Annotated in this window: 63 protein-coding genes (2 of these 63 cut by a window edge); 56 read left to right on the top strand and 7 right to left on the bottom strand. The window is 69.8% G+C overall.

Annotated elements, in window-relative coordinates:
• The 33 genes from ACIOSR_RS12355 to map form a co-directional block, all read left to right on the top strand.
• Positions 1–96 carry the 3' end of a hypothetical protein gene (locus tag ACIOSR_RS12355; RefSeq protein WP_123571292.1) on the top strand. It extends 567 nt beyond the left edge of the window, so only the last 96 of its 663 coding nucleotides appear in the window; its start codon lies beyond the left edge, outside the window; it ends in the stop codon at positions 94–96.
• A 2-nt stretch (positions 97–98) separates the two neighbouring features.
• Positions 99–878 (top strand): type 4a pilus biogenesis protein PilO, encoded by a 780-nt coding sequence (gene pilO / locus ACIOSR_RS12350; protein WP_277959697.1) that lies wholly within the window; start codon positions 99–101, stop codon positions 876–878.
• A gap of 41 nt (positions 879–919) precedes the next feature.
• The gene (locus ACIOSR_RS12345) at positions 920–1495 is read left to right on the top strand and encodes a DUF6121 family protein (RefSeq protein WP_402752762.1); all 576 of its coding nucleotides are present in this window, start codon (positions 920–922) and stop codon (positions 1493–1495) included.
• 209 nt (positions 1496–1704) lie between these two features.
• Positions 1705–2079 carry a 30S ribosomal protein S12 gene (gene rpsL / locus ACIOSR_RS12340; RefSeq protein ID WP_056043579.1) on the top strand — a complete coding sequence of 125 codons (375 nt, stop codon included), beginning with the start codon at positions 1705–1707 and terminating at the stop codon, positions 2077–2079.
• The gene (gene rpsG / locus ACIOSR_RS12335) at positions 2079–2549 is read left to right on the top strand and encodes a 30S ribosomal protein S7 (RefSeq protein WP_043593378.1); all 471 of its coding nucleotides are present in this window, start codon (positions 2079–2081) and stop codon (positions 2547–2549) included. Before rpsL ends, rpsG begins: the two co-directional genes overlap by 1 nt.
• Positions 2550–2636: 87 nt before the next feature.
• Positions 2637–4751 (top strand): elongation factor G, encoded by a 2115-nt coding sequence (gene fusA, locus ACIOSR_RS12330; RefSeq protein WP_056043577.1) that lies wholly within the window; start codon positions 2637–2639, stop codon positions 4749–4751.
• Between the two features lie 129 nt (positions 4752–4880).
• Complete coding sequence (tuf, locus tag ACIOSR_RS12325; RefSeq protein WP_043593375.1) at positions 4881–6071, top strand: elongation factor Tu; 1191 nt, start codon at positions 4881–4883, stop codon at positions 6069–6071.
• Positions 6072–6196: 125 nt separating this feature from the next.
• Positions 6197–6409 carry an Rv0909 family putative TA system antitoxin gene (locus tag ACIOSR_RS12320; RefSeq protein ID WP_056043574.1) on the top strand — a complete coding sequence of 71 codons (213 nt, stop codon included), beginning with the start codon at positions 6197–6199 and terminating at the stop codon, positions 6407–6409.
• An 86-nt stretch (positions 6410–6495) separates the two neighbouring features.
• Complete coding sequence (locus ACIOSR_RS12315; RefSeq protein WP_173153452.1) at positions 6496–7488, top strand: DNA topoisomerase IB; 993 nt, start codon at positions 6496–6498, stop codon at positions 7486–7488.
• A gap of 103 nt (positions 7489–7591) precedes the next feature.
• Positions 7592–8431 (top strand): DarT ssDNA thymidine ADP-ribosyltransferase family protein, encoded by an 840-nt coding sequence (locus ACIOSR_RS12310; RefSeq protein WP_402752761.1) that lies wholly within the window; start codon positions 7592–7594, stop codon positions 8429–8431.
• Between the two features lie 397 nt (positions 8432–8828).
• Positions 8829–9137 (top strand): 30S ribosomal protein S10, encoded by a 309-nt coding sequence (rpsJ, locus tag ACIOSR_RS12305; protein ID WP_043593369.1) that lies wholly within the window; start codon positions 8829–8831, stop codon positions 9135–9137.
• Positions 9138–9153: 16 nt separating this feature from the next.
• Positions 9154–9804: a 50S ribosomal protein L3 gene (gene rplC / locus ACIOSR_RS12300; RefSeq protein ID WP_173154863.1), complete on the top strand. Its 651-nt coding sequence runs from the start codon at positions 9154–9156 to the stop codon at positions 9802–9804.
• Between the two features lie 3 nt (positions 9805–9807).
• The gene (rplD, locus tag ACIOSR_RS12295) at positions 9808–10470 is read left to right on the top strand and encodes a 50S ribosomal protein L4 (protein WP_043593365.1); all 663 of its coding nucleotides are present in this window, start codon (positions 9808–9810) and stop codon (positions 10468–10470) included.
• Positions 10467–10766, top strand: a complete 300-nt coding sequence (rplW, locus tag ACIOSR_RS12290) for a 50S ribosomal protein L23 (protein ID WP_043593363.1) — start codon at positions 10467–10469, stop codon at positions 10764–10766. The genes rplD and rplW overlap by 4 nt, the downstream gene beginning before the upstream one ends.
• Positions 10767–10784: 18 nt before the next feature.
• Positions 10785–11624 carry a 50S ribosomal protein L2 gene (gene rplB / locus ACIOSR_RS12285; RefSeq protein ID WP_056043560.1) on the top strand — a complete coding sequence of 280 codons (840 nt, stop codon included), beginning with the start codon at positions 10785–10787 and terminating at the stop codon, positions 11622–11624.
• 12 nt (positions 11625–11636) lie between these two features.
• Positions 11637–11918 carry a 30S ribosomal protein S19 gene (gene rpsS / locus ACIOSR_RS12280; protein WP_043593360.1) on the top strand — a complete coding sequence of 94 codons (282 nt, stop codon included), beginning with the start codon at positions 11637–11639 and terminating at the stop codon, positions 11916–11918.
• A 25-nt stretch (positions 11919–11943) separates the two neighbouring features.
• Positions 11944–12336, top strand: a complete 393-nt coding sequence (gene rplV, locus ACIOSR_RS12275) for a 50S ribosomal protein L22 (protein WP_043593358.1) — start codon at positions 11944–11946, stop codon at positions 12334–12336.
• Positions 12336–13115 (top strand): 30S ribosomal protein S3, encoded by a 780-nt coding sequence (gene rpsC / locus ACIOSR_RS12270; protein WP_043593357.1) that lies wholly within the window; start codon positions 12336–12338, stop codon positions 13113–13115. Before rplV ends, rpsC begins: the two co-directional genes overlap by 1 nt.
• 2 nt (positions 13116–13117) lie before the next feature.
• Positions 13118–13537, top strand: a complete 420-nt coding sequence (rplP, locus tag ACIOSR_RS12265; RefSeq protein ID WP_043593355.1) for a 50S ribosomal protein L16 — start codon at positions 13118–13120, stop codon at positions 13535–13537.
• Positions 13537–13860 (top strand): 50S ribosomal protein L29, encoded by a 324-nt coding sequence (rpmC, locus tag ACIOSR_RS12260; protein WP_054145424.1) that lies wholly within the window; start codon positions 13537–13539, stop codon positions 13858–13860. The genes rplP and rpmC overlap by 1 nt, the downstream gene beginning before the upstream one ends.
• Entirely contained in the window at positions 13860–14156 is a 297-nt protein-coding gene (gene rpsQ / locus ACIOSR_RS12255) for a 30S ribosomal protein S17 (protein ID WP_056043557.1), read from the top strand. The genes rpmC and rpsQ overlap by 1 nt, the downstream gene beginning before the upstream one ends.
• A gap of 34 nt (positions 14157–14190) precedes the next feature.
• Complete coding sequence (rplN, locus tag ACIOSR_RS12250; RefSeq protein WP_043593350.1) at positions 14191–14559, top strand: 50S ribosomal protein L14; 369 nt, start codon at positions 14191–14193, stop codon at positions 14557–14559.
• Between the two features lie 3 nt (positions 14560–14562).
• Entirely contained in the window at positions 14563–14922 is a 360-nt protein-coding gene (gene rplX / locus ACIOSR_RS12245) for a 50S ribosomal protein L24 (protein ID WP_043593348.1), read from the top strand.
• Entirely contained in the window at positions 14922–15506 is a 585-nt protein-coding gene (gene rplE, locus ACIOSR_RS12240; protein ID WP_402752760.1) for a 50S ribosomal protein L5, read from the top strand. The genes rplX and rplE overlap by 1 nt, the downstream gene beginning before the upstream one ends.
• A 141-nt stretch (positions 15507–15647) precedes the next feature.
• Positions 15648–16046, top strand: a complete 399-nt coding sequence (rpsH, locus tag ACIOSR_RS12235; protein WP_043593344.1) for a 30S ribosomal protein S8 — start codon at positions 15648–15650, stop codon at positions 16044–16046.
• Positions 16047–16052: 6 nt separating this feature from the next.
• Complete coding sequence (gene rplF / locus ACIOSR_RS12230; protein WP_043593343.1) at positions 16053–16589, top strand: 50S ribosomal protein L6; 537 nt, start codon at positions 16053–16055, stop codon at positions 16587–16589.
• Positions 16590–16591: 2 nt separating this feature from the next.
• Positions 16592–16963 carry a 50S ribosomal protein L18 gene (gene rplR, locus ACIOSR_RS12225; RefSeq protein ID WP_043593341.1) on the top strand — a complete coding sequence of 124 codons (372 nt, stop codon included), beginning with the start codon at positions 16592–16594 and terminating at the stop codon, positions 16961–16963.
• On the top strand, positions 16960–17700 hold the full coding sequence (gene rpsE, locus ACIOSR_RS12220) for a 30S ribosomal protein S5 (protein WP_043593339.1): 741 nt from the start codon (positions 16960–16962) through the stop codon (positions 17698–17700). Before rplR ends, rpsE begins: the two co-directional genes overlap by 4 nt.
• Complete coding sequence (rpmD, locus tag ACIOSR_RS12215) at positions 17700–17885, top strand: 50S ribosomal protein L30 (protein WP_043593338.1); 186 nt, start codon at positions 17700–17702, stop codon at positions 17883–17885. The genes rpsE and rpmD overlap by 1 nt, the downstream gene beginning before the upstream one ends.
• Positions 17885–18520: a 50S ribosomal protein L15 gene (rplO, locus tag ACIOSR_RS12210; protein WP_082460060.1), complete on the top strand. Its 636-nt coding sequence runs from the start codon at positions 17885–17887 to the stop codon at positions 18518–18520. The genes rpmD and rplO overlap by 1 nt, the downstream gene beginning before the upstream one ends.
• Before the next feature lie 72 nt (positions 18521–18592).
• Complete coding sequence (gene secY / locus ACIOSR_RS12205; protein WP_043593336.1) at positions 18593–19915, top strand: preprotein translocase subunit SecY; 1323 nt, start codon at positions 18593–18595, stop codon at positions 19913–19915.
• Positions 19912–20532 carry an adenylate kinase gene (locus ACIOSR_RS12200; RefSeq protein ID WP_402752759.1) on the top strand — a complete coding sequence of 207 codons (621 nt, stop codon included), beginning with the start codon at positions 19912–19914 and terminating at the stop codon, positions 20530–20532. The genes secY and ACIOSR_RS12200 overlap by 4 nt, the downstream gene beginning before the upstream one ends.
• A gap of 4 nt (positions 20533–20536) precedes the next feature.
• Positions 20537–21370: a type I methionyl aminopeptidase gene (map, locus tag ACIOSR_RS12195; RefSeq protein ID WP_402752758.1), complete on the top strand. Its 834-nt coding sequence runs from the start codon at positions 20537–20539 to the stop codon at positions 21368–21370.
• 49 nt (positions 21371–21419) lie between these two features.
• Here map and ACIOSR_RS12190 read toward each other — a convergent pair whose 3' ends face one another.
• On the bottom strand, positions 21420–22697 hold the full coding sequence (locus tag ACIOSR_RS12190) for an LCP family protein (protein ID WP_402752757.1): 1278 nt from the start codon (positions 22695–22697) through the stop codon (positions 21420–21422).
• Between the two features lie 218 nt (positions 22698–22915).
• Here ACIOSR_RS12190 and infA point away from each other — a divergent pair, with 218 nt between their 5' ends.
• The 11 genes from infA to glmM all read left to right on the top strand — a co-directional run bounded on the left by infA (position 22916) and on the right by glmM (position 32669).
• Positions 22916–23137: a translation initiation factor IF-1 gene (gene infA, locus ACIOSR_RS12185; protein ID WP_043593329.1), complete on the top strand. Its 222-nt coding sequence runs from the start codon at positions 22916–22918 to the stop codon at positions 23135–23137.
• 68 nt (positions 23138–23205) lie between these two features.
• A complete protein-coding gene (rpmJ, locus tag ACIOSR_RS12180) occupies positions 23206–23322 on the top strand; it encodes a 50S ribosomal protein L36 (RefSeq protein ID WP_043593327.1) in 117 nt (38 codons plus the stop codon).
• Positions 23323–23512: 190 nt separating this feature from the next.
• Positions 23513–23887, top strand: a complete 375-nt coding sequence (rpsM, locus tag ACIOSR_RS12175) for a 30S ribosomal protein S13 (protein ID WP_043593325.1) — start codon at positions 23513–23515, stop codon at positions 23885–23887.
• Between the two features lie 45 nt (positions 23888–23932).
• The gene (rpsK, locus tag ACIOSR_RS12170) at positions 23933–24331 is read left to right on the top strand and encodes a 30S ribosomal protein S11 (protein WP_043593323.1); all 399 of its coding nucleotides are present in this window, start codon (positions 23933–23935) and stop codon (positions 24329–24331) included.
• A 190-nt stretch (positions 24332–24521) separates the two neighbouring features.
• Positions 24522–25517 (top strand): DNA-directed RNA polymerase subunit alpha, encoded by a 996-nt coding sequence (locus ACIOSR_RS12165; RefSeq protein WP_043593322.1) that lies wholly within the window; start codon positions 24522–24524, stop codon positions 25515–25517.
• Between the two features lie 48 nt (positions 25518–25565).
• Entirely contained in the window at positions 25566–26132 is a 567-nt protein-coding gene (gene rplQ, locus ACIOSR_RS12160; RefSeq protein ID WP_402752756.1) for a 50S ribosomal protein L17, read from the top strand.
• A gap of 198 nt (positions 26133–26330) precedes the next feature.
• Complete coding sequence (locus ACIOSR_RS12155) at positions 26331–29108, top strand: ExeM/NucH family extracellular endonuclease (protein WP_402752755.1); 2778 nt, start codon at positions 26331–26333, stop codon at positions 29106–29108.
• Positions 29109–29220: 112 nt separating this feature from the next.
• On the top strand, positions 29221–30120 hold the full coding sequence (locus ACIOSR_RS12150; protein WP_236557048.1) for a tRNA pseudouridine(38-40) synthase TruA: 900 nt from the start codon (positions 29221–29223) through the stop codon (positions 30118–30120).
• Between the two features lie 195 nt (positions 30121–30315).
• Positions 30316–30762 carry a 50S ribosomal protein L13 gene (gene rplM, locus ACIOSR_RS12145; RefSeq protein ID WP_043593314.1) on the top strand — a complete coding sequence of 149 codons (447 nt, stop codon included), beginning with the start codon at positions 30316–30318 and terminating at the stop codon, positions 30760–30762.
• Positions 30763–30794: 32 nt separating this feature from the next.
• The gene (gene rpsI, locus ACIOSR_RS12140) at positions 30795–31280 is read left to right on the top strand and encodes a 30S ribosomal protein S9 (protein ID WP_082059799.1); all 486 of its coding nucleotides are present in this window, start codon (positions 30795–30797) and stop codon (positions 31278–31280) included.
• A 27-nt stretch (positions 31281–31307) separates the two neighbouring features.
• Positions 31308–32669: a phosphoglucosamine mutase gene (glmM, locus tag ACIOSR_RS12135; protein ID WP_402752754.1), complete on the top strand. Its 1362-nt coding sequence runs from the start codon at positions 31308–31310 to the stop codon at positions 32667–32669.
• A gap of 143 nt (positions 32670–32812) precedes the next feature.
• On the opposite strand, the gene coaA is transcribed toward glmM, so the two are convergent.
• Entirely contained in the window at positions 32813–33769 is a 957-nt protein-coding gene (gene coaA / locus ACIOSR_RS12130) for a type I pantothenate kinase (RefSeq protein WP_123571284.1), read from the bottom strand.
• Between the two features lie 83 nt (positions 33770–33852).
• Between coaA and glmS the strand changes: the two genes are divergently transcribed.
• The 10 genes from glmS to ACIOSR_RS12080 all read left to right on the top strand — a co-directional run bounded on the left by glmS (position 33853) and on the right by ACIOSR_RS12080 (position 44761).
• Complete coding sequence (glmS, locus tag ACIOSR_RS12125; RefSeq protein ID WP_192122965.1) at positions 33853–35706, top strand: glutamine--fructose-6-phosphate transaminase (isomerizing); 1854 nt, start codon at positions 33853–33855, stop codon at positions 35704–35706.
• Between the two features lie 41 nt (positions 35707–35747).
• The gene (locus ACIOSR_RS12120) at positions 35748–36167 is read left to right on the top strand and encodes a holo-ACP synthase (RefSeq protein WP_056043525.1); all 420 of its coding nucleotides are present in this window, start codon (positions 35748–35750) and stop codon (positions 36165–36167) included.
• Positions 36164–37255, top strand: coding sequence for an alanine racemase (alr, locus tag ACIOSR_RS12115; protein WP_402752753.1), 1092 nt, complete (start codon positions 36164–36166; stop codon positions 37253–37255). Before ACIOSR_RS12120 ends, alr (ACIOSR_RS12115) begins: the two co-directional genes overlap by 4 nt.
• The gene (gene alr / locus ACIOSR_RS12110; protein ID WP_056043518.1) at positions 37252–38388 is read left to right on the top strand and encodes an alanine racemase; all 1137 of its coding nucleotides are present in this window, start codon (positions 37252–37254) and stop codon (positions 38386–38388) included. Before alr (ACIOSR_RS12115) ends, alr (ACIOSR_RS12110) begins: the two co-directional genes overlap by 4 nt.
• 47 nt (positions 38389–38435) lie before the next feature.
• Entirely contained in the window at positions 38436–38948 is a 513-nt protein-coding gene (gene tsaE, locus ACIOSR_RS12105) for a tRNA (adenosine(37)-N6)-threonylcarbamoyltransferase complex ATPase subunit type 1 TsaE (RefSeq protein WP_402752799.1), read from the top strand.
• A 96-nt stretch (positions 38949–39044) separates the two neighbouring features.
• Positions 39045–40538, top strand: coding sequence for a polysaccharide biosynthesis tyrosine autokinase (locus ACIOSR_RS12100; protein ID WP_402752752.1), 1494 nt, complete (start codon positions 39045–39047; stop codon positions 40536–40538).
• Positions 40535–41659: a glycosyltransferase family 4 protein gene (locus ACIOSR_RS12095; protein ID WP_371740457.1), complete on the top strand. Its 1125-nt coding sequence runs from the start codon at positions 40535–40537 to the stop codon at positions 41657–41659. Before ACIOSR_RS12100 ends, ACIOSR_RS12095 begins: the two co-directional genes overlap by 4 nt.
• Positions 41656–43182, top strand: coding sequence for a lipopolysaccharide biosynthesis protein (locus ACIOSR_RS12090; RefSeq protein ID WP_402752751.1), 1527 nt, complete (start codon positions 41656–41658; stop codon positions 43180–43182). Before ACIOSR_RS12095 ends, ACIOSR_RS12090 begins: the two co-directional genes overlap by 4 nt.
• Entirely contained in the window at positions 43179–44192 is a 1014-nt protein-coding gene (locus ACIOSR_RS12085) for a glycosyltransferase family 4 protein (RefSeq protein ID WP_402752750.1), read from the top strand. Before ACIOSR_RS12090 ends, ACIOSR_RS12085 begins: the two co-directional genes overlap by 4 nt.
• Positions 44193–44317: 125 nt before the next feature.
• Positions 44318–44761, top strand: a complete 444-nt coding sequence (locus ACIOSR_RS12080; RefSeq protein ID WP_402752749.1) for a DUF4265 domain-containing protein — start codon at positions 44318–44320, stop codon at positions 44759–44761.
• Positions 44762–44818: 57 nt separating this feature from the next.
• Here the strand turns inward: ACIOSR_RS12080 and ACIOSR_RS12075 are convergent, their stop codons facing one another.
• Together ACIOSR_RS12075 and ACIOSR_RS12070 are read right to left on the bottom strand one after the other, a co-directional pair.
• Positions 44819–46051 (bottom strand): ATP-binding protein, encoded by a 1233-nt coding sequence (locus tag ACIOSR_RS12075; RefSeq protein ID WP_402752748.1) that lies wholly within the window; start codon positions 46049–46051, stop codon positions 44819–44821.
• Between the two features lie 44 nt (positions 46052–46095).
• Positions 46096–47037, bottom strand: coding sequence for a glycosyltransferase family 2 protein (locus ACIOSR_RS12070; RefSeq protein ID WP_159824979.1), 942 nt, complete (start codon positions 47035–47037; stop codon positions 46096–46098).
• A gap of 76 nt (positions 47038–47113) precedes the next feature.
• Between ACIOSR_RS12070 and ACIOSR_RS12065 the strand changes: the two genes are divergently transcribed.
• The gene (locus tag ACIOSR_RS12065; RefSeq protein WP_402752747.1) at positions 47114–48115 is read left to right on the top strand and encodes a glycosyltransferase family 2 protein; all 1002 of its coding nucleotides are present in this window, start codon (positions 47114–47116) and stop codon (positions 48113–48115) included.
• A 2-nt stretch (positions 48116–48117) separates the two neighbouring features.
• Here ACIOSR_RS12065 and ACIOSR_RS12060 read toward each other — a convergent pair whose 3' ends face one another.
• The 3 genes from ACIOSR_RS12060 to ACIOSR_RS12050 form a co-directional block, all read right to left on the bottom strand.
• The gene (locus ACIOSR_RS12060) at positions 48118–49182 is read right to left on the bottom strand and encodes a glycosyltransferase (protein ID WP_402752746.1); all 1065 of its coding nucleotides are present in this window, start codon (positions 49180–49182) and stop codon (positions 48118–48120) included.
• The gene (locus ACIOSR_RS12055; RefSeq protein ID WP_402752745.1) at positions 49179–53894 is read right to left on the bottom strand and encodes a PKD domain-containing protein; all 4716 of its coding nucleotides are present in this window, start codon (positions 53892–53894) and stop codon (positions 49179–49181) included. The genes ACIOSR_RS12060 and ACIOSR_RS12055 overlap by 4 nt, the downstream gene beginning before the upstream one ends.
• A gap of 114 nt (positions 53895–54008) precedes the next feature.
• On the bottom strand, positions 54009–54665 hold the full coding sequence (locus tag ACIOSR_RS12050; protein WP_200412374.1) for a hypothetical protein: 657 nt from the start codon (positions 54663–54665) through the stop codon (positions 54009–54011).
• A 165-nt stretch (positions 54666–54830) separates the two neighbouring features.
• On the opposite strand from ACIOSR_RS12050, the gene ACIOSR_RS12045 reads away from it, so the two are divergent.
• On the top strand, positions 54831–55745 hold the 5' portion of the coding sequence (locus ACIOSR_RS12045) for a glycosyltransferase family 39 protein (protein ID WP_402752744.1). The gene runs 648 nt beyond the window's last position; 915 of the gene's 1563 nt are visible here — the first part of the coding sequence; its start codon is at positions 54831–54833; its stop codon lies beyond the right edge, outside the window.

Below are 55745 nucleotides of genomic sequence, written 5' to 3'. Positions count from 1 at the left end.
GTCACCCTCGAAGAAGGCACCTACAAAGCCGACGTCACCATGCACATCACCGCCGACGCGTTCTCGGGACGCTTCGCCGCTTCGAAGGACGAATGACCATGGACCGCAACCGCTTGAAGATGATCATCGCCGTCCTGACCGGCGTGGTCGTCCTGGCCCTGGGGTTCGTGCTCGGGGTCCAGCCGCAGCTCACCGCCGCCTCCACGGCGTCCCAGCAGACCGCCTCGGTCGACGAGCAGAACGCCACCCTCCGCGCCGGTCTCGCCACCCTGAAGGCCGACAACGAGAAGCTGCCCGCGTTGCAGTCCGAGCTCGGCGCACTGCAGACCTCGGTGCCGTCCCAGGCGACCCTCCCGGCGTTCCTCACCGAGATCAGCCAGCTGGCCTCTGAGACCGGGACGACCGTGACAGCCTTCACGACGTCCGACGCCGTGGCGTACGCTCCGGCGGCGCCCGCCGCGGACGCCACCGCCACCGACGCGGCGGCCACGGACTCGACGGCCGCCGACGGTGCCACGGCCGAGGCCACGGCTCCGGTCGCCGCAGCGCCCGAGCTCGTCACCGATCCGCAGATCACCGCGGCGAACTTCTCGTCCATCCCGATCACGGTGACCGTCAAGGGCAGCTACCAGCAGGCCCGCGACTTCCTCGGCCGACTGCAGCAGGGTTCGCGGCTGTTCCTCGTGACGAACTTCGCCAGCTCGGGTTCGTCCGAGGGTGGTTCGACGAACGCCGTCCCCGACCAGTGGACCGTCGGCGGCCTCGTCTACGTCCTCCAGGACGCCGCCGCCACCCAGGCCGACCAGGCCGCCGAGACCCCAGCCACCACGGCCGAGGGCACCGACGACGCGAGCTCGGACACGGCCGCCGGCGAGTAGCCCTGCGCCCCCGCACCCCCGCGGGCGCGTAGCCTCGGAGGATGTCCCGAGCCGTCTACGCCGTCATGGGCACCGTCCTCTTCGGTGCGCTCGTCATCATGGTGGCGGGCTTCGAGGCGCTGCTCCTCGACCGCGACCCCATCGACGAACCCGACGCCGGCACCCTGCTCGGCCCGTTGATGGTCGCCGCCGCCGTGCTCGTCGTGCTGCTGTCGCTGCTTCGGTCGGCGGCGCTCTCCGACGCCCGCGACGACAGGGCTCCGGAGGTGCGGGGCACGTTCCCCGCACAGCCCGTCGTGTTCGCCCGCCCGGCCGGCGCGGGTGGGTCCCGCTCCGTCACCGGTGACGAGGTGGTCGGCCCTCGCGGGCCCGCACCGCACCTCCTCGTCGCCGCGCTCCTCACGGCCGCGCTCGTCTACGTGTCGATGCTCGCCGTCGGGGGAGTCGTCTACGGCCTCGTGCGAGAAGAGCTCGTCTGGGTGCTGCTCTTCGCCGCCCGGTACGCCGTCTCGCCGTTCGTGATCGGTTCGGCGGTCTGCGCCGGCCTCGTGGTCGGGGGCACGCTGGCGGTGTCGCGCACCGACCCCGGGCGTTCCGACCCTCGACCATTTGATTAAGGCCCTACCTCAAGATAAGCTCTTTCGGGTGTGCGCCTGACCGCGCGCCCGAATAAAAGCCCCCTCGACCTCGCGGCCGAGACGGGCAGACCGTCTCGATCACCGAGACGAGGATGCCGGCTGATCAGCCGGACAGAGCAGAGCGATGCGAGAGCAGCGCGACTCGGCGTGTTCGCAAGGGCAGCGTCGAGATCCGATGAGGAGAACCAGTGCCAACTATTCAGCAGCTGGTCCGCAAGGGACGCACGCCGAAGGTCGTCAAGACCAAGGCCCCCGCCCTGAAGGCCAACCCCCAGCAGCGTGGCGTGTGCACCCGTGTGTACACCACCACCCCCAAGAAGCCGAACTCGGCGCTCCGCAAGGTCGCCCGCGTCAAGCTCTCCAACGGCACCGAGGTCACCGCCTACATCCCCGGCGAGGGCCACAACCTGCAGGAGCACTCGATGGTGCTCGTCCGCGGCGGTCGTGTGAAAGACCTCCCCGGCGTGCGCTACAAGATCGTTCGTGGCGCGCTCGACACCCAGGCCGTCAAGAACCGCAAGCAGGCCCGCAGCCGCTACGGAGCGAAAGCAGAGAAGAAGTAATGCCTCGTAAAGGACCCGCTCCCAAGCGCCCTGTCGTCGCCGACCCGGTCTACGGTGCGCCGATCGTCAGCCAGCTCGTCAACAAGATCCTCCTCGACGGCAAGAAGGGCCTCGCCGAACGCATCGTCTACGGTGCTCTCGCCGGCGTCACCGCCAAGAACGACCAAGATGCAGTGGCCACGCTGAAGAAGGCGCTCGACAACGTGCGCCCCACGCTCGAGGTCCGCTCGCGTCGCGTCGGCGGTTCGACCTACCAGGTCCCCGTCGAGGTCAAGCCCCACCGCGCCAACACCCTGGCCCTCCGCTGGCTCACCAGCTACGCCAAGGCCCGTCGCGAGAAGACGATGACCGAGCGTCTCATGAACGAGATCCTCGACGCGTCGAACGGTCTGGGCGCCGCTGTCAAGCGTCGCGAAGACACTCACAAGATGGCCGAGTCGAACAAGGCCTTCGCGCACTACCGCTGGTAACCGGCACGAGGAGGCGCGGTGTGCGCACGACGCGCACCGCACCTCCTCGTCCCCCCAACTTCCCCACCTACCCCTTCGGAGGAACCTGTGGCACAGGACGTGCTCACCGACCTGAACAAGGTCCGCAACATCGGCATCATGGCGCACATCGATGCTGGCAAGACGACGACCACCGAGCGCATCCTGTACTACACGGGCATCACCCACAAGATCGGTGAGGTGCACGACGGTGCGGCCACCATGGACTGGATGGCGCAAGAGCAAGAGCGTGGCATCACGATCACCTCGGCGGCGACGACCTGCTTCTGGAACAAGAACCAGATCAACATCATCGACACCCCGGGTCACGTCGACTTCACGGTCGAGGTCGAGCGTTCGCTCCGCGTGCTCGACGGCGCGGTCGCCGTCTTCGACGGAAAAGAGGGCGTCGAGCCCCAGTCCGAGACCGTGTGGCGTCAGGCCGACAAGTACGACGTGCCGCGCATCTGCTTCGTCAACAAGATGGACAAGCTCGGTGCCGACTTCTACTTCACGGTCGACACGATCATCAACCGCCTCGGCGCCAAGCCGCTGGTGATGCAGCTCCCGATCGGTGCCGAGAGCTCCTTCGAGGGCGTCGTCGACCTGGTCGAGATGCGTGCCCTCACGTGGCGCGGTGACGCCAAGGGTGACGTCGAGCTGGGTGCGAAGTACGAGATCGAAGAGATCCCCGAAGACCTCAAGGAGAAGGCGGCGGAGTACCGCGCCAAGCTCCTCGAGACCGTTGCCGAGTCCGACGACGTGCTGCTCGAGAAGTACTTCGGTGGCGAAGAGCTCACGATCGCCGAGATCAAGGGCGCCGTCCGCAAGATGACGGTCAACTCCGAGCTCTACCCGATCTTCTGTGGTTCGGCCTTCAAGAACCGCGGCGTGCAGCCCATGCTCGACGCGGTCATCGACTACCTGCCCTCGCCGCTCGACGTGCCTCCCATGGAGGGTCACGACGTCCGCGACGCCGAGAAGATCATCATCCGCAAGCCCGAGTCGACCGAGCCCTTCTCGGCTCTCGCCTTCAAGGTCGCGGTGCACCCCTTCTTCGGTCGTCTCACCTACGTCCGCGTCTACTCGGGCTCCATCGAGTCCGGCGCCCAGGTCATCAACTCGACCAAGGACAAGAAAGAGCGCATCGGCAAGATCTTCCAGATGCACTCGAACAAGGAGAACCCCGTCGACAGCGTGACCGCCGGTCACATCTACGCCGTCATCGGGCTCAAGTTCACCACCACGGGTGACACCCTCTGCGACCCGTCCGAGCAGATCGTCCTCGAGTCGATGACGTTCCCCGAGCCCGTCATCGAGGTCGCGATCGAGCCGAAGACCAAGGCCGACCAAGAGAAGCTGTCGCTGGCCATCCAGAAGCTCGCCGAAGAAGACCCGACGTTCCGCGTCGAGCTCAACGCCGAGACGGGCCAGACGGTCATCAAGGGCATGGGCGAGCTCCACCTCGACATCCTGGTCGACCGCATGAAGCGCGAGTTCAACGTCGAGGCCAACGTGGGCAAGCCCCAGGTCGCGTACCGCGAGACCCTCAAGAAGGGCATCGAGCGCTACGACTACACCCACAAGAAGCAGACCGGTGGTTCGGGTCAGTTCGCCAAGGTGCAGATCGCTCTGGAGCCCTTCGAGGTCACGGCCGAGTCGACCTACGAGTTCGTCAACAAGGTCACCGGTGGCCGCATCCCCCGCGAGTACATCCCCTCGGTCGATGCTGGCATCCAGGACGCCATGCAGGTCGGCGTGCTCGCCGGCTACCCGACGGTGGGCGTCCGCGCGCTGCTGCTCGACGGTGCGGCGCACGACGTCGACTCGTCCGAGATGGCGTTCAAGATCGCTGGGTCGATCGCCTACAAAGAGGCGGCTCGCAAGGCCCAGCCCGTTCTCCTCGAGCCGCTCATGGCGGTCGAGGTCCGTACGCCCGAGGAATACATGGGCGACGTCATCGGCGACCTCAGCTCGCGACGCGGGCAGATCTCGTCGATGGAAGACGCCAGTGGTGTGAAGGTCGTTCGGGCCAGCGTGCCGCTGTCGGAGATGTTCGGTTACGTCGGAGACCTGCGGTCGAAGACCTCGGGCCGGGCCGTTTACTCGATGACGTTCGAGTCGTACCAAGAGGTGCCCTCGGCCGTCGCCGAAGAGATCATCCAGAAGAACAAGGGCGAATAGTCCTGAACCGCGTGGTCGTCCGACGACCGCGTAACATGTACACACACCAATCCGCAGGGCGACCGGTAGGCCGGGTCATCGACCCGGCCCCCGGGCCGCACTGCAACCGAGTCCTGAGGAGGACCCACAGTGGCTAAGGCCAAGTTCGAGCGGACCAAGCCGCACGTCAACATCGGAACCATCGGTCACGTCGACCACGGCAAGACCACGCTCACCGCGGCGATCACCAAGGTCCTGCACGACAAGTACCCCACCCTCAACACGGCGTCGGCGTTCGACCAGATCGACAACTCGCCTGAAGAGAAGCAGCGCGGCATCACGATCAACATCTCGCACGTCGAGTACCAGACCGAGAAGCGCCACTACGCTCACGTCGACGCTCCCGGCCACGCCGACTACGTCAAGAACATGATCACCGGTGCGGCTCAGATGGACGGCGCGATCCTCGTCGTCGCCGCCACCGACGGTCCCATGCCCCAGACGCGTGAGCACGTCCTGCTCGCCCGCCAGGTCGGCGTGCCCTACATCGTCGTCGCGCTGAACAAGGCCGACATGGTCGATGACGAAGAGATCATGGAGCTCGTCGAGCTCGAGGTCCGCGAGCTCCTCTCGAGCCAGGAGTTCGACGGCGACAACGCCCCGATCGTCCAGGTCTCCGCTCTCAAGGCCCTTGAGGGTGACGAGAAGTGGGCCGAGACGGTCGCCGAGCTGATGAACGCCGTCGACGAGAACGTGCCCGAGCCCGTTCGCGCCACCGACCAGCCCTTCCTCATGCCCATCGAGGACGTCTTCACCATCACCGGTCGTGGCACCGTCGTCACCGGTCGTGTCGAGCGCGGTCAGCTCAACGTCAACGAAGAGGTCGAGATCGTCGGCATCCGCCCGACCGTCAAGACCACCGTCACCGGCATCGAGATGTTCCGCAAGCTGCTCGACTCGGCTCAGGCCGGCGACAACACCGGTCTCCTCCTCCGCGGCACCAAGCGCGAGGACGTCGAGCGCGGCCAGGTCGTCGTCAAGCCCGGTTCGGTCACGCCGCACACCGAGTTCGAGGCGAACGTCTACATCCTGTCGAAGGACGAGGGTGGGCGTCACAACCCGTTCTACGCGAACTACCGTCCGCAGTTCTACTTCCGCACCACCGACGTCACGGGTGTCATCACGCTGCCCGAGGGCACCGAGATGGTCATGCCCGGCGACACGACCGAGATCAGCGTCCAGCTGATCCAGCCGATCGCCATGGAAGCCGGTCTGCGCTTCGCCATCCGTGAGGGTGGTCGCACGGTCGGTGCCGGTACGGTCACCAAGATCAACAAGTAAGTCCTGTTCACACAGAACTGCTGATCTGACGAGAGAGGTCAGGCCCTTCGGGGCCTGGCCTCTTTTGTGTCAGCAGGGCACGATGGGGGAGACGTCGGACGGACCGGCGCCGACGGGAGGACGTCATGGCAGGTTTCGACGACATCACCAAGAAGGCCCAGGCCTTCCTCAAGGACGGAAAGGTCCAGGAGGCGCTCAAGAGCGAGAAGGCCGAGGGCGTCAGCGACAACATCCTCGACGCGGTCGCCTCCGCGGCCGACAAGGCCACCGGCGGCAAGCACGCCGACAAGATCCAGCAGGCCAAGGAGCAGGCCGACAAGAAGCTGGGCAACCAGTAAGGCGCGAGCGATGCCCCCGCCGTCGAGCGGGGGCATCGCTGTACCCCGCCCAGGCCCCTCGACGACGCGCGGTGTTCACTCGACCGATGCCGCGCCTCCGGAGGACCGATTCGAGCCGACCCGGGCTGACGCGGGTCCGGGCAGGACGAGGGTTCTCGTACCGGACGGCCGACGGGACCGCCGTCGCCGACGCCGAGTTGCGGGCCCGCATCGAGCACCTCGCGATCCCACCGGCCTGGACCGACGTCTGGATCTCCCCTTACGAGAACGGCCACATCCAGGCCACGGGAGTGGACGCTGCAGGTCGGCGTCAGTACATCTACCACCCGACGTGGCGTGAGCAGAAGGACCGCATCAAGTTCGACCGGGCACTCGCCCTCGCCGAGTCGCTGCCGACCGCCCGTCGATTCGTGACGCACGACCTGCGCGTCCAGGGGGCCGGCCGTGAGCGGGTCCTGGCCGCTGCCTTCCGCATGCTCGACACGGGCTCCCTCCGGGTGGGCTCCGAGCGCTACGCGCAGGAGCACGGCAGCCACGGGTTGTCGACCCTGCTCTGCGCGCACGCGACCGTCTCCGGCGACACGGTGTCGCTGGCGTTCCCCGGCAAGAGCGGCCAGGACTGGGACTCCGAGATCCACGACGCCGACCTCGCGGCCGTCGTCCGCAGCCTCAAGCGGCGGGGCGGGCGGGCCCGGTTGCTCGCCTGGAAGGCCGACGGCGGGGGAGCGGGGGAGGCGCGCGCGGCCTGGCACCCGCTACGAGCGACCGAGATCAACGACTACGTCAAGGAGAGGGCCGGCGACGAGTTCACCGCCAAGGACTTCCGCACCCTGCACGGCACCGTCGCCGCCGCCGTCAGCCTGGCCCGCTCCGGGCCGCAGGCGTCGGCCTCCCGGCAGTCGAAGTCCCTCGCCCAGGCGATGCGGGACGCCGCCGCCGTGCTCGGCAACACCCCGGCCATCGCGAAGTCGTCGTACGTCGATCCCCGGCTGGTCGATGCGTACCGGCACGGGGAGACCATCGATCCGGCCCGCCTGCACGCGGCCGAATCCGAGGTCCGGGCATTGCTGTTCCGCTGAGCCGTCGCGCACCCGAGGTGGTCCACGGTCTGCGAACGGTGCGCGTCGTGACGTAACCTAGAGGGTCGCGTCCCGTTCGGGTCGCCCGAGAGGAACAACTGCAGTGACTGACGAGTGCATCCACGGATTCGAGCGAGAGTTGTGCGACATCTGCGCTCCCCGCAAGCGCGAGGGCGTCGCCGACGGCATGCCCTCGACCGCCGCACGGTCGGTCACCACCCGCCGCCGCCCCTCCAACCGCAAGCCCGAGTCGCTGCGCAGCACGCCCGCACTCGCCCGTGACTCGGCCGCCGTCGCCGTGGCCGCGCAGGCGGCCGCCACCCCCGTCCCCGAGTTCTCGACCCAGCGTGCCTACCACTGGACGCACGTGTCCAACCTGCCCGCCATCCTCGAGGCCGGCGCGCTGCAGGCCGGCGCTACTCCCGTGCTCGACGTCAGCTCCGAGGCGACGCGGGCTCTCCGCGCCTCCGTCACGACCGCGTCGGGTCAGCCCGTCGCCGCGCACGTGCCGTTCTCGTTGTCGCCTCATGCGACCGCCTGGGACGCCGTCCGTACCGGAGCCGAGGGCTACGAGTGGTCGGATGCGGCACGTGAGGCCCGTGCCATCGACTTCGTCATGCTCGTGGTTCCCGTCGCCTCGCTCGGCGACGACTTCGTCGTGACCGAGGGCGACGCGGCCGTCGAGGGCGTCCGTGCGGCCGCAGGACTCGACGACGCATCGTCGATGGTCCGCCGGTTCAGCCTCAAGGACCCCGACCTGCTCGGGCCGGAAGTGCTCGTGCCCGGTTCCGTGCCCTTCTCCTCGGTGACACTCGTCGGCGTCCCGAACGACAAGGTCCGCGACGCCGTGAAGGAGACGCTCGCCGAGCTGGGAGCCGAGGCGCCGCGCGTCGCCGTCTACCCGCCGTGGTTCCGGCCCGCACCGGTCGTCGAAGCCGTCTGACATCCGCGACACGCCCGGGTTGCAGCAAATGCAGGCGTGTGGCAAAATCGTCTAGTTCAACATTTCGAGCCTGGCCTCTGCGCCGGGTGTCGGATCACTGCCAGGCAGTGCACAGACGCAAGGCGTCTGGGCCGCGGGTAGCAGGACGCATCTCACAACGAAACCACCGCCGTGACCTCAGGTCGCGGTGTGCCGGGGCGAAGCCCCGGGTGCGGGTGGCGGTGGCGAAGATGGCCCTCCCCGGGTCCTTCCTCGCGGGCACCGGCCGGTTTCGGCAGATGGATTGACACAAGAACAGCGGTACGCGAGAGACACGTAGTGCCAACAGATGTTCGCCCAGCGAACAGCGTCAGGCGGCCCCCGAGGTGCGCGACGTCCGAACGAGAGAGAGTCACACATGGCGGGACAGAAGATCCGCATCCGACTTAAGTCGTACGACCACGAGGTCATCGACACTTCCGCGCGCAAGATCGTCGACACGGTCACCCGCGCGGGCGCTACGGTCGTCGGCCCCGTGCCGCTCCCGACCGAGAAGAACGTGGTCGTCGTGATCCGTTCGCCCCACAAGTACAAGGACTCGCGCGAGCACTTCGAGAAGCGCACGCACAAGCGCCTCATCGACATCGTCGACCCGACGCCGAAGGCCGTCGACTCGCTCATGCGTCTCGACCTGCCTGCCGACGTCAACATCGAGATCAAGCTGTAGGGGGGCGACCATGACCATCAGCACCACCAAGAACGTCAAGGGCCTGCTCGGCAAGAAGCTCGGCATGACCCAGGTCTGGGACGAGAACAACAAGCTCGTCCCCGTCACCGTCGTCGAGATCGCCCCGAACGTCGTGACCCAGGTCCGCTCGCTCGAGAAGGACGGCTACACCGCCGTCCAGATCGCAGCCGGCCAGATCGACCCCCGCAAGTCGAACAAGCCCTCCACGGGTCACTTCGACGCCGCGGGCGTCACCCCCCGTCGCCACCTCACCGAGGTCCGCACCGCCGACGCCGCCGAGTACGCACTCGGCCAGGAGCTCACGGTCGACACCTTCGAAGCCGGCCAGAAGGTCGACGTCGTCGGAACGTCCAAGGGCAAGGGCTTCGCCGGTGTCATGAAGCGTCACAACTTCAAGGGCGTCAGCGCCTCGCACGGTGCGCACCGCAACCACCGCAAGCCCGGTTCGATCGGTGCCTCCTCGACCCCCAGCCGTGTCTTCAAGGGCATGCGCATGGCCGGTCGCATGGGTGGCGAGCGCGTCACCATCCTCAACCTCACGGTGCACGCCGTCGACGCCGAGAAGGGTCTGCTGCTCGTCAAGGGCGCCGTCCCCGGTGCTCGCGGCCGCATCGTTTTCGTCCGCACCGCCGTGAAGGGGAAGTAGCTCATGGCCACCACTACCGCATCGGCCGCTTCGGTCGACGTCGTCGACGCCAAGGGCCAGAAGACCAGCACGGTCGAGCTCCCCGTCGAGCTCTTCGACGTCGTCACGAACGTCCCGCTCATCCACCAGGTCGTCGTCGCCCAGCAGGCCGCCGCACGTCAGGGCACGCACAAGACCAAGCGTCGCGGCGAGGTCTCCGGCGCCGGCCGCAAGCCGTTCAAGCAGAAGGGCACCGGCCGCGCCCGTCAGGGTTCGATCCGCGCTCCTCAGATGACCGGCGGTGGCATCGTCCACGGCCCGCAGCCCCGCGACTACGCCCAGCGCACCCCCAAGAAGATGATCGCCGCAGCCCTGCTCGGTGCTTTGTCCGACCGCGCTCGTGGCGCCCGCGTCCACGTCGTCGAGAGCTTCGTCGCCGACTCGATCTCGACCAAGGTCGCTCTCGAGCTGCTCGCGTCGATCGCCTCGAGCAAGCACGTCCTGATCGTCACCGACCGCGACGACACGCTGACCCTCAAGAGCGTCCGCAACGTGCCCACGGTCCACGTGATCACGTTCGACCAGCTGAACGCCTACGACGTCCTCGTCAGCGACGACATCGTCTTCACGAAGAGCGCCTTCGACGGCTTCGTCGCCTCGAAGACCAAGAAGGAGGCCACCGCATGAGCGGCTACGGAAAAGACCCCCGCGACGTCATCATCGCGCCCGTCGTCTCCGAGAAGAGCTACTCCCTGATCGACCAGGGCAAGTACACCTTCCTCGTGGACCCGCGTTCGAACAAGACCGAGATCAAGCTCGCCATCGAGAAGATCTTCGACGTCAAGGTCGACAGCATCAACACGCTCAACCGAACGGGCAAGACCCGTCGCACCCGCTTCGGCACCGGCAAGCGCAAGGACACCAAGCGCGCCATCGTCACGCTGAAGTCCGGTTCCATCGACATCTTCACGGCTGTCGGCTAGGGAGCAGAGGCATAAATCATGGCAATTCGTAACTACAAGCCCACGACCCCGGGACGCCGCGGTTCGTCGGTCGCCGACTTCGCGGAGATCACGCGTTCGACGCCCGAGAAGTCGCTGCTGCGCCCGCTCTCGAAGTCCGGTGGCCGTAACAACGCCGGCCGCATCACGACCCGTCACATCGGTGGTGGCCACAAGCGCCAGTACCGCGTCATCGACTTCCGTCGCAACGACAAGGACGGCGTCAACGCCAAGGTCGCTCACATCGAGTACGACCCCAACCGCACGGCTCGCATCGCGCTCCTACACTTCGTGGACGGCACCAAGCGGTACATCATCGCGCCGAACAAGCTGAAGCAGGGCGACGTCGTCGAGTCGGGTGCCGGCGCCGACATCAAGCCCGGAAACAACCTGCCGCTCAAGAACATCCCGGTCGGTACCGTCATCCACGCCATCGAGCTCAAGCCCGGTGGAGGCGCGAAGATGGCCCGCTCGGCCGGTGCCTCGGTGCGTCTCGTCGCCAAGGACGGCCCCTACGCGCAGCTCCGTCTGCCGTCGGGCGAGGTCCGCAACGTCGACGCCCGCTGCCGCGCCACGATCGGCGAGGTCGGCAACGCCGAGCAGTCGAACATCAACTGGGGCAAGGCCGGCCGCATGCGCTGGAAGGGCGTCCGCCCGACCGTGCGTGGTGTCGCCATGAACCCCGTCGACCACCCGCACGGTGGTGGTGAGGGCAAGACCTCCGGTGGACGCCACCCGGTCAGCCCGTGGGGCCAGAAAGAGGGCCGCACGCGTCACCCCAACAAAGAGAGCGACAAGCTCATCGTCCGTCGTCGTAACGCTGGCAAGAAGCGTAAGTAGGAGTTGTAGAAGATGCCACGCAGTCTTAAGAAGGGCCCCTTCGTTGACGACCACCTGCTTCGCAAGGTCGTCTCGCAGAACGAGGCCAGCACCAAGAACGTCATCAAGACCTGGTCGCGCCGTTCGATGATCGTCCCCAACATGCTTGGGCACACCATCGCCGTGCACGACGGACGCAAGCACATCCCCGTGTTCGTGACCGAGAGCATGATCGGCCACAAGCTCGGTGAGTTCGCGCCCACCCGCACCTTCCGTGGTCACGTGAAGGACGACAAGAAGGGTCGTCGCCGCTAACGCGGCGACGTGAAGGAGGAGAGAAATGGTGGAGTCGATCGCACGCGTGCGTCACATCCGCGTCACCCCCATGAAGGCCCGTCGTGTCGTCAACCTGATCCGCGGCAAGCAGGCCGCCGAGGCTCTGGCGATCCTGAAGTTCGCACCTCAGGGCGCCAGCGAGCCCGTCTACAAGCTCGTCGCGTCGGCCATGGCCAACGCCCGGGTCAAGGCGGACGCCTCGAACAGCTACCTCGACGAGCAGGACCTGTACATCAGTCGTGCATTCGTCGACCAGGGCGCCACCCTCAAGCGGTTCCAGCCGCGTGCACAGGGCCGCGCCTTCAAGATCCTGAAGCGCACCAGCCACATCACGATCGTCCTCTCGACGCCTGATGAGGTCGAGGCTGCCGACGCTACGAAGAAGGCGAGCAAGTAATGGGCCAGAAAGTCAACCCGTACGGCTTCCGTCTGGGCATCACCACCGACCACGTGTCGCGGTGGTTCACCGACAGCACGAAGCCGGGACAGCGTTACAGCGACTACGTCGCCGAGGACGTCAAGATCCGCACCCTGCTGAAGACCTCGCTCGACCGCGCCGGCGTGGCGAAGATCGAGATCGAGCGCACCCGTGACCGCGTCCGCGTCGACATCCACACCGCCCGTCCGGGCATCGTGATCGGTCGTCGTGGCGCCGAGGCCGAGCGCATCCGCGGCGACCTCGAGAAGCTCACGAGCAAGCAGATCCAGCTCAACATCCTCGAGGTCAAGAACCCCGAGGCCGAGGCCCAGCTCGTCGCCCAGGGCATCGCCGAGCAGCTCGCTGCTCGCGTGGCGTTCCGTCGTGCGATGCGCAAGGGGCTCCAGGGCGCCCAGCGTGCCGGTGCCAAGGGTGTCCGCATCCAGGTGTCGGGCCGTCTCGGCGGCGCCGAGATGAGCCGCTCGGAGTTCTACCGCGAGGGCCGCGTCCCCCTGCACACGCTCCGCGCCAACATCGACTACGGCTTCTACGAGGCCAAGACCACCTTCGGTCGCATCGGTGTCAAGGTCTGGATCTACAAGGGCGACATCACCAACAAGGAGCTCGCGCGCGAGCAGGCGAACCAGAAGTCGTCTCGCCCCGAGCGCCGCAACGACCGTGACGGCGCCCGCCGCGGCGGGGGCGACCGCGCTCCCCGCGAGCAGAAGGCACCCGCCACCACAGGAGCTGAGGCGTAACCATGCTTATCCCCCGTCGTGTCAAGCACCGCAAGCAGCACCACCCCGGCCGTAGCGGCCAGGCCACTGGTGGCACCAAGGTCAGCTTCGGTGAGTACGGCATCCAGGCCCTCACGCCCGCTTACGTGACCAACCGTCAGATCGAGTCCGCTCGTATCGCCATGACGCGTCACATCAAGCGTGGCGGAAAGGTGTGGATCAACATCTACCCCGACCGTCCCCTCACGAAGAAGCCCGCCGAGACCCGCATGGGTTCCGGTAAGGGCTCGCCCGAGTGGTGGGTCGCGAACGTCAAGCCGGGTCGCGTGCTCTTCGAGCTCAGCGGCGTGAGCGAGGAGATCGCCAAAGAGGCGCTCACTCGCGCAATCCACAAGCTGCCCCTCAAGGCACGCATCATCAAGCGCGAGGAGGGCGACGCATAATGGCGATCGGTTCCAAGGAGCTCCGTCCTGTCGAGCTCGACACATTCGAAGACGAGCGTCTCGTCGATGAGCTGAAGAAGGCGAAGGAAGAACTCTTCAACCTCCGCTTCCAGTCGGCCACCGGCCAGCTCGAGAGCCACGGCCGCCTGCGTGCCGTGAAGCGCGACATCGCTCGCATCTACACGGTCCTGCGTGAGCGCGAGCTCGGCATCCGTGCCACCCCCGCCCCGGTCGAGGCGGCCCCCAAGGCCGCCAAGAAGTCGACCAAGAAGGCTGACAAGCCGGCCGAGACGGCTGACGAGACCGCCGAGGAGAGCAAGTAATGGCCACCGAGAACAAGACCGAGGTCGACTCGGCTGCCGTCGAGGTCCGCGGCTACCGCAAGACGCGTCGCGGCTACGTGACCAGCGACAAGATGGAGAAGACCATCGTCGTCGAGGTCGAGGACCGCGTGAAGCACCCCCTGTACGGCAAGGTCATCCGCCGCACGTCCAAGGTCAAGGTCCACGACGAGGCCAACTCGGCCGGCGTCGGTGACCTCGTCGTGATCAGCGAGACCCGTCCGCTCAGCGCCTCCAAGCGCTGGCGCCTGGTCGAGATCCTCGAGAAGGCGAAGTAGGCCTCGCGGCCTGCTTGCGTAGAAGGAGACACAAGTGATTCAGCAAGAATCCCGCCTCAAGATCGCCGACAACACCGGGGCAAAAGAGATCCTCACCATCCGCGTGCTCGGTGGCTCCGGCCGTCGTTACGCCGGCCTGGGTGACGTCATCGTCGCCACGGTGAAGGACGCCATCCCCGGTGGCAACGTGAAGAAGGGTGACGTCGTCAAGGCCGTCATCGTTCGCACCAAGAAAGAGGTCCGTCGTCCGGACGGCTCTTACATCAAGTTCGACGAGAACGCCGCAGTGATCCTGAAGGCCGACGGAGACCCCCGCGGAACCCGCATCTTCGGACCGGTCGGTCGCGAACTCCGCGACAAGAAGTTCATGAAGATCATCTCGCTGGCGCCGGAGGTTATCTAAGTCATGGCAAACATCAAGAAGGGTGACCTCGTGCAGGTCATCACCGGTGCCTCGCAGGCCCGCGGCGGAGACCGCGGCAAGCAGGGCAAGGTCCTCGAGGTGCTCGTCGAGCGCAACCGCGTGGTCGTCGAAGGCGTCAACTTCGTGACCAAGCACGTGCGCGTCGGCCAGACCCAGCGTGGTTCCAAGACCGGTGGCATCGAGACGCACGAGGCTCCCATCCACGTGTCGAACGTCGCCGTCGTCGACCCCAAGACCAAGAAGCCCACCCGCGTCGGCTTCCGCGAAGAGACGGTCACCAAGGACGGCGTGTCCAAGACCGTTCGCGTCCGTTACGCCAAGAAGTCTGGTGAGAACCTCTGATGACCGACACCACCACGCAGGCCACGGCCCTCCCGCGGCTGAAGGCCAAGTACCGCGCCGAGATCATCGAGCAGCTGAAGTCCGACTTCGGCTTCACGAACGTGCACCAGGTGCCCGGGCTCGTGAAGATCGTCGTCAACACCGGTGTCGGTGAGGCCGCACGCGACAGCAAGATCATCGACGGTGCCATCAAGGACCTGACGGCCATCACCGGCCAGAAGCCCCAGGTCACCAAGGCACGCAAGTCCATCGCGCAGTTCAAGCTGCGCGAGGGCCAGCCGATCGGTGCCCACGTCACGCTCCGCGGTGACCGCGCCTGGGAGTTCCTCGACCGACTGCTGTCGCTGGCGCTGCCCCGCATCCGTGACTTCCGTGGTCTGAGCGACCGCCAGTTCGACGGAAACGGCAACTACACCTTCGGTCTCAACGAGCAGAGCATGTTCCACGAGATCGACCAGGACCGCATCGACCGCGTCCGTGGCTTCGACATCACCGTCGTCACGACCGCCAAGAACGACGACGAGGGTCGCGCGCTGCTCAAGGCGCTCGGGTTCCCGTTCCGTTCGGCCGACTCGGCCAACTAAGATCGTCCGGTCGGCAACTCTCTCGTAGAGTTGCCGGCCGTTCCCCTGAGGTCGACGAGAACCGCTCGTCGACCAATCGATCGCCCAGGTCGGCACCCGGTGTACCGGATGTCGAAACCGGACGAGAAAGTGACAAACCGCATGACGATGACAGATCCGGTCGCAGACCTGCTGACCAGACTGCGCAACGCGAACTCGGCTTTCCACGAGACCGTGTCGCTCCCGAGCAGCAAGCTCAAGTCCCACATCGCCGAGATCCTCAAGCGCGAGGGTTTCATCGAATCGTGGAAGGTCGAAGACGCCCGCGTCGGCCAGACCCTCACGATCGACCTCAAGTACGGCCCCGCCCGTGAGCGCTCCATCAAGGGCATCAAGCGCGTGTCGAAGCCCGGCCTCCGCGTCTACGCCAAGTCGACCGAGATCCCCCAGGTGCTCGGTGGCCTCGGTGTCGCCATCCTGTCGACTTCCTCCGGTCTGTTGACCGACCGTGAGGCCCAGAAGAAGGGCGTAGGCGGAGAAGTCCTCGCCTACGTGTGGTAACTCGTCATGTCTCGAATCGGAAGACTCCCCATCTCGATCCCTGCCGGGGTCGACGTGAAGATCGACGGCCAGGCCGTCAGCGTCAAGGGCCCCAAGGGTGAGCTGTCGCTCGTCGTCAAGAGCCCCATCGAAGCCAAGATCGAAGAAGGCACGGTCGTCGTGACCCGTCCGGACGACGAGCGCGAGTCGCGTTCGCTCCACGGCCTCACGCGCACCCTGATCGCCAACCAGATCATCGGCGTCACCGAGGGCTACACCAAGGGCCTCGAAGTCGTCGGAACCGGTTACCGCGTCCAGGCCAAGGGCTCGAACGTCGAGTTCGCCCTGGGTTACTCGCACCCCATCACCGTCGAGCCGCCCGCGGGCATCAGCTTCACGGTCGAGGGCAACAACAAGCTCACCGTCGTCGGGATCGACAAGCAGGCCGTCGGCGAGATGGCTGCCAACATCCGCAAGCTGCGCAAGCCCGAGCCCTACAAGGGCAAGGGTGTCCGCTACGCCGGCGAGGTCGTCCGCCGCAAGGCCGGAAAGTCAGGTAAGTAATCATGGGTCTCGGTACACGAGGAAAAAGCAAGTCGGCTGCCACCAAGCGCCGTCACACCCGCCTGCGCAAGAAGGTCGTGGGCACCGAAGAGCGCCCCCGTCTCGTCGTCACCCGTTCGGCCCGGCACGTGTTCGTGCAGGTCGTCGACGACAGCAAGGGCTTCACCGTCGCCAGCGCATCGACCCTCGAGGCCGACCTGCGCACGTTCGACGGTGACAAGACCGCGAAGTCCCGCAAGGTCGGCGAGCTCGTCGCCGAACGTGCGAAGGCTGCGGGCATCGAGGCCGTCGTGTTCGATCGCGGCGGCAACAAGTACGCCGGACGCGTCGCGGCCATCGCCGAAGGCGCCCGAGAGGCTGGTTTGAACCTGTGAGCGACGCTACGAACACCACTCCCCCCGCAGAGACCGAAGCGACCAAGGCGCCGGCTGAGGCCGTCGTCGAGCGTCCCGTCGAGACCGCTGCCGGCTCGGAGTCGAACAACCGCGAGGGTGGTCGCACCGACCGCCGTGGCGGCCAGGGTCGCGGTGACCGCAACCAGGGTGGCCGCGGACGCGGCGACCGTGACGACAAGAGCCAGTTCCTGGAGCGCGTCGTCACGATCAACCGCGTGTCGAAGGTCGTCAAGGGCGGTCGTCGCTTCAGCTTCACCGCACTCGTCGTCGTCGGTGACGGCAACGGCCTGGTCGGTGTCGGCTACGGCAAGGCCCGAGAGGTCCCCACGGCCATCAGCAAGGGCGTCGAAGAGGCCAAGAAGAACTTCTTCCGCGTCCCGCGCATCGGCAACACGATCCCGCACCCCGTGCAGGGTGAAGCCGCTGCAGGCGTCGTCATGCTGCGTCCGGCCTCGGCCGGTACCGGTGTCATCGCCGGCGGTCCCGTCCGCGCCGTGCTCGAGTGCGCCGGCGTGCACGACGTCCTGAGCAAGTCGCTCGGTTCGTCGAACACGATCAACATCGTCCACGCCACGGTCGAGGCGTTGCAGCAGCTCGAAGAGCCGCGTGCCGTCGCCGCCCGTCGTGGACTCGACATCGACGCTGTCATGCCGGCCTTCATGGTCCGCGCCGAGCAGGCAGCTCGTACCGCCGCGACCGAGAAGGCAGGTGCCTGATGGCCGCCAACCTCAAGGTGACCCAGATCAAGTCCGTAATCAGCGAGAAGCAGAACCAGCGTGACACGCTGCGGAGCCTGGGCCTCAAGCGCATCGGCCAGTCGGTCGTTCGCGAGGACACCAAGCAGAACCGCGGCTACGTCAACACGGTCGCCCACCTCGTGAAGGTCGAGGAGATTGACTAATGGCTGACGAGAAGAACGAGGCCGCCGCGAAGGCCGCCCCGAAGAAGGCCGCCGCCCCCAAGGCGACGACCACCAAGGCAGCAGCTCCCAAGGCTGCCGCCAAGAAGCCCGCAGCCGACAAGGCCGCTGCTTCGACGGGTTCGACCACCAAGGCCGCTCCCGCCTCGACGACGTCCTCCGACGACGTCGCGCGTCCCCAGGTGCTCAAGGTGCACCACCTTCGTCCGGCTCCCGGTGCCAAGAAGGCGAAGACGCGCGTCGGCCGTGGTGAGGGCTCGAAGGGTAAGACGGCCGGTCGTGGCACCAAGGGTCAGAAGGCCCGGTACCAGGTCAAGGTCGGATTCGAGGGTGGCCAGATGCCGCTCCACATGCGTACTCCGAAGCTGCGCGGGTTCAAGAACCCGTTCCGCGTCGAGTACCAGGTGGTCAACCTCGAGAAGCTGAACGAGCTCTACCCGCAGGGTGGTGACGTCACCGTCGGTGACCTCGTCGCCAAGGGTGCCGTTCGCAAGAATGAGAAGGTCAAGGTCCTCGGACAGGGCGACCTGAGCGTCAAGCTCACCGTCGCGGTCGACAAGGTCTCCGGCTCCGCCGAGGACAAGATCGTCGCCGCCGGCGGGTCCGTCAGCAAGTAAAAATCACCTGAGGGGGTGGTCCGCCAGGGCCACCCCCATCAGTCGTCTATCCTTCATACCGGGAGGCCCCACGTGTTCAGAGCTGTCGCGCGCATCATGCGCACCCCCGACCTGCGTCGCAAGATCGGGTTCACGCTCGGCATCATCGCGCTCTTCCGGTTGGGTAGCTTCATCCCCGCGCCGTTCGTCGACTACCAGAACGTGCAGGCCTGCCTCGCGGGCAACCAGGGCACCTCGGGTCTCTACGAGCTCGTCAACCTGTTCAGCGGTGGTGCTCTGCTGCAGCTGTCCGTCTTCGCGTTGGGCATCATGCCCTACATCACCTCGTCGATCATCGTGCAGCTGCTGCGCGTGGTCATCCCCCACTTCGACACCCTCTACAAAGAGGGCCAGTCCGGGCAGGCGAAGCTCACGCAGTACACGCGGTACCTCACCATCGCTCTCGGCGTCCTCCAGTCGACGACGCTCATCACCGTGGCCCGCTCGGGTGCCCTGTTCGGTTCGTCCGGCATCGCGGAGTGCAGCCAGCTGATCACGAACGACGCCTGGTACGCCGTCATGCTCATGGTCGTCACGATGACCGCCGGTACCGGCCTCATCATGTGGATGGGCGAGCTCATCACCGAGCGCGGCATCGGCAACGGCATGTCGCTGCTGATCTTCACCTCGATCGCCGCCCGCTTCCCGACGGCCCTCTGGAGCATCGCGCAGTCGCGCAGCTTCGAGATCTTCCTGCTCGTCATCGCGGTCGGACTGATCATCATGGCGCTCGTCGTCTTCGTCGAGCAGTCCCAACGGCGGATCCCCGTCCAGTACGCCAAACGCATGGTCGGTCGGCGCACGTACGGTGGCAACAACACGTACATCCCGATCAAGGTCAACATGGCCGGCGTCGTGCCGGTCATCTTCGCCTCGTCGCTGCTCTACCTCCCGGCCCTCGTCGCCCAGTTCAACCAGCCCTCCGACGGAACGGCTCCGCCCGCCTGGGTCAGTTGGGTGCAGGCCAACCTCACCTCGGGCGACAACCCGCTCTACATGGTCCTGTACTTCGCCCTCATCGTCGGTTTCACCTACTTCTACGTCGCGATCACCTTCAACCCCGAAGAGGTCGCCGACAACATGAAGAAGTACGGCGGGTTCATCCCGGGCATCCGGGCCGGTCGCCCCACGGCCGAGTACCTCGACTACGTGCTGACGCGTGTGACGCTGCCCGGTGCCTTGTACCTCGGCATCATCGCGCTCATCCCGCTGATCGCGTTGGCCACGGTCGGTGCGAACCAGAACTTCCCCTTCGGAGGCGCCAGCATCCTGATCATCGTGGGCGTCGGCCTCGAGACGGTCAAGCAGATCGACTCGCAGCTGCAGCAGCGTCACTACGAGGGCCTGCTCCGATGAGCGCCGCTGAGACCCGACTCAGCCCGCGCCTCCTCATCGTCGGTCCCCCCGGGGCCGGCAAGGGCACCCAGGCGGTCGCGATCGCCGAGTCGTTGGGCATCCCCGCGATCTCGACCGGCGACATCTTCCGCGCCAACGTCAAGAACGAGACCGAGCTCGGTCTCAAGGTCAAGGCGATCCTCGACGCGGGCGACTACGTACCGGACAGCCTCACCAACGAGCTCATCTCCGACCGGCTGTCGCAGGCCGATGCGAGCGAGGGCTTCCTCCTCGACGGCTACCCACGCACGCTGCAGCAGGTCCAATTCCTCGACGAGCACCTCGCTGCGCAGGGGCAGTCCTTGACGACCGTCGTCCAGCTGGTCGCCGAGCGGGACGAGATCGTCGAGCGACTGCGCCGGCGTGCCGTCGACCAGGGTCGTTCCGACGATACCGAGGACGCCATCCGCCACCGCCAGGACGTCTACCTCCGCGAGACCGCACCCCTGATCGACACGTACCGAGATCGAGGAATCCTCGTCGAGGTCGACGGTCTGGGCAGCATCGACGAGGTCGCCGGGCGCATCGAGTCGGCCTTGGCCGCTCGCGGCTTCACGTGCGTCGCCTCGGCCTCCTGACCTCGTGGCGTTCCGCCGCTCCGGCATCTACAAGACGGCCGACGAACTCAGACGTCTGGTCGCGCCGGGGCTGTTGACGGCCGCGTCGCTCGACGCCGTCCAGTCCGCCGTTCGTCCCGGGGTGTCCACGCTCGAACTCGACGCCGTCGCCGAAGCCGTCATCCGAGACGGTGGGGGAGAACCCAACTTCATGTTGGTGCCCGGCTACCGTCACACGGTGTGCGCGTCGGTCGGTGACGAGGTCGTCCACGGCATCCCCGGTGCGCGCGTGCTGGCGGCGGGGGACCTCGTCTCCGTCGACAGCGGAGCGCAACTCGACGGCTGGAACGGCGACAGCGCACGGAGTTTCGTCCTGGACGATGCCGGCCGCCCCGACGTGGTGGCCGAGCGGCGTCGGTTGAACGAGGTCACCGAGCAGTCCCTCTGGCACGGCATCGCCGCGCTGGCGTCGGCCTCGCACCTCAACGAGGTGGGGGGCGCCATCGAGGACTACATCGACGGGCAGGGCGACTTCGGCATCATCGAGGACTACACCGGCCACGGCATCGGTCGTTCGATGCACGAGGACCCGCCGGTGTTCAACTACCGCGTCCGCGGACGTGGCCCCGCCGTCCGGCCCGGCCTGGTGATCGCCATCGAGCCCATGGTCACGTCGGGCGGAATCGACACGGTGACCCACGACGACGGGTGGACCGTCACCACGCGCGACGGCTCGATGGCCGCGCACTGGGAGCACTCGATCGCGGTGCACGACGGTGGCATCTGGGTGCTCACGGCACAGGACGGCGGCGCCGCGGGTCTGGCACCGCTGGGAGTGACACCCGTCCGGATCGCCTGACCCGCGCCTCCTCGGCTCACGCCGACGACGCGAGGAGGCTCGGTGCGGCTCAGCGGGACGAGCCGACGCTGCAGGTGGCCTCGGCCGCCGACTGGCCCGTGATGGTCGAGGGCAGCGTGGTCGTCGGAGTGTCCGTCGCGACCGGGGCGGCCGGCACGGAGGACTCCGACGTCGTGTCGGACGGCGTCGACGTCTCGCTCGGTGCGGCGGGGGGCGTGGTCGCGGCCGGGGCCGTCCCGTCCGAGACGGAGCCACGTCCGGCGCTGTCGTCACCGAGGGTGAACTTCTGGTCGGCGTTCAGGGCGGCGTTCAGGGCCGCGGCGTCGGTCGTGGACTGCACCACCCTGTTCGGGTCCCGCGAATCGTCGACGACCGGGTACTGGACGAAGACGATCCCCGCGGGCTGGATGTCCTTCAGTGCGAGGGCCAGGCGCACGAGCGTGTCGGGGGAGTCGAGGGTGGACGACAACGTCATGTTGCTCAGGGCGGCCGAGGCGAGTTTGTAGAGCGTCGTCACGTCGCCGAGGGTGCCGCCCGAGATGATCTTGCGCATCATCGAGGACAGGAAGACCTGCTGCGAGCTGATGCGCGCGATGTCGCTTCCGTCGCCGACGCCGTGTCGGGTCCGCAGGAAGGCGAGGGCCTCGGCGCCCTGCAGGGTGTGGGTGCCCGCGGTCAGGTCGATGCCCGAGTCGGTGTCCCGGATCGTCCGCGTGACGCAGACGTCGACCCCACCGATGGCGTTCGACATCTCGATGACGCCGTCGAAGGTGATCTTGCCGGCGTAGGGGATCGCCAGTCCGGTCATGCCCTCGACCGTCTTGACGGTGCACGAGAGGCCACCGCGTCCGAGGGTCGTGTTGAACTGCACGTAGTCCTCGGCCGGGTACACCTGGCCGTCGTCGCCGACGCATTCGGGTACGTCGATCATCAGGTCGCGGGGGAAGCTCACGGCCGTCAGCTGGGTGTGGTCCGCCGAGAGGTGGGCCAGGATCGTCACGTCGTTGCGGATGCCGTCGACCTCGCCGGCGTCGACCTGGCTGCCGTCGTCGCGTTCGTCGCTGCCCACCAGCAGGATGTTGGCGCCGCCCTGGATGGCCGAGATGTCGACCCCGGCGACCTCGTCCTCGTTGCCGAGAGAGACCGTCTGCACGCCCGAGGTCGCGGAGCGGACCGCGATGGCCGCGACGGACACGCCGCTCACGAGCACGACGGCCATCGTCCCGGCGACGAGCCCCAGGAGCATGCGGACGGGGCCGCGGCGGCGGAGTCGGCCGTGACGAGCGACCCCCCGAGGGGAGGAGGGGGTGGTCGAGCGGTCAGGCATGGTGCTCCCGGCAGTCGTGACGCGTACCCGACGAGACGACGGCCGAGGTGGGCGGCAGAGGTCGGCGGGTGCTCCGGCGTGTCGGGTTGACCAGCCGGGTTGCTGAACTATACCGGCATCACCTAGGATCGACCTTTGGTGTTCCGTGTGCGTTTCTGCGCGCCTGGGCATCGCATCCCCGCACGACCAACACCCCTATTCTTAGCGACAGTGAGGCTATGGCCAAAAAAGACGGTGTCATCGAAATCGAAGGCGCAGTGATCGAAGCTCTGCCCAACGCGATGTTCCGCGTTGAGTTGACCAACGGACACAGGGTCCTCGCGCACATCTCCGGCAAGATGCGGCAGCACTACATCCGCATCCTGCCCGAAGACCGTGTGATCGTGGAGCTCAGCCCCTACGACCTGACCCGCGGCCGGATCGTCTACCGCTACAAGTAGGGCGTGCTGGAAAGGAACGGCCCCACGCACCCGTGGGGCACGAAGCCAGCGAGATCAAGGAATCATCAATGAAGGTCAACCCCAGCGTCAAGCCCATCTGCGAGCACTGCAAGGTCATCCGCCGCAAGGGCAACGTCATGGTCATCTGCAAGAGCAACCCGCGCCACAAACAGCGTCAGGGCTGACTCGTCCGTCGCTCCGGCGACGTGCCGATGCCGACCCGGCCGAGCCGGGTCACACAGCAACACCCTCCCAGCAGCACCAGAACTCGTCACGGAAGCCCGACAGGGTGGACGGAGGCGGGGGACACCCCGGGTCGGAGGCCCGGGCACCGGTGCTGTGACAGACCTCCACCATCTCTGAAAAGAGGCCATCATGGCACGTCTAGCAGGCGTTGACATCCCGCGCGACAAGCGCGTCGAAGTCGCACTGACCTACATCTACGGAGTCGGCCGCACCAGCGCGCTCAAGACTCTCGCCGAGACCGAGATCGACGGCAACATCCGCGTCAAGGACCTCACGGACGACCAGCTCGTCCTGCTCCGCGACTACATCGAGGGCAACTACAAGGTCGAGGGTGACCTCCGCCGCGAGGTGGCCGCCGACATCCGCCGCAAGGTCGAGATCGGTAGCTACGAGGGCATCCGCCACCGCCGCGGCCTCCCCGTCCGCGGCCAGCGCACCAAGACGAACGCTCGTACCCGCAAGGGCCCGAAGCGCACCGTCGCCGGCAAGAAGAAGGCTCGATAGGCCTCGGCTCCCGCCGTACGCCCCTCAAGGTTGTAGGAGAAAAAATTGGCAGCACCGAAGACGGCCGCGCGTAAGCCCCGCCGCAAAGAGAAGAAGAACGTCGCCGTGGGCCAGGCCCACATCAAGAGCACGTTCAACAACACGATCGTCTCGATCACCGACCCCTCGGGCGCCGTCCTGAGCTGGGCCTCGTCCGGCGCCGTCGGCTTCAAGGGCTCGCGCAAGTCGACCCCGTTCGCCGCGCAGCTCGCCGCCGAGTCCGCCGCCCGCCAGGCGCAGGAGCACGGTGTCAAGAAGGTCGACGTCTTCGTCAAGGGCCCGGGTTCGGGTCGCGAGACGGCGATCCGCTCGCTCCAGGCCGCAGGCCTCGAGGTCGGTTCGATCAACGACGTCACCCCCCAGGCGCACAACGGCTGCCGCCCGCCGAAGCGTCGTCGCGTCTAACTGAGTTACCGCCCGCCGTGCCCGACGGGCCCCGTCACCGGGGTCCGTCGGGTACGGCGGGCTCCCCCGCGTCAGCACCGCCTCCCGCGTGTTCGCCCGAGGTGCCCACAACTCAACAGACCCGACGGGCCAGCCACCTGTCGTACCGCCAAGAGTCATATAGCGGACTCTTCGCCGAAAGGATTAAACAGTGCTCATTGCACAGCGCCCCACCCTCACCGAGGAGAACATCTCGGAGTTCCGCTCCCGCTTCGTGATCGAGCCCCTCGAGCCAGGCTTCGGTTACACCCTCGGCAACTCGCTGCGCCGCACGCTTCTCTCGTCGATCCCCGGCGCTGCTGTCACCAGCATCCGCATCGACGGTGTGCTGCACGAGTTCACGACCGTCCCCGGAGTGAAAGAGGACGTCACCGAGGTCATCCTCAACATCAAGCAGCTGGTCGTCGCCAGCGAGCACGACGAGCCCATCACGGCCTACCTGCGCAAGCAGGGTGCGGGTCAGGTCACGGCCGCCGACATCTCGGCTCCGGCCGGCGTCGAGATCCACAACCCCGAGCTCGTCATCGCCACGCTGAACGACAAGGCGAAGTTCGAGCTCGAGCTCACGATCGAGCGTGGCCGTGGTTACGTGTCGGCCGTGCAGAACCGGAGCGAGTTCAGCGAAGCCGGTCAGATCCCGATCGACTCGATCTACTCGCCCGTGCTCAAGGTCACCTACCGCGTCGAGGCGACGCGTGCCGGTGAGCGCACCGACTTCGACCGCCTGGTCGTCGACGTCGAGTCGAAGCCGTCGATCTCGCCCCGTGACGCCATCGCCTCGGCCGGTCGCACGCTGACCGAGCTGTTCGGCCTCGCCCGCGAGCTGAACACCGCCGCCGAGGGCATCGAGATCGGCCCCGCGCCGGTCGACGCCGTCCTGTCGAGCGAGCTGCAGACCCCGATCGAGGACCTCGACCTGTCGGTCCGCAGCTACAACTGCCTGAAGCGCGAGGGCATCAACACGGTGTCCGAGCTGGTCGCCCTGTCCGAGACCCAGTTGATGAACATCCGCAACTTCGGTCAGAAGTCGGTCGACGAGGTGAAGGACAAGCTCGTCGAGCTCGGCCTCTCGCTCAAGGACACGGTCCCCGGGTTCGACGGAGCCCACTTCTACAGCGGTTACGACGAAGAAGAGACCACCAACTAGGTCTCTCCGCCCGACGCCCTCCACTCTCGACTCACTTAGGAACAGACAATGCCCAAGCCCACCAAGGGACCCCGCCTCGGAGGCGGCCCGGCGCACGAGCGCCTCATGCTGGCCAACCTGGCCGCCTCGCTCTTCGAGCACAAGACGATCAAGACGACCGAGACCAAGGCCAAGCGCCTCCGTCCCGTCGCCGAGCGTCTCGTGACCTTCGCGAAGCGTGGCGACCTGCACTCGCGTCGTCGCGCCATGCAGACCCTGCGCAACAACAAAGAGGCCGCCCACATCCTCTTCACCGAGATCGCCCCGCTGGTCGAGAACCGTGACGGCGGCTACACCCGCATCACGAAGCTCGGCTTCCGCAAGGGTGACAACGCGTCGATGGTGTCCATCGAGCTCGTCCTCGAGCCCGTGAGCCCCAAGGTCAAGAACTCGAAGACCACCGCCGCGGCGGCTCCGGTCGCCGAGCCCGTCGCCGAGGAGCCCACCGAGGCTCCCGTCGACGAGACCGAGACCGTCGAGGAGTCGGCTCCCGTCGAGGCCGAGACCGAGACGGCTGCCGCCGACGAGGTCGAGGCCGACGCCGCTGCGAAGTCGGACGACGAAGCAGCCAAGTAGACCCACCAGCACCACCCGGAGGGCCCGTCACCGTGAGGTGACGGGCCCTTCGTCGTGCAGGGAGCAGGAGGGGGTCCGCACAAGAGAGGACTGGCCCCCCGGGCGGGGGTCGTTTACCTTGGCGATTGTTCTGCGACACCTGTGGTGCACCTGTGCCGCCTACGGTGACCGGAGCCCGACCCGATCACGAAGGACGTCATGTCGCCACGCCCCCGCCCACTCAAGGCCCTCGCCCTCACGACGGGCATGGCCCTCGCGCTCGGGCTCGCCCCTCTCGCGACCGCCGCGCCCGCCCTCGCCGCGCCCGACGGCTCGTCGGTGGTCATCAACGAGGCCTACCTCAAGGGAGGCAGCGCCAACGCTCCCTTCAACCGCAAGTTCGTCGAGCTGTACAACCCCACGACGGCGTCGGTGTCGCTGGCCGGCTGGTCCCTGCAGTACCGCTCGGCGACGGGCGCCGGGCAGTTCTCCGCCGCCGAACTCGCCGGCACCATCGCGGCCGGTGGCTACTTCCTCGTGGCGATCCCGGGCAACGGCACCACGGGCGCCGACCTGCCCGCCCCCGACGCGAGTGCCTCTCTCAACCCGAGCGGCACCACGGGAACGGTCCTGTTGTCGAACGGCGCCGAGCCGTTGACGCTCGCACCCGGTTCGATCCCCGCCGGGACGCCGGGCGTGGTCGACCTGCTCGGCTACGGCGCCTCGAACACCTTCGAGACGACCGTCGCTCCCGTGACGGGAACGAACCCGACGCCCAACTCGTTGGCCCGCACCGCTGGTGTGGACACCGACGTCAACGCGGCCGACTTCTCGACGCAGACCACCGTCACCCCGCAGAACTCCGGCGGCACGGGCACCGACCCCGGTCCGGAGCCCGAGCCGCAGCCCGAGCCGACCCCCGAGGCCGACGTGACGGTCGCCCAGATCCAGGGCGCGACCGGCACGAGCCCTCTCGTCGGTCGCACGGTGACCACGCGGGGCGTCGTCACGGCCACCTACCCCACGGGCGGCCTCGACGGCTACGTCATCCAGACCCCGGGCACCGGTGGCGCACTCGACCTGGCGACGCACGTCGCGTCGGACGCGCTGTTCGTGTACTCCGCGAGCACCGCCTCCTCGGTCGCCGTCGGCGACTACGTCGAGGTCGACGGGACCGTCACCGAGTTCTTCGGCCTGACGCAGATCACCGTCACCGGTGCGGCGTCGCTCCGGGCGCTCGACGCCTCGACCGTCGCGGCACCCCAGGCGGCGACCGTCGCCCTGCCCGCCACCGACGCCCAGCGCGAGACGCTCGAGAGCATGCTCGTGCTGCCTCAGGGCGAGTTCACCGTCGCGGACACCTACACGACGAACCAGTACGGCGAGGTCAAGCTCGCCTCGGGTGACCGGCCGCTGATCCAGCCCACCGAGGTCGCGCGTCCGGGCTCCCCGGGCTACGCGGCGGTGGTCGCCGACAACGCGGCCCGAGCCGTGACCCTCGACGACGGTGCCACGACGAACTTCTTCACCGCGGCCAACCAGTCGATCCCGCTGCCCTACCTCTCGAACGAGAACCCCGTCACGGTGGGCGCCTCGGTCGCCTTCACGAAGCCGGTCGTGTTCGACTTCCGCAACTCGGCCTGGAAGTACCAGCCGACCGCCCGCCTCACGGGTGACACGGCCTACGGCGACCTGCCCGTCACGTTCGAGGACATCCGGACCGACGCCCCGCGCGAGGTGGGAGGCGACCTGAAGCTCGCAAGCTTCAACGTGCTCAACTACTTCACGACGACGGGCGACCAGCTGCGCGGCTGCACGTTCTACACGGACCGCGCGGGTGCGCCGGTGACGGTGAACAGCGGCTGCGACGCTCGTGGTGCCGCGAACGCCGAGAACCTCGCCCGCCAGCAGGTGAAGATCGTCACGGCGATCACCGCCCTGGGCGCCGACGTCGTGTCGCTCGAGGAGATCGAGAACTCGGCCCGCTTCGGCGAGGACCGCGACTCCGCACTCGCGACCCTGGTCGGGGCGCTCAACGCCGCGGCCGGCAGCGAGGTCTGGGACTACGCGCGCTCACCGGAGGCGCTGCCCGCCAACGAGGACGTCATCCGTCTGGCCTTCATCTACAAGAAGGCCGTCGCCGAGCCCGTCGGAGGGTCGACGATCCTGACCGGATCGGCCGCGTTCAGCAACGCCCGGCAGCCGCTCGCGCAGGCCTTCCGGCCCGTCGGCGGTGACGCCGGCTCGACCTTCGTCGCGATCGCGAACCACTTCAAGTCGAAGGGCAGCGGTTCGGGCCCGGACGCCGACCAGGGTGACGGTCAGGGCGGTTCGAACGGCTCGCGCGTCAACCAGGCGAACGCCCTGGTCGCCTTCGCCGCCGAGCGTGAGGCCGCTGCGGGGACCGACAAGGTGTTCCTGCTCGGCGACTTCAACGCCTACAGCCAGGAGGACCCGATCGAGGTGCTCCGCCAGGCCGGCTACGTCGACCTCGGCTCGACCGGGACCGACGAGTACAGCTACGTCTTCAGCGGCCTCAGCGGGTCCCTCGACCACGTGCTCGCCTCGCCCGCCGCGGCCGAGGCCGTCACGGGCGTGGACATCTGGAACATCAACTCGGGTGAGGGCATCGGCCTCGAGTACAGCCGCTTCAACTACAACGCCGAGCAGCTGTACCAGCCCGACCAGTTCCGCTCGAGCGACCACGACCCGGTCGTCGTCGGGGTGTCGCTGCTCGCCGCTCCCGTCGACCCCGCCCCGCCGGTGACCGACCCGGGCACGACGCCCGGAGCCGGAGCCGGAGCCGGAGCCGGTCCGACCGTGCCGGGTGCCGGTCCCGGGGCGGTCACCCCGGGCACGACCGCACCGACCGCGGACGGCTCGCTCGCCTTCACGGGCTCCGCGCCCCTGGCCGGGTGGCTGGCGCTCGCCCTGGTGCTGATGGCGATGGGTGGCACGGTCCTCGTGGTCCGGCACCGCGCCTCCCGCATGGGCTAGGCGGAGGCGCCCGACGGCGGTCGTGACCCGGGTGACCGGGTCGCGGCCGCCGTCGTCGTCCGCCCACCCGGCAGGCCGAGGAGGCGCGGTGTCGGCCCCGTAGGATCATCGGGTGACGATCGACGCCCCGGCCCTGACGCGCCTCCGCCTCGGGGTGGCGTACGACGGCACCGGCTTCTCGGGCTGGAGCGAACAACCCGGCCGCCGCACGGTGCAGGGCGAGATCGAGGCCGCTCTGCAGACGCTCTTCCGCAGGCTGGGGGACGTGCCGACCGTGACCGTGGCGGGTCGCACCGACGCCGGCGTGCACGCGCGCGGACAGGTGGTGCACCTCGACCTCACCGACGCCCAGATCGCCCAGCTGCAGAAGCCGCACCGCGGCATGCGCGACCAGTCCCCGCTCGACGCCCCGACCGTGCTGGCCCGGCGGTTGAACGGGCTCGCGGGCGCGTCCGACGAGATCGTGATCTCGGGTGCCCGGGTCGCGCCTCCGGGTTTCCACGCCCGCTTCGGCGCCCTCTGGCGCCGCTACGAGTACCGCATCGCCGACCGGGGGGCCGAACGCGATCCGACGAGGCGCAGCCACACCCTCTGGTACGACCAACGCCTCGACCTCGAGCTGATGAACGCGACGGCGTCCGGCCTGCTCGGCCTGCACGACTGGGCCGCGTACTGCCGACACCGCGACTACGCGACCACCATCCGCGAGCTGCAGGAGTTCTCGTGGAGGCGCGAGGCCGACGGCGTGCTCGTCGCCTCGGTGCAGGCGGACGCGTTCTGCCACAACCTCGTGCGCAACCTCGTGGGCGCCTGCGTGGCCGTCGGCGAGGGAGCGATGGAGGCGCATCGTGCGGTGGGCGTGCGGCGCGAGGCCCAGCGCAACGGCGAGTTCCGGGTCGTGCCCGCCCACGGACTCACGATGGTCGAGGTCGGCTACCCGCCCGACGCCGAGATGGCCGCCCGGGTGGCCCTGACGCAGGTGAAGCGGTCGCACGATCAGCTGGGGGAGTGACTCCCCGGGGCGAGGCGGGCGATGGTTGACCGTCCGGCCCGTGTCGGGTAACGTGAACCCTTGGTGTCTGCGCAACTGCGCGCTTTCGCCCGAAGTTGAGCCCTCCACCTGACTCGTTCTCATCGCCTCTGCGGTGACAACGGCAACGGAGCGGGATTCACGAACCTCTCACCTCGACCAGAAAGCAGCACTACTGTGACGCGCACTTTCTCCCCCAAGCCGGCTGACGTTCAGCCGAACTGGCTGATCATCGACGCCAACGACGTCGTGCTCGGCCGCCTCGCGAGCCACGTGGCAGCCCTGCTGCGCGGCAAGCACAAGCCGACCTTCGCCCCCCACATGGACATGGGCGACTTCGTCATCGTCATCAACGCCGACAAGGTGGCCCTCACCGGCTCCAAGCTGGCCGAGAAGCTCTACTACCGTCACTCGGGTTACCCGGGCGGCATCACGGCCACCACGTACTCCGAGATGGTCGAGAAGCACCCCACCCGTGCGGTCGAGAAGGCCATCCGTGGCATGCTGCCGAAGAACTCGCTGGGCCGTGCCCAGATCAAGAAGCTGAAGGTGTACGCGGGTGCCGAGCACCCCCACGCTGCTCAGCAGCCCACGGTTTACACCCTCGACCAGGTCGCCCAGTAGCGTCCGCCTTCAGACTTAAGGACCCCCACACAGTGGCTCAGATCGCAGATTCCATCGACCAGGCTCCCGAGAGCTTCACCACCGAGAGCTCGGCCCCCGAGGCCGCCGCGACGCCCCGCCCCGTGCTGAGCGTCGGCGGTTCCGCCGTCGGTCGCCGCAAGGAGGCCATCGCTCGTGCGCGCCTCACGCCCGGCTCCGGCACGATCGTCGTGAACGGTCGCACCCTCGAGGACTACTTCCCCAACAAGCTGCACCAGCAGCTGATCAACGACCCGTTCAAGGTCCTCGACCTGCTCGGCTCGTACGACGTGGCCGTCAAGGTCACCGGTGGTGGCCCCTCGGGCCAGGCCGGTGCCCTCCGTCTCGCCATCGCCCGTGCGCTGAACGAGATCGACCGCGAGAACAACCGCGCCACGCTCAAGAAGGCCGGCTTCCTCACCCGTGACGCCCGCGTCATCGAGCGCAAGAAGGCCGGTCTCAAGAAGGCCCGCAAGGCCTCGCAGTTCTCGAAGCGCTAACCAGCACCACACAAGGCAGGTCTCGCGATGTCGCGTTTGTTCGGTACCGACGGTGTCAGAGGCCTCGCCAACCGTGAGCTGACCGCCGCGCTCGCCCTGGGGCTCTCCCAGGCGAGCGCGGTGGTGCTCACGAAGGGGCATCACGCCGATGCCCGTCGTGCCGAGGGACGGCGCCCCGTCGCCGTCGTCGCGCGCGACCCCCGCATCTCCGGTGAGTTCCTCACCGCGGCCGTCTGTGCCGGGCTCGCCAGCTCGGGTGTCGACGTGCTCGACGCCGGAGTCATCCCGACCCCCGCCGCGGCCTTCCTGGTCGACGACATCGGCGCCGACTTCGGCGTGATGATCAGCGCCTCGCACAACGCCGCGCCCGACAACGGCATCAAGTTCTTCGCCTTCGGCGGCACCAAGCTCCCCGACGAGGTCGAGGACCGCATCGAGGCCGCCATGGCCGATCCGCAGCTGATGCCGATCGGTGGCGACGTGGGCCGCATCCGTCGGTTCGCCGACGCCGAGGACCGCTACGTGCTGCACCTGCTCGGCGCCCTGCCCAACCGACTCGACGGCATCCACGTCGTCCTCGACTGCGCCCACGGGGCCGCCTCGGCCGTCTCTCCCGAGGTGTTCACCGACGCCGGCGCGACGGTCACCCTGATCGGCGCCGATCCCGACGGCGTGAACATCAACGACGGCGTGGGGTCGACCCACCTCGACAACCTCGCGAAGGCCGTCCTCGAGCACGGGGCCGACGTCGGCATCGCGCACGACGGCGACGCCGACCGCTGCCTGGCCGTCGACGCCACCGGCGCCGTGGTCGACGGCGACCAGATCATGGCCATCATCGCCCTGGCGCAGAAAGAACGTGGCGCGCTCGTCGACGACACGCTCGTCGCGACGGTGATGAGCAACCTCGGCCTCATCCGCGCCATGGCCGAGCACGGCATCACGGTCCGCCAGACCAAGGTCGGCGACCGCTACGTGCTCGAGGACATGAACGAGCACGGCTTCACCCTCGGCGGCGAGCAGTCCGGCCACATCGTCTTCGCCGACTACGCCACCACCGGTGACGGCATCCTCACCGGTCTCTCGCTCGTGGCCCGCATGGCCGCGACCGGCAAGAGCCTGGCCGAGCTCGCCTCGGTCATGACGGTCTTCCCGCAGATCATGGTCAACGTGCGGGACGTCGACCGCTCGCGAGCCGCGTCCGACGAGGGCGTGGCCGAGGCCGTCCGCCGGTTCGAGGCCGAGCTCGGCGACACCGGCCGCGTACTGCTCCGCCCCTCGGGCACCGAGCCCGTGGTGCGCGTGATGGTCGAGGCCGCCGACCAACCGACCGCCGACCGCGTCGCCCACTCGCTGGCCGACGTCGTGCGCGAGCGACTCGCCCTCTGACCCGGGCGGCGGACGGGGCGCGACGTCCCGGTGACGTCACCCGCGCCTCCTGACCGGACGCGGCGCCCGACCGGACGCGGTGCGCGACCGGCTGCGGCGCCCGACCGGACGCGGCGCCTGAGCCGGCCCGGCGTCGCCGCGGCTCAGATCTTGCGCAGCAGGACCGAACTGACCTTGTGGTCGGCCGCCTTCCGCAGGACGAGCGTCGCCCGTGACCGGGTCGGCAGCACGTTCTCGATCAGGTTGGGCTCGTTGACCGACTTCCAGATGCCCGAGGCGAACGACCGCGCCTCGGGTTCGCTCATGTCGGCGAAACGGTGGAAGAACGAGCGCTCCTGGGTGAACGCGCCCTTCTGCAGCGCGAGGAACCGTTCGACGAACCAGTTCTCGATGTCGCCGGTGCGGGCGTCGACGTAGACCGTGAAGTCGAACAGGTCGCTGAGGGCGAGCCGGCCGGCGACGGCGGGCTGCAGCACGTTCAAGCCCTCGACGATCAGGATGTCGGGCCGCCGCACGACGACCTCGGCGCTCGGCATGATGTCGTAGCTGGTGTGCGAGTAGAACGGCGCACGCACCTCTTCGGCGCCGCTCTTGACCTGCGAGACGAACCGCAGCAGGTGGCGGCGGTCGTACGACTCGGGGAACCCCTTGCGGCTCATGATGCCGCGGCGTTCGAGTTCGGCGTTCGGGTAGAGGAACCCGTCGGTGGTCACCAACTCGACGCGGGGGGTGTCGTCCCAGCGGCTGAGCAGCTCTCGCAGGAGGCGCGCGACGGTCGACTTGCCGACGGCCACCGACCCGGCGACGCCGATCACGAAGGGCGTGCGCTGGGCCCGTTCGCCGAGGAAGTCGCTCGTGGCCCGGTGCAGGTTGCGGGCGCCGGCGGCGTAGAGGTTGAGGAGGCGGCTGAGCGGGACGTAGACGTCCTGCACCTCGCGCATGTCGAGGCGGTCGCCGAGGCCGCGCAGCTGGACGATCTCGGTCTCGGTCAGCGGCAGGCGCGTCGTCGGGGCCAGGTCGGCCCAGGCGTCGCGCCCGATCTCGACGAAGGGGCTCGCGTGCACGGCGGAGGGCGCGGTCGTCGGGTTGGCTTCGGCCATGCGCACGAGGCTACCGGTCCGGGGTCGACGCGAGTCGGCACGGCCCGCCGGGCTCTCGGACGGGAACCTCTAGGATCGACCCCATGTGTGGAATCGTGGGATACGTCGGAACGGGTGACAAGAGCATCGAGGTGCTGCTGGGCGGCCTCAAGCGACTCGAGTACCGCGGGTACGACTCGGCGGGAGTCGCCGTGATCGACGCCGCGGGCGACCTCGGCACCCGCAAGAAGGCCGGCAAGCTGCAGATGCTCGTCGACGACCTCGAGGCGACGCCGCTCACCGACGGCACGACCGGCATCGGCCACACCCGGTGGGCGACCCACGGTGGCCCGACCGACGCGAACGCGCACCCCCACCTCGCGGACGACGGCAAGCTCGCCCTCATCCACAACGGCATCATCGAGAACTTCTCCGAGCTCAAGGCCGAGCTGCTCGCCGAGGGCGTCGAGTTCCTCAGCGAGACCGACTCCGAGGTCGCCGCGCACCTGGTGGCCCGGGCCTACCGTTCCTCCGGCGACCTGACCGAGGCCCTGCGCACGGTCGTCAACACCCTCGACGGCGCGTTCACGCTGCTCGTCGTGCACGCCGACCAGCCGGGCGTCGTCGTCGGCGCCCGCCGCAACTCGCCCCTCGTCATCGGCCTGGGCGACGGCGAGAACTTCCTCGGCAGCGACGTCGCGGCCTTCGTCGCCCACACCCGTCGGGCCATGTCGATCGGGCAGGACCAGCTCGTGACGATCCGTCCCGACTCGGTCGAGGTCGTCGACTTCTCCGGGGCGCCCGTCGAGACGACCGAGTTCGAGGTGGACTGGGACGCCTCGGCCGCCGAGAAGGGCGGTTGGTCCAGCTTCATGGCGAAAGAGATCAGCGAGGAGCCCGAGGCCGTCGCCAAGACGCTGCTCGGCCGCATCACCGCCGAGGGCGCCGTGACCCTGACCGAGCTCGACGGCGTGCGCGAGCGCCTCCTGACCGTCGACCGCGTCATCGTCATCGCCTGTGGCACCGCCGCCTACGCCGGCATCCTCGGCAAGTACGCCATCGAGCAGTGGGCCCGCATCCCCGTCGAGGTCGAGCTGGCGCACGAGTTCCGCTACCGCGACCCGGTCCTCGACGAGAAGACCCTCGTGGTGTCGATCAGCCAGTCGGGCGAGACGATGGACACCCTGATGGCCGTCAAGTACGCCCGAGAGCAGGGCGCCCAGGTGCTGTCGATCTGCAACACGCAGGGCTCGACGATCCCGCGCGAGTCCGACGCCGTGCTCTACACGCACGCGGGCCCCGAGGTCGCCGTCGCGTCGACCAAGGCGTTCGTCGCCCAGGGCACCGCGCTCTTCCTGCTGGGCCTGCACCTGGCGACCCTGCGTGGCACGCTCAGCGCCGAGGCCATCGCCGAGCAGGTCACCGACCTGCACGAGATCCCCGGCAAGATCGAGCAGGTGCTCGAGTCGTCCGAGCGCATCAAGACCCTCGCCGGCTGGATGGCCGACACCCGGTCGGTGCTGTTCCTCGGGCGTCACGTGGGCTACCCCATCGCCCTCGAGGGCGCGCTCAAGCTGAAAGAGCTCGCCTACATCCACGCCGAGGGCTTCGCCGCCGGCGAGCTCAAGCACGGTCCGATCGCCCTGATCGAGCCCGGTCAGATCGTCTTCGTCGTCGTCCCCAGCCCGCGCGACCCGCGGTCCTTGCACCCCAAGGTCGTCTCGAACATCCAAGAGATCCGCGCGCGCGGCGCCCGCGTCATCGCGATCGCCGAAGAGGGCGACGCCGCGGTGCTGCCCTTCGCCGACGAGGTGCTGCACATCCCGCTGGCGGCCCCGCTCTTCGAGCCCCTGCTGTCGGTCGTGCCGCTGCACATCTTCGGCATGGAGCTCGCCGCCGCCAAGGGCCTCGACGTCGACCAGCCGCGCAACCTGGCCAAGTCGGTCACCGTCGAGTAGCGGGTCGTGCAGCCGGGGCAGGGCGTCAGGCGGGTGAGGACGTGATCGTGGGCATCGGCGTCGACGTCGTCGACCTCGGACGCTTCGACCGCTCGATCGAGCGCACGCCGGCGCTCGCCACGCGTCTGTTCCGAGCCGACGAGCTCGTCCTCCGGGACGGCAGCCCCCGCGGGCGCCCGTCGCTCGCGGCCCGCTTCGCCGCCAAGGAGGCGCTGATCAAGTCCCTGGGCGGCTCCACCGGGGTGCGCTGGCACGACGTCGTGGTCGTCTCCGACGACCAGGGAGCCCCGTCGCTCGTGCTCAGCGGGGGAGCGCGGTCGCTCGCCGACTCGCGAGGCGTCTCGCGCCTCCATCTGTCGCTCAGCCACGACGGCGGGGTGGCGGTCGCCTACGTCGTCGCCGAGGGCGACGGCCGGGCCCCCGTCGACCACGACGCACACCACGAAGGGGCGGACCGATGACCCACGACGTCACCATCACCGTCGACACGGCCGCGTTGCGCCACAACGTCGAGGTCCTCCGGGCCGCCGTCGCGCCGTCGGCCGTCATGGCCGTGGTCAAGGCGAACGCCTACGGCCACGGTGCCGTCGAGTGCGCCCGGGCCTTCGTCGAGGCCGGCGTCGACTGGCTCGGCGTGGCCGACCTGACCGAGGCCGTGGCCCTGCGTCGAGCCGGTGTCGAGGCGCCCGTGCTCGCCTGGCTGCACGCTCCCGACGAGGACTTCGTCGAGGCCGCGGCGCTCGGCATCACCCCCGCGGTGTCCAGCGTCGACCAGCTCGAGGCGGCCGTGGCGGCCGGTGTCCGCGCGGTCCACCTGGCGATCGACACGGGTCTGAGCCGCAACGGGGCCGTCGAGTCCGAGTGGCCCGAGCTGTTCGACCGCGCGGCCGGCCATGACGCCGTCGTGCCGGTCGAGGGCCTCATGACCCACGTGTCGAACGCGTCGTCCGAGGACGACGGCCTGCAGACGGCCCGCTTCGCCCGGGCGTCCGCGATGCTCGACGAGCGGGGGGTGCGGCCGCCCCTGCTGCACGTGGCCGCCTCGGCGGCGGCGCTCGACTACGTGGGGACACGAGCCACCATGGTGCGCTTCGGCCTCGCGAGCTACGGGCTGAGCCCGTACGCCGACCGCACGTCCGCCGAGCTCGGCCTGCGCCCGGCCATGACCGTCACGGCGCCGGTGACCACCGTCAAGCGCATCCCGGCGGGCGAGGGCGTGTCGTACGGCTACCTCTTCCGTCCCGAGCGCGACACGTCGATCGCCATCGTGCCGGTCGGGTACGCGGACGGCATCGACCGGGCCGCGAGCGAGCGCGCCTCCGTCACGATCGGTCGGGGCACCTACCGCGTCCGGGGGCGCATCGCCATGAACGCCCTCGTGATCGACGTGGGCGACGACCCCGTCGAGATCGGCGACGAGGTCGTGCTCTTCGGCGACCCGGCGCTGGGTCGGCAGTCCGCCGCCGACTGGGCCGAGGCGATGGGCGGCATCACCTACGAGGTCGTCGCCTGCCTGGCCGCCGGCCTCACCCGGAGGTACACCGCATGAGCGCCGCGACGTCCCTGCGACGGGCCACGGTCGACCTGGCCGCGTACCGGGCGAACCTCGAGTCGTTGATCGCCCGTCTCGACCCGGTCGAGATCCTGGCGATCGTCAAGGCCGACGCCTACTCCCACGGCGCCCCCGTGCTCGTGCCCGAGGCCGTGGCGGCGGGCATCCGCTGGTTCGGCACGGTCGAACTCGCGCCGGCCCTCGAGATGCGACGGCTGGGCATCGGAGGCGACGCCTCGTTCTTCGCCTGGCAGCTCAGCCCGTCCGACGACCTCGAGGCGGCCGTCGACCTGCGCGTCGACCTGGGGGTGTCGACCTTCGACCAGCTCGACGCCGTCGCGGCGGTCGCGCGGGCCCGCGGCGGGGTCGCCCTCGTCCACCTGACGATCGACACGGGCCTGCACCGCGAGGGGTGCCTGCCCTCGGACTGGCCGGCCTTCGTCGCCCGTGCCGTCGAGTTGCGCGACGAGGGAGTGGTCCGCCTGCGCGGCATCTTCTCGCACGTCAGCGAGACCAGCGAGGCCGACGACCAGGCCGCGGCCCGCGTGTTCGAGCAGGCCGTGGCCGAGGCCGAGGCGCTCGGGGCCACCGTCGAGAAGCGGCACATGTCGTCGAGCTCGGCCGCGCTCGAACACCCCGAACGACGCTTCGACATGGTGCGCATGGGGTCGAACGGCCTGGGCATACCCGTGACCGAGGGCGTCACCGCCGCCGACCGGGGACTGCGGCAGGTGCTCACGCTGAGCGCGTCCGTGGTCAAGGTCAAGCGCGTCGCCGCGGGCACCGGCGTCTCGTACGACTACACGTTCCGTGCTCCGTCCGACACGACGCTCGCGCTCGTGCCCCTGGGGTACGCCGACGGCGTCAGCCGGCGGGCACAGGGCACCGTGCACGTCGTCGTGAACGGCGCGCCCCGCCCGATCGTGGGCCGGGTCGCGATGGACCAGTTCCTGGTCGACATGGGCGACGACCCCGTCGCGGTCGGTGACGAGGTCGTGTTGTTCGGGCCGGGCGACCAGGGCGAGATGACCATCGGCGAGTGGGCCGACGCCACCGACACGATCCCCGAGGAGGTCGCCTGCCGCGTCGGAGCCCGGGTGCCCCGCGTCTACGTCGGCGGACGGCCGTGACCGTCCGGGGCGACCCCCTCGAGCTGACCGTCGCCGACGCCGACGCCATGGAGGCGCTGGGGCGTCGGATGGCCGGGTCGCTGCGGGCGGGTGACCTGCTGGTGTTGACCGGACCGCTCGGCGCCGGCAAGACGACCTTCACGCGCGGCCTCGGCGAGGGGCTCCAGGTGCGCGGCCAGGTGGCGAGCCCGACGTTCGTCCTGGCGCGCACGCACCCGACCGCGTCGGGCACGCCCCTGGTGCACGTGGACGCGTACCGGCTGTCGGGCGAGGCCGAGCTCGACGACCTGGACCTCGACTTCGAGGGCTCGATCGTCGTGGTCGAGTGGGGAGCCGGGCTGCTGGACGGCGTCGCCGAGTCGTGGCTCGACATCGTCATCGAGCGTCCGACCGGGGCGGCCGAGGCGCAGGTCGTCGACGCGTCGGACGACGGGTCGGCGGGGCACGGGCCGGACGACGGGCAGGAGGCGCCCGCTCCCGAGGTGCTGGACGAGCCGAGACGCGTGACGATCACGCCGCACGGCACCCGCTGGGCCGACACGGCCCTGCTCGCCGACTGACCGTCACGGGCACGGGCACCCCCTCCGGGGGTCGTGAGGACCTCTCTGCTCCGGGTATGCTCGCCAGGTTCCACCACCTCAACCCGGGAGTGTCCGTTGGATCCTCAGCACTACTGGCGCGCTCTCCTGAAGAGTTGGCCCCTCGTCGTCGTCCTCGCCCTCGTCGGCGGAGGCGCGGGTTACGCGTACGCCCAGACGCAGCCCGACTCGTTCCGGGCCACGAGCAGCGTGTTCGTCTCGGCGACCGAGGGCTCCGACCCCAACGAGCTGTTGCAGGGGTCGTCGTACACGCAGAACCTCGTGCAGAGCTACACGCGTCTCGCCACGTCGTCGGTCGTGCTCGAACCCGTCATCCAGCAGATGGGCCTCGACGTGACCCCGACGCAGCTGGCACGTCAGATCACCGCCGAGAACCCTCTGAACACCGTCATCATCGACGTCGCCGTGGTGGACGGCGACGCGCAACGGGCGGCCGACGTCGCGAACGCGGTCACCATCTCGTTGAGCCGGCAGGCCCGGGCGCTGTCGCCCGAGAACACCGCCGGCAACTCGACGCTGAGCGTCGCGCCGATCGCCGAGGCCACGCCCCCGACGTCGCCCATCAGCCCGAACCGCCGACTGATCGCCCTGAGCGGTCTCGCCGTCGGAACCGTCCTCGGCATCGCCCTGGCGCTGCTGCGATCGGTGGTCGACACCAGGCTCCGCACCGCCCGCGACGTCGAGGACCTGCACCTCGTGCCGTTGCTCGGCAGCGTCACGCGCCGCAACCGTGGCGTGCTGGCTCTCTCCGACGAACCCCAGGGTGCGGCGGCGGACGACTTCCGTCGCATCCGGGCCCAGCTGCAGTTCGCGGACGTCGACCGCGCCACCCGGACCATCGCCGTCTCGTCGGTCGCGGCCGACGAGCGCGAGGGGCGGGCGGCGGTCGCCCTCGACCTCGCGCTGGCCTTCGCCGAGCGGGGCCTCGAGGTGCTCGTGGTGGACGCCGACCTGCGCGGCAGCGGTCTCGCCGAGCTCGCCGCCGTCTCGGACGAGGTCGGCCTGACCGACGTCGTCGTCGGCCGACTCGAGTTCGCCGCCGCCGTGACGTCGTGGCGCGACGGCGTCGACATCCTCACGGCCGGCGACGTGCCGCCGAACCCGAGCCCGCTGCTGAGCTCGCGATCGATGGCCCTGCTGCTCGAGACCGCCGGGGAGCGCTACGACGTCGTCGTGGTCGACGCCCCCGCGGTGCTCACGTCGTCCGACACGCTCGAGATCGGTCGCCTGACCGACGGCGTCGTCATCGTCGCCACGGCGGGCCGGTCGACCCGGCCGCGGCTCGTGTCGGCCGTCCGCGCGCTGACGAACGTGAAGGTGCGCGTCATCGGCGTCGTGTTCGACGGGGTGGCCCCGGGCCGTCAGCGGGCGTCGCACGACCTGCCGCCGTCGGTGCTCGTGCCCGTCTCGACGTCGTCCGACGAGCAGACCTATCCCTTCGGCACCGCCACGACGGCCGACGCGACCGCCACGACAGCCGCCACGACCGAGGCGGCGGCTCCGGGCAGGTCCCGCCGCACCGCGGGCCGCCAGGGCGACGCCACGTCGTGAGCCCCACCCGCCCGGCCCGCCCGTCCCGGGGGCGCACGCCGCGCCTCCCGGCGGTCCGCCTCTACGAGTCCGTGCGCACGGCCCACCTCGAGCGGGCGCACGAGCTGGCGCCCGCCAGCATCGTCTACCGCGTCACCCGCTACGACTTCGACGACTCGCTCGCCGCGGGGCTCGACCTCGTGCAGGCCGGTCCGCTCGCCTCCGCCTGGCTGATCGCGCGGTCACGGGTCGAGACGCTCGAGGTGAACGAGCCACTCATGACGTCGAGCCTGCCGACCACGGCGCTGGTGCTGGCCGCCCTCGCGGTGCGACGCCGGCTGACCGGCCGCCGCACGGTCGTCGTCAGCTACCTGATCGGCAACGCCGACCCCTTCGACGCGGCCACTGCTCCGCGCCTGCGGACGCGACTGCGCCGACGAGGCGAACGCGTGCTGGCACGCGCGGTCTGGCGCCGTCTCGACCGGGTGGTCTTCGGGACGGACGCCGCGCGCGAGACGTACGCGCGCCTCCTGGGGGCCGCCTCGCCCCGTGTCACCACGACCACCGTGCCGGCCCTGCCGACCCGGCACGCGGACGCCCACGGTGGCGGCGTCCGCCCGCCCGCGGTGGCCTTCGTCGGCTCGTTCGTCGAGCGCAAGGGGCTGCGCGTCCTGGCGGCGGCCTGGCCGCTCGTCGTCGCCGCCCGCCCCGAGGCGACGCTGACCCTGCTCGGCAAGGGCGCGCTCGAGCAGGAGGCGCGGGCCCTGTCGGTCGCGCAGCCCTCGGTCGCCGTCGAGGTCGACCCGCCCCGTCCCCGCATCCACTCCGTGCTCGAGGAGGCACGCGTGCTCGTGCTCTGGTCGCAGCCCAGCCCGACCTGGCGCGAACAGGTGGGGTTGCCGATCGTCGAGGGGCTGTCGCACGGCTGCACCGTCGTCACGACCACCGAGACGGGGCTCGCCGACTGGCTCGACGCCCACGGCCACGTGGTCGCGTCCGACCCCCGCGCACCACAGGTGCTGGCCGACGCGATCGTCGAGGCGCTCGACGCCGGACGCGCCGCCGACGACGTGCTGGCCGACCTGCCCGACCGGGACGGACGCCTCTCCGCGGACGACCGACTGTTCAGGAGCGCCTCGTGAGCCGGTCGACGACGGGTGCGGCCGGTCGTCCCCGTCGGGGCGGCGCGATGGCCGCCGTGGGCTCGACCGCGGCGACGAAGGTCATCGTGATGGGCCTGTCTGGCGTGCTCGGCATCATCACGAGCCGCATGATCATCCAGAACTTCGGCACCGACGCCTATGCGCAGTACGGGCTGCTCTCGACCTTCCCGACCCTGTTGCCGTTCGCCGACCTCGGCATCGCGGCCATCGTCATCAACGCGGTGGCCGGGTCGTCGTCGGTCCGCACCGACGACTTCGTCAAGCGCTCGATCGTCACCGCCTTCCGCGTGCTGCTGGTCTCGGGCGGCATCATGGTCGCGGTCGCCCTGCTCATCACCCTCGCGGGCTGGTGGCCCGTGCTGCTCGGCGAGGGGTTGTTGCCCGACGGCGGCTCGCTCGCGGCGGGACTCTGCCTCGCGGTGTTCGGCCTCGTGATCCCGCTCACGGTCGGGCAGCGCATCCTCGTGGGGCTGAAGAAGACCAGCACGCAGGTCGCCAGCCAGGCCGTCGTGGCACCGTTCATGCTGCTCGCCATCGGTTCGGCCGTCATGTTCAGCGTGCCGGTCGGCAGCTACCTCGCGGTCATCTCGTACGTGGCCAACAGCCTCGTCTCGGTGATCTGCCTGATCGTGGCGGCGCGCGCGCTGTCGCCGCAGATCGGGTCGGCCGTCAAGCTCGTGCCCCGCATCCGCAGCTACCGCGGCGTGCCCGCGCTGGGCCTGGCCTGGCCGATGCTCGTGCAGATGATCGCCCTGCCGGTCGCGATGCAGACCGGCCGCCTGCTCCTCAGCCACCTGGCCGGGCCGGACGAACTCGCGCAGTACAACCTCGCCTCGCAGCTCTTCGGCATCGTGCTGCAGACCGTCGCGGCCGCCGGCATCGCCCTCTGGCCGGTCTACGCCGCGGCCCGCTCGGCCGGGCGGGTGGAGTCGCCGACCGTGCCGACGCTGTGGTTCCTGCTGGGGGGACTCGTGCTGGGCACGGCGCTCGCCGTGCTGAGCCCGTTCCTGGCGCGCTTCGTCTCGGGCGGGGCGATCACGCTCGACGGCTGGATGCTCGTCGGGTTCGTGGTGTTCGTCGGCCTGCAGGCGGCGAAGTACCCGGTCGGCATGTACATGACCGACAAGACCGGGCTGGTCTTCCAGGTGCTGCCGATCGTGCTGATGGTGCCGCTCAACCTGGGGCTGTCGTGGTGGTTCATCGGGCAGGTCGGGGCAGCCGGACCCGTGCTGGGGTCGGCGATCTCGGTGGCGCTCTGCCAGCTCGTGCCGAACCTCTGGTACGTGTCGCGCGACCTCGGTCGCCGTCGGGCCGAGGCGGCAGCGGGCGGAGCGGCCGGCGACGATGCCGACGACGACGGCACCGTGGGCCTCGACGTCGACGAGCAGCGTGGCGACGAGACGGCGACCGACCAGGCCATCGTCGAGCGGGCGGCGGCCGAACCGGCCTCCGACGCACGGTCCGGCGACGGGCGTGGCGACGGACCCGAGGAGGCGCGGTGATCGAGGTCCTGTTCGCGAGCGAACGCGACGTCCCCGGTTGGGCGGCCGACCACGCGGCGGGCCTCCGCCCCGGCCTCTGGCCGTACGGCCTCGAGGCGCTGCGCGACGCAGACCCGGAGGCGCGCATCGCGTCGGCCCCGGAACCCGGCCGCCTGCAGGTGCTGCGCGACCGCGTGGTGCCGCGCCGCGCCTCCTCGTCCGGAGTGCCGTCCGACGACGTCGGGGTGACCTGGGACGAGAACGTCGCGCGTCGGATGCTGCTGGCGCGGCCGCACGAGCGCATGTACACGGGCGTGATCTGGGTGACGGACCGGGTCGAGCGCGGGCAGGACGTCGGGCGCATGCGTGACGTGCTGCGACGCATGAGCGGACTCTGGGTGATCAGCCGCGGGCAGGTCGAGCCGTTGCGACGGTTCGTCGGCGAGGACGGCCCGCCGGTCGGGTTCTTCACCTTCGGGGTCGACGAGGACTTCTTCGCGGCGCGTCCGTGGCCCACGCGACCGATGGTGCTGAGCATCGGAGGCGACCGCGACCGCGACCCGGCGACCCTGTTCGCGACGCTCGAGCAGGTCCACGCCGAGCGACCGGACGTCGAGCTGGTCGTGCAGACGACGAGCGACGCGGCCCCGCCCGAGGGCGTCACCGTGGTGCCGCACGTCTCGCACCGCGAGCTGGCCGAGCTGTACGCCCGTGCCTCGCTCGTCGCCGTGGCGACGCGCGACAACCTGCACGCGTCCGGCATGACGGTCAGCCTCGAGGCGATGGCCACGGGTCGGCCCGTCGTGATGACGGACACGCCGGGCATCGAGGACTACGTGGTGCACGAACGCACCGGGCTGCTCGCGCCGGTGGGGGACTCGGCGGCCCTCGCCGGGCACGTGCTGCGGCTGCTCGGCGACGAGGCCGAGGCACGCGCGTTCGGCGCGGCGGGACGGGCCCTCGTCGAGGAGCGGCTGACGACGCGGCACCTCGCGGCGTCGCTGGCGGAGTTCGTCGGCGCCTCGGCATGAGTTCGGGGGCGCCGAGGGGCATGGCCCGGTTGTGGCCGTTCAAGCGCAGGGACGCGAAGGTGCCGGGTGTCGCTGGCGGAACCGTCCGGACCGAGGCGAGCGAGGCCGTCGAGGGTGCCACGCACGTGAAGGTCCGCGTCCTGCTCGACCAAGAGGACGGGTGGCCGGACACGGAGTCCGAGGGGTTGTGGGCGCTGCCGCTGATCTCCGGTGACTACCGCCTCGAGAACACGCCGTTCTTCGCCTTCGGGATGTCGAACGGCGACGAGGTCGCGGTCTCGTCGGATGCTGACGGCGTGCTCTGGGTGAGCGGAGTCGTCTGGCGCAGGGGACGCATGACGGTCCGCATCATCACGAGTGATCGAGACGACTGGCTCGAGGGCATCCTCGCGGAGTTCGCGCCCCTCGGCGTGACGGGTGAAGGCTTTCAGCAGTTCCGGTTGCTGTCGTTCGACCTCGGCCCGGAGTCGGACGTCCCCGCCGCGAAGAGGCTGCTGGCGCACGGTGCGGCGTCCGGGCGCTGGGAGTACGAGGAAGCCGACGTGTCGGACGCGTGGCTGGCCCTCTGAGGTAGTCGGCGGGCGGCCGACGGTCGCAGGCGTGGATCATCAGGGCGCCGTCGGGGCTCAGGCGGTCCGGGGCCAGTCCGTCGTCAGGTACGCCTCGACGGCACGGTTGCGGAACGCGTACGGCTTGCCCCGGCTCACCACCCCGCGCACCGTGTCGAGCCGTTGCGAGGTGGGCCCGAGCTGGGCGCCCGAGGCCAGGCCCATCGCCTCGGCGATGGCGTTCAGGGTGCGCTCTGCCGGGGGCAGCGACGCCATCGCCCGGAGGAACTCGTTCTCTCGTGGGGGGAGGCGGTTCAGGATGCGCTCGACGTGGGCCGACGCTTCGCCCTCGGCTCCGCGCCAGCCCGCCACGACGTCGTCCTCGGACACCACGGGTGCCGTCCGGACGTTCCACGCCCGCTGCCCGGCGAGCTGGAACAGGAAGGGCTCTCCGCAGCTGAGGGCCGCGATGGCCCTGGCCGCCGCGGGGTCCATGCGGACGGTCTCGACGACGCCGTGTTCGCCCGGGGTCTCCCAGCCGGCGATCACGAACGGCTGGAGTGCCTCGAGGATGTCGCCCTCGTCGAGGGGGCCCAGCGTGGTGGTCCGGAACCGCCGGGCGAAGGTCGCCCCCTTGCGGGCACCCGCCATGTCCTCGAAGTCGGGGAGGCCGGTCAGGTAGACGGCGACGGGCAGGTGCCGGGACACGGTGCCTCCACCGGGGACGGCGACCTCGACCTCGTGCGAGAGGGTGTCGCCGAGCGCGATGAGCAGTTGCGAGAGGGCGGCCTCGTCGCCGATGTTCTGCACCTCGTCGACGTGGATCACGACGACGGCGTCCTGCTCGATCGCCGCCTGGCCGAGTTCGACGAGGAGTTCGAAGAGCGCCGTGAACGGCTCGGGGCCGTCGGCGCCGCGCGTCGTCACCGAGAAGCCGGTCGCGGCCACCTGCTCGACCCTGGCGAGCAGGTCGAGCACGCCCCGACGGGTCGAGGCACGGAGCCCGGCGCCGTCGGCCAGACGCAGGACGGCGGAGGCGATGATCTTGAGCGGATCGGCCCCGGTGGGCATGCGCAGCTGAGGCGTGACCCAGTCGCCGGCCTCGGCGGCGTCGCGGGCGATGCGTCGGACGAGGCTCGACTTGCCGGTGCCCGGTTCGCCGAGGATCGTCCGTCCGGTCTCGTACAGACCCGCACGTCGGCGGGGTCGCAGGACCTGGTGCCAGTCGCTCAGCTGCTCGGTTCGGCCGGCCCAGACGTCGGGGACGACGTCGGAGCCCGCCTGGAACGGGTTGGTGAGGGGAGATCGCACGGTGATAAATTTATCAGAGCCCGGGTCGACCGTTGATAAATTTATCAAACCCTCTCTCGGGCTCGTCGTCGACGCAGCTCGGTCGCCACGATCCGTCGCCCCTCGAGGACGGCCCGCAGTCCGACGAGCAGCGTGCCCGGTGACCGGACGAACTGGCGCCGCCCGCCCTGCAGCAGCACCTCCCACGCGATGCGGGGGGTCAGTCGGCGCCACCGGCGGAGGTCGTCGTCGCCGAGGTGCTTCGCGGCGAACAGCAGCCGGTTGCGGATGTTGTACCGGTAGTACCCCGCCGACTTCGCCTGCCCCGACCGGTCGGCCCCGCCGTCGGTCTGCGTGCCGCCCTCGGCGTGGACGACGGTGACGTCGTCGAGCAGCCGCAGCGCGCCTCCCGAACCGACGACGCGACGCGACAGGTCGACGTCCTCCCAGTACAGGAAGTAGTCGTCGTCGAAGCCGCCGCAGCGCTGCCAGAGGTCGTCGCTCAGCACGAGGCAGGCGCCGCTCAGCCACTCCTCGACGCGGGCGCCGGGCAGCCGTCGTCGCCGCGAGCGGATGCGGCCGTCGTCGAGGTACAGGTCGCTGCCCGCCGACCAGACGCTGCCGTCGGGGCGCAGCACGGTCGGCGCGCTCATCGTCAGCGGGTCGGACGAGGAGGCGCGGTGCAGGGCGGCGAGGGCTCCCGCGTCCGCGACGGCGTCCGGGTTGAGCAGCACGTGGTGGCGCGCCCCGGCCTCACGGGCCCGGGCGACGCCGAGGTTCACGCCGGTGCCGAAGCCCTCGTTGCCGTCGGGCGCGACGAGGTGCCAGCCCTCGGCCGCGGCGAGCTCGCTCACGCGGGCGCGCTCGGCCGCTCCCGACCAGTTGTCGACGACGACCACGACGAGGCCCTCCGTCGCCCGTGAGACGGGCGCGAGGTTCTGGCGCAGCAGGTCGGTCGAACCGTAGTTGACGACGACCACCGAGAGGCCGGCGAGCGACTCACCCACGGTTCGTCCCCCGTCCACCCGCAGGAGGCGCGGTGCAGGGCCCGTCGCCCCTCACCGACCTGACATGCTGGGGGCCGTGACGACCGACCCGACCACGCCGCGCCTCCTGACCATCGCCGTGCTGACCTTCCGCCGGCCGCGCGATCTCGACGCGGTGCTGCCGCTGCTCGTCGAGCAGGCCCGCAGCGTCCGCGGACTCGGCGTCGAGGCGCGCGTGCTCGTCGTCGACAACGACGCGAGCGGGTCGGGCCGTGGACGCGTCGAGGAGGCGGCGCTCGCGGCGGCCGACCCGGGCGACGGTGCCGGACCCGTGACGGTCGACTACGTCGTCGAGGCCACGCCCGGCATCGCCTCGGCCCGCAACCGTGCGCTCGCCGAGAGCGGCGACGGCGACGTGCTGGTCTTCATCGACGACGACGAGCGGCCGTCCGACGGGTGGCTGGGCGCCCTGGTCTCCCTGCAGGCCGAGACGGGTGCCGCGGCCGTCGTCGGTCCCGTGCGCAGCGAGTACGAGGTCGAGCCCGAGCCCTTCATCGTCGAGGGACGCTTCTTCGTGCGACGCCGACTCGCGACCGGCACGCCCGTCGACGTCGCCGCCACCAACAACCTGCTGCTCGACCTCGTCGAGGTGCGTCGCCAGGGCCTGGCCTTCGACGTGGCCCTCGGCCAGCTCGGTGGCGAGGACACCCTCTTCACCCGCAGCCTGGTCGCCGGTGGCGGCACGATCCTGTGGTGCGCCGAGGCGGTCGTCACGGACGTCGTCCCCGCCCACCGCGTCACGCGGCGATGGGTCGTGCAGCGTGCCTACAGCAGCGGCAACGGTTGGAGCCTCACCTCGGTGATGCTGTCCGCGCGAGGGGCCTCGCGACTGTCCACGCGCCTCCGGCTGTCGGCCAAGGGCGGCGTGCGCGTCGTCGGCGGGCTGGGCCGGTACGCGGTCGGCACGGTGACCCGCCCCCTCGGTCGACGGTCGCTGGGGCAACGCGCTCGCGGCATCCGGACGATGGCCCGGGGCGCCGGCATGGTGGCGGGCGCGTGGGGCGCGGGGTACCGCGAGTACGGCCGCGTCGACGGCTGAGCTCACGGGCGCGCCCGGCGTCCGCCGACGGCACGTCGACCACGGGTCGCGGCGATCGCCCGACGGTAGGCCGCGACGTGTGCCTCGCCGGCGCGGTCCCAGTCGCGGGCCGACAGGTCGGGGCGCGCGTCGTCCTCGAGCCGTGAGGCCGCGTCGAGCGCGTGCTCGACGTCGTCGGGACCGAGTTCGTCGGCGTACTGCTGGACCCAGTCGGCTCCGACCTCGTCGGCCAGGCGGGCGTTGACCTCGTTGGCGGGCACGAGCACGGGCCGGCCGAGCGACAACGCCGTCAGCACCCCGCCCGAGTTGTGCATCTCGCGGTAGGGCAGCACGACCAGCTCGGCCCGGCGCACCACGTCGATGAGGGCCTCGTCGTCGAGGAAACGCAGGTCGAGGCTGACCCGGGGATCGTCGGCCGCGAGCTGCTCGAGCCCGTGGGCGAGCTCGGGCGTCGAGGGCTTGCCGGCGGCGTGCAGCCTCCGGTCGTCGCCCCGGACGCCTCGGAAGGCCCGGACGAGGCCGTCGACCCCCTTGTAGCGGCGGATGAAGCCGAAGTACGACACCCGGCCTGCCTCGCGCGACGGCCACGGCCAGCGGGCGAACCAGTCGACGTAGTGGCCGTGGGGGATGAGCGCGCCGAGGGCGTCGGCGTGCTCGGGCGTCTCGTCGTTCAGCCGCACCCAGAGCGCGGTGCGTCGCTCGATCCAGCGCAACAGGACGCGCTCGCGCCGGGAGATGCCGCTCGGCAGCTCGAGGTTGTGCTCGGTGCGGACGATCGGGGTGCGCGTCAGCCGCAGCTTCGTCACCAGGGCGACGGTCAACGCCTGACGCACGAGCGCCTTGAGCGGGCTCTGCCCCGAGACGAGGATCTCGGGCCAGTGCACGTGGAAGACGTCGTAGCGGCCCAGGAGGGCGCCCTTCCAGTCGAAGGTGCGCACCTCCACCCCGGGCACCGCGCCGACGGCGTCCCGGAGCATCACGAGGTAGGGGTTCGTCGTCGGTCGCGGTCGCGGGAACGACTGCTGGACGACGAGCCTGCTCGCGTGCTCCGGGGCGGCGTCGGTCACGGCTTGAAGACGCTCAGGTCGTCGAACGAGACCGTCTGCGGGGCGTTGGTGGTGCTTCCCGAGGTGTAGGCGCCGAGGGCGACCGAGCCGGGTGCCTGCAGGCCGGCGAAGGTGTCGGTGGTCGACACCGTCCAAGCCGTGGGCTCCGCGGTGCCGTCCGCCCAGACCTTGGCGCGGATCGTCGTCGTGCCCGAGCCGCTCACCTCGAGTCGGACGTTGAGCTTCGCACCGGGGGCGATCGTGCCGGGCACGAGCGTCTCGCCCACCAGGTTCACGCCGGAGGCCGATCCCTTGAAGGCGGTCAGGGCGACGACGGCGCGTCCGTCGGAGCGGTAGCGCAGGGTCGCACGGTACTCCGAGTTCGTCGCCACCTTGCGGCCGGTCACGTAGACGAAGGTGCCGCCACCGGTGGCCGCCTTGTCGAGGCTCACGCTGGTGCGCAGGTCGGCGTCGGTCGTGCTGACGCCGGTGAGTGCCATCGAGGTGTTGTAGCCCGCTGCCCCGAGGAACTGCGTGCCGACCCCGCCGGTCACCGCGTACTGCGACGCGCTGCCGGTGCGGGCCCAGGTGCCGCCGACCTCCGCCGTGCCCCAGCCGCCCGTCACCGAGCGTCCGAAGCCGTCCTTGACCGCGGCCGTGACCACGGGAGGCGCGGTGACCGTCACCGTGGAGGTGCGGGTCGCGGTGGCTCCCTTGTCGTCGGTCACCGTGAGGGTCACGGTGTAGGTGCCTCCGACGGCGTAGTCGTGGGCCGCCGTGCTGCCGGTCGCCGTGCCTCCGTCGCCGAAGTCCCAGGCGTACGCCGTGACGGTGCCGTCGGAGTCGGTCGAGGCGCGTCCGTCGGTCGAGACCGAGAGGGCCTTGGCCGACGTCGTGAACGAGGCCGTCGGAGCAGCGTTCGGGATCGGCGCGACGGTCACGCTGCCGGTCGAGATGCCCGTGGCGCCCTTGTCGTCGGTCACGGTGAGGGTCACCGTGTAGGTGCCGGCCGCCGCGTAGGTGTGCGCGGCCGTCTTGCCCGTGGCCGTGCCTCCGTCACCGAACGTCCAGGCGTAGGCCGCGACGGTGCCGTCGGGGTCGGTCGACGCGGTGGCGTCGGTCGAGACGGCCAGTCCCGTGGCGGCGCTCGTGAACGAGGCCGTCGGGGCCACGTTCACCGGGGGAGCCGGGGCGACCGTGACCGTCCCCGTCGAGGTGCCGGTGGCACCCTCGGAGTCCGTCACGACGAGCGTCACCGTGTAGGTGCCGGCAGCGGCGTACGTGTGGTTCGCGGTCGGACCCGTTGCGGCGACGGTGCCGTCACCGAAGTCCCAACGGTACGACGCGACGGTCCCGTCGGAGTCGGTCGAGGTGCTCGCGTCCACGGCGACGGCCAGGTGGTCGACCACCGAGGTGAACGCGGCGGTCGGTGCCGCGTTCACCCGGGGCGCCGTCACGGTGACGGTGGCGGTCGACGTGCCGACGGCTCCCTGGTCGTCCGTCACGGTGAGGGTGACGGTGTAGGTGCCCCCCGCGGCGTAGGTGTGCGAGGGGGTGGCGCCGCTGGCCGGGGCGCTCCCGTCGCCGAAGTCCCAGCCGTAGGAGGCGATCGTCCCGTCGCGGTCGACCGAGGTGCGGCCGTCGAAGGCGACGCCGAGACCGGTGGGCGTCGAGGTGAAGGCCGCCGTGGGCGCGGCGTTCGGCTTGTTCGCACCGAGCGCGTAGTGCTGCGCGACCGTGGTGGCGTCGAGGGGTCGGGCGTAGACCGCGGCCTCGTCGAGGCTCCCGGCCCAGTAGCCCGAACCCGAGTTCCACGAGCTGTCGCCGCCGAGGCGCCAGAACCCGCGGTAGCCGTCCGAGGCCGTGGTCGGGTTCGACCCGACCTGGGCGCCGTCGACGTAGAGCTTCATGCCGTCCGAGCCCTGCGTGGCGACCACGTGGTGCCAACGGCCGTCGTTGTAGCTCGCCGTGCTGCTCGCGAGGTTCATCCGACCGGTCCAGTTGCCGAACTGCAGGCGACCATCCTGCTCCATGTACACGTGGCGGTCGTAGTTGCCGCTGTAGCCGGTCTGCTGGTTGCCGAAACCGATCAGCTTGCCGCCCGAGGTCGTCGTCGTGTTGAACCAGGTCTCGAGCGTGTAGTTGTTCGGGGTGTCGTACGAGGTGGTGGTCGCGACGCCGGCGTCCTGGCCGTTGAACGTCGCCGACTGGCCGGAACCGCCGACGGCGGACGTGCCGCCGGTGGCCACGCCACCGCTGACGACGCCGTTGGTGCCGACGGGCGACGAGTCGGCCGAGACGGTGGAGGCGTCCCCGTCGAGGCGGAAGTACGCCTCGGGGTCGTCCTGGAACACCCGGGCGCCGTAGGCGTCGGCCGGGGCCTTGGGCAGCTTGCTCGTGCGGCCCGAGGCGACCCACTGGCCGTCGACCTGCTTGGCGCTCAGGGCGGCCGGGTACACGGAGACGTCGTCGATGTCGCCCTGGAAGTACGGGGCGCCGTCCCAGTTGTTGTCACCGCCGATGCGCCAGTAGCCCGTGTAGTCCTGGCCACCCGTCGTGCCGGCGTCGGTCGCGACCTTCTTGCCGTCCACGAAGAACGACTGGCCGGCCGAGCTCAGCGTGCCCACGACCTGGTGCCACTCACCGTCGTTGAGGGCGGTCGGGCTGGTGATGATGCGGGACGAACCCGGGTAGACGCCGAAGGACACACGGCCCCGGGGGTCCATGTAGAGGTGCCGGTCGTACGAGTTCGAGGCGCCGGTGCGGTTGCTGCCGAAGCCGATGATCTTGCCACCGGTGGTCGACGTGGTGCGGAACCAGGCCTCGACCGAGAAGGTCTGCGGGCCGGCGATGGCCGAGGTCGTGGACGAGAGGCCCGTGTCGGTGCCGGAGAAGGTGCTGGCGCCGTCGGAGTCGGACGTGGTCTGACCGGTGGTGCCGCGGGTCACGCCGGCCTGGGCCTGCTGGTCGTCGTAGCCGACCCAGTCGTAGACGGTCGAGCCGCTCTTCTCGCCGAGGCGCCAGAGCGAGGTGGCTCCGTCGGCGGCGACCTGCTTGACGTAGGGCGAGGCCTTGTCGGCGGTCACGGTGACGTCCACGCCGTCGCCCAGCACGGTGTTGCCGAGCGGGTCGGTGGCCCGGATGCGGTAGCTGTGCGTGCTGCCGGGCGCGAGGTCCTTGTCGACGAAGCCGAGGGCGGGACGCTTCCAGAAGGTCGAGGCGGAGGTCGTCGTGTACACGGGGTTGGTGAGGTCACCGTCGCGGTAGACGGCGTAGCTCAGGTTGGCGTTGTCCTTGTCCCAGTTGGACTGCCAGCTGACCCGGACCGTGCCGGACGACAGCGAGACCAGGCTCGGGGTGAAGAGGGCGCCGGAGGCCTCGGGGCCCGTCTTGTTCGGGGCGATGCTCGACACCGCGAAGCGCACGAGGCCGTTCTGCGCCTTGCCGTTGACGGACGGGAACTCCCCGCCGTAGACCACGTACTTGTCGTTGGCGGCGACGCTCCACGGGCCCTGGCTCAGGCCGGTGTAGGTGCCGGTGGCGAAGTCGGGGAACCAGTTCAGGATGCTGGGGGCGGGAGTGCCGGCGAAGTTGTAGTAACCCATCGGGTCGTTGGTGATGGTCTGCGTGGCCGAGTCGCTGAACGCCATGGCGCGCTGGAAGGTCCAGGGGTTGGTCTGCGGCTGTCCGCCGATGTTTCCGCAGTAGTGCGGGTGGCCGGCGACGTAGACGGCGGTGCTGTTGGCCGCGACCGAGTAGGTGTCACCGTGGCAGTCCTCGACCCACTGGAGGTCGCCGTTCCAGGTCGCCTTGAAGGCGCCTTCGAGTCGACCGCCGCCGCCGAACGTGTAGCCCGACCCGTAGAAGCCGTTGGCCGTGGCGCTCAAGCTGTAGATGGCCGCCTGGCCGCCACCGTTGCGGACGACGTCGTTGGCCTGGACGGGCAGGTTGGCCGCCGAGGTCGCGTCGACCATGGCGAGCCCGTACCCGGGCTGCGACGAGCCGTTCACCGAGCTGAACGAACCGCCGAGGACGATCTTCGAGCCGTCGGGGCTGGCGACGAGGCCGAGCACGTCACCGCCGGCGATCTGCGGAGCCCACGGGAGGTTCGTGCCGTTCGAGGCGGTGACCGCGGCCGCCTTGGCGCGCGTGTCCTTGCCGATGCTCGAGAAGACGCCGGCGATGTAGACGTTGGGGCCCACGGCGGCGATCGCGTTCACGGTGGCGTTCGTGCCGGGGTTCCAGCTGGTGACGAGGGCGCCGGTGGTCGGGTCGAGGGCCGCGAGGCGGTACTTGTTGACGCCGTTGACCTTGGTGAAGGCGCCGCCGATGTAGAGACGTTTGCCGTCGGGGGACGCGGCGAGGGCCTTGACCTGCCCGTCGATCACCGGCGCGAACGTCGTCGAGAGCGCTCCCGTGGTGATGTCGTACGCGAGGAGGTAGCTGCGGGGGACCTCGTCGACGCCCGCTGCCGAGCCCGCCGGGCGGGCCTTCGTGAACTTGCCCGCGGCGTAGACGGTGTTGCCCACGATCACCTGCGTGAAGACGGACCCGTCGATCTGGGGTGCGGGGAGCGCGTCGGCCGTGACGGTCGCCGGCGTCGACGGCGACGTCGGGTCGAGGGGGGCGGAGTCGGCCGCAGCGGGCTGGACTCCGACCAGGACGGACAACAGCACGGCGGACGCAGCGACGATCGCGGGGAGACGAAGGCGCGACGAGACGGTTCTTCCCATGGGGGAGCCTCATTCGGGTCGGGTAGGCGTCATCGGCATTCGGGTACCGATGGCTTGACGACTATAAGGTCCCCCCAAGGGGGGACAATGGCCCCCGTTGTGGGTACAGGGGTATTACGAGGTCGATCCCTCGAAGACGACGACCGGCACGTCGACGGCGTAGTCGAAGGTCAGGCGGAGGTCGGAATGCCCGTCGACGGGCACGGCGAAGACGTAGACGCCGTCGGCCGTGGCTCCCGCGGCCACGCTCGCCGGGAACGAAGAAGTCCCGGTCGAGAACGTGTTCGCGGGTGTGCGGTCGGCGCCGTAGGCCAGGTTGACCACGACGGTCGAGAGGTCCACGGGAGCAGCCGACGAGTTGTACACCTCGAGTTCGGCACGGACGGCCGGGCCGGTCACCTCACCGGGCAGCGCGGCCTCGCCGTCGACCGCGTCGAGGCTTTTCACCCGGACCGTCACCCCGTCCACGACGGCGGGCGACTCGTCGAGGCCCACGGGTGGTGCCTCGGGTGTGTCCGGCCCCGCGGCGGGAGGCACGGTGTCGGTCGGGGCCGTCGTCCCGTCGTCCGACGACTCGCCGGTCGTCGGCGAGCTCGAGCCCGACCCCGGTCCGGCGGCGCCGGGTTCGTCGGCGTCGCCGCCCGAGACGGCGGGCACGACCACGAAGGCGACGACGAGGGCGAGCGCCACGGCGACGGCGGCCAGCGCGATCACCAGGCGCCGACGGGACCTCGTCGGTGTGGGGTCGGGCGTCTGGTCGTCTGACGACATGGTGGCTCCTCGGTCGGGTGGCCCGTCCCGCCGGACGCCGGTGGGGTCCAGGGCCGCTGCTAGCATGCCAGCACTCCGGGCCACCCGCACCCGACCCGACGGTCCGGTCGCCCTCTCCCTCGTCCCCGAGGCGACGGCTCGCGGTCGGCACGCACGAGGACGGCCATGACGACCACCACCCCGACGACGACCCGGCCGGCCGGGTCCTCCGCGTCCTCGAGACGACCTCGCGCCTCCTCGATCGGCGTCCCGCTCGCGCTGGGTCTCGCCGGCACCGCCGTGGCGCTGGTCGGTTCGTCGACGGTGTCGCTGTGGACCGACGAGGCCGCGACGGTCTCGGCGGCCACCCGCAGCCTCCCCGAGCTCTGGGCCCTCGTCCAACGCATCGACGCCGTGCACGCCGCCTACTACCTGCTGATGCACGTCTGGACGACCGTCGCCGGGACCTCCCCGGTGGCTCTCCGCCTCCCGAGCGCGGTCGCGGCCGGAGTCGCCGTCGTCGGCGTGCACCGGCTGCTGGTCGTGCTCGGACGCCGGGACGCCGCCGTCGCGGGTGCGGTGGTCGCCGTCGTGCTGCCGCGCATCACCTGGATGGGGATCGAGGCGCGCTCCTTCGGGCCCAGCGCGGCCGTGGCCGTGTGGGCGACCGTCCTGCTCGTCGTCGCGCTGAACCGGGGAGGTGCGGCGCGGTGGATCGGGTACGCCGCCCTCGTCGGGGTGGGCACCGCCCTCAACATCTACGTCGCCCTGTTGGCCGTCGCCCACGCCGTGACCGTGGCCGCCTGGCGTCGGGTCCCGGTGAGGCGCCGCCTGGCCTGGCTCGCCTCCGCCGCGGCGGGCGGTCTCGTGGCGTCGCCGGTGGTGCTGCTGGCCGCCGGTCAGCAGGGGCAACTGGGCGACAACGACCTGGGTCTCGTGCAGATCGCGCGGGGGATCGTGGTCAACCAGTGGTTCCTCGGGGGGACCCCCACGCGCGTGGACTCGACGGCGTCGCCCACCGAGCCCTGGGCGCTCGCCTCCCTGGCCCTGGCCCTCGTGGGGTGGATCGCGATGGCGGCTGCGATCGTCGCCGGGGTGCGC

The sequence above is a fragment of the Frigoribacterium sp. NPDC087798 genome, assembly GCF_044742985.1.
Lineage (GTDB): Bacteria > Actinomycetota > Actinomycetes > Actinomycetales > Microbacteriaceae > Frigoribacterium.
This window is presented reverse-complemented; position numbering and strand designations above follow the sequence as displayed.

Bases quoted from the DNA above. Each gene is read 5' to 3' on its own strand.
- rplE (WP_402752760.1), top strand. From the start codon at position 14,922: ATGACCGACACCACCACGCAGGCCACGGCCCTCCCGCGGCTGAAGGCC.
- alr (WP_402752753.1), top strand. From the start codon at position 36,164: ATGACCCACGACGTCACCATCACCGTCGACACGGCCGCGTTGCGCCAC.
- rpsS (WP_043593360.1), top strand. From the start codon at position 11,637: ATGCCACGCAGTCTTAAGAAGGGCCCCTTCGTTGACGACCACCTGCTT.
- pilO (WP_277959697.1), top strand. From the start codon at position 99: ATGGACCGCAACCGCTTGAAGATGATCATCGCCGTCCTGACCGGCGTG.
- rplR (WP_043593341.1), top strand. From the start codon at position 16,592: ATGGGTCTCGGTACACGAGGAAAAAGCAAGTCGGCTGCCACCAAGCGC.
- ACIOSR_RS12345 (WP_402752762.1), top strand. From the start codon at position 920: ATGTCCCGAGCCGTCTACGCCGTCATGGGCACCGTCCTCTTCGGTGCG.
- coaA (WP_123571284.1), bottom strand. From the start codon at position 33,769: ATGGCCGAAGCCAACCCGACGACCGCGCCCTCCGCCGTGCACGCGAGC.
- ACIOSR_RS12050 (WP_200412374.1), bottom strand. From the start codon at position 54,665: ATGTCGTCAGACGACCAGACGCCCGACCCCACACCGACGAGGTCCCGT.
- rpsJ (WP_043593369.1), top strand. From the start codon at position 8,829: ATGGCGGGACAGAAGATCCGCATCCGACTTAAGTCGTACGACCACGAG.
- rplW (WP_043593363.1), top strand. From the start codon at position 10,467: ATGAGCGGCTACGGAAAAGACCCCCGCGACGTCATCATCGCGCCCGTC.
- rpmC (WP_054145424.1), top strand. From the start codon at position 13,537: ATGGCGATCGGTTCCAAGGAGCTCCGTCCTGTCGAGCTCGACACATTC.
- ACIOSR_RS12155 (WP_402752755.1), top strand. From the start codon at position 26,331: ATGTCGCCACGCCCCCGCCCACTCAAGGCCCTCGCCCTCACGACGGGC.
- glmM (WP_402752754.1), top strand. From the start codon at position 31,308: ATGTCGCGTTTGTTCGGTACCGACGGTGTCAGAGGCCTCGCCAACCGT.
- ACIOSR_RS12320 (WP_056043574.1), top strand. From the start codon at position 6,197: ATGGCAGGTTTCGACGACATCACCAAGAAGGCCCAGGCCTTCCTCAAG.
- rplB (WP_056043560.1), top strand. From the start codon at position 10,785: ATGGCAATTCGTAACTACAAGCCCACGACCCCGGGACGCCGCGGTTCG.
- rplP (WP_043593355.1), top strand. From the start codon at position 13,118: ATGCTTATCCCCCGTCGTGTCAAGCACCGCAAGCAGCACCACCCCGGC.
- rpmD (WP_043593338.1), top strand. From the start codon at position 17,700: ATGGCCGCCAACCTCAAGGTGACCCAGATCAAGTCCGTAATCAGCGAG.
- rplO (WP_082460060.1), top strand. From the start codon at position 17,885: ATGGCTGACGAGAAGAACGAGGCCGCCGCGAAGGCCGCCCCGAAGAAG.
- rpsG (WP_043593378.1), top strand. From the start codon at position 2,079: ATGCCTCGTAAAGGACCCGCTCCCAAGCGCCCTGTCGTCGCCGACCCG.
- tsaE (WP_402752799.1), top strand. From the start codon at position 38,436: ATGGAGGCGCTGGGGCGTCGGATGGCCGGGTCGCTGCGGGCGGGTGAC.
- rplF (WP_043593343.1), top strand. From the start codon at position 16,053: ATGTCTCGAATCGGAAGACTCCCCATCTCGATCCCTGCCGGGGTCGAC.
- ACIOSR_RS12055 (WP_402752745.1), bottom strand. From the start codon at position 53,894: ATGGGAAGAACCGTCTCGTCGCGCCTTCGTCTCCCCGCGATCGTCGCT.
- glmS (WP_192122965.1), top strand. From the start codon at position 33,853: ATGTGTGGAATCGTGGGATACGTCGGAACGGGTGACAAGAGCATCGAG.
- rplX (WP_043593348.1), top strand. From the start codon at position 14,563: ATGGCAAACATCAAGAAGGGTGACCTCGTGCAGGTCATCACCGGTGCC.
- rplD (WP_043593365.1), top strand. From the start codon at position 9,808: ATGGCCACCACTACCGCATCGGCCGCTTCGGTCGACGTCGTCGACGCC.
- rpmJ (WP_043593327.1), top strand. From the start codon at position 23,206: ATGAAGGTCAACCCCAGCGTCAAGCCCATCTGCGAGCACTGCAAGGTC.
- ACIOSR_RS12315 (WP_173153452.1), top strand. From the start codon at position 6,496: ATGCCGCGCCTCCGGAGGACCGATTCGAGCCGACCCGGGCTGACGCGG.
- rpsM (WP_043593325.1), top strand. From the start codon at position 23,513: ATGGCACGTCTAGCAGGCGTTGACATCCCGCGCGACAAGCGCGTCGAA.
- rpsH (WP_043593344.1), top strand. From the start codon at position 15,648: ATGACGATGACAGATCCGGTCGCAGACCTGCTGACCAGACTGCGCAAC.
- rplQ (WP_402752756.1), top strand. From the start codon at position 25,566: ATGCCCAAGCCCACCAAGGGACCCCGCCTCGGAGGCGGCCCGGCGCAC.
- rpsQ (WP_056043557.1), top strand. From the start codon at position 13,860: ATGGCCACCGAGAACAAGACCGAGGTCGACTCGGCTGCCGTCGAGGTC.
- ACIOSR_RS12200 (WP_402752759.1), top strand. From the start codon at position 19,912: ATGAGCGCCGCTGAGACCCGACTCAGCCCGCGCCTCCTCATCGTCGGT.
- ACIOSR_RS12190 (WP_402752757.1), bottom strand. From the start codon at position 22,697: ATGCCTGACCGCTCGACCACCCCCTCCTCCCCTCGGGGGGTCGCTCGT.
- infA (WP_043593329.1), top strand. From the start codon at position 22,916: ATGGCCAAAAAAGACGGTGTCATCGAAATCGAAGGCGCAGTGATCGAA.
- alr (WP_056043518.1), top strand. From the start codon at position 37,252: ATGAGCGCCGCGACGTCCCTGCGACGGGCCACGGTCGACCTGGCCGCG.
- rplV (WP_043593358.1), top strand. From the start codon at position 11,944: ATGGTGGAGTCGATCGCACGCGTGCGTCACATCCGCGTCACCCCCATG.
- rpsC (WP_043593357.1), top strand. From the start codon at position 12,336: ATGGGCCAGAAAGTCAACCCGTACGGCTTCCGTCTGGGCATCACCACC.